Origin of the sequence: Cytophaga sp. FL35, assembly GCF_014349235.1 — a bacterium.
Classification (GTDB): Bacteria; Bacteroidota; Bacteroidia; order Flavobacteriales; family Flavobacteriaceae; genus Euzebyella.
Window position 1 is genome coordinate 1 of the sequence record NZ_JACSOH010000007.1, and the last position, 57,671, is coordinate 57,671.

51 protein-coding genes and 1 riboswitch (1 of these 52 running past the window's edge) are annotated in these 57,671 nt (G+C 39.7%); of the genes, 36 read left to right on the forward strand and 15 right to left on the reverse strand.

What is annotated here, in order from left to right; genetic code table 11:
• The first annotated feature begins 146 nt into the window (after nt 1-146).
• Genes BIZ36_RS07345 through BIZ36_RS07355 form a run of 3 tightly spaced genes read left to right on the forward strand, consistent with a single transcriptional unit; the run spans nt 147 to nt 4,088 of the window.
• A complete protein-coding gene (locus tag BIZ36_RS07345; RefSeq protein ID WP_187457238.1) occupies nt 147-1,451 on the forward strand; it encodes a Gfo/Idh/MocA family protein in 1,305 nt (434 codons plus the stop codon).
• A gap of 19 nt (nt 1,452-1,470) precedes the next feature.
• Complete coding sequence (locus tag BIZ36_RS07350; RefSeq protein WP_187457239.1) at nt 1,471-2,217, forward strand: 3-keto-disaccharide hydrolase; 747 nt, start codon at nt 1,471-1,473, stop codon at nt 2,215-2,217.
• Nucleotides 2,218-2,228: 11 nt separating this feature from the next.
• Entirely contained in the window at nt 2,229-4,088 is a 1,860-nt protein-coding gene (locus BIZ36_RS07355) for a heparinase II/III domain-containing protein (RefSeq protein ID WP_187457240.1), read from the forward strand.
• On the opposite strand, the gene BIZ36_RS07360 is transcribed toward BIZ36_RS07355, so the two are convergent.
• Nucleotides 4,085-4,822, reverse strand: coding sequence for a phytanoyl-CoA dioxygenase family protein (locus BIZ36_RS07360; RefSeq protein WP_187457241.1), 738 nt, complete (start codon nt 4,820-4,822; stop codon nt 4,085-4,087). The genes BIZ36_RS07355 and BIZ36_RS07360 overlap by 4 nt on opposite strands.
• A 161-nt stretch (nt 4,823-4,983) precedes the next feature.
• Here BIZ36_RS07360 and BIZ36_RS07365 point away from each other — a divergent pair, with 161 nt between their 5' ends.
• The 5 genes from BIZ36_RS07365 (at nt 4,984) to BIZ36_RS07385 (ending at nt 9,654) form a co-directional block, all read left to right on the forward strand.
• On the forward strand, nt 4,984-5,610 hold the full coding sequence (locus tag BIZ36_RS07365; protein WP_187457242.1) for an SDR family oxidoreductase: 627 nt from the start codon (nt 4,984-4,986) through the stop codon (nt 5,608-5,610).
• 66 nt (nt 5,611-5,676) lie between these two features.
• Nucleotides 5,677-6,243 carry a DUF4251 domain-containing protein gene (locus tag BIZ36_RS07370; protein ID WP_187457243.1) on the forward strand — a complete coding sequence of 189 codons (567 nt, stop codon included), beginning with the start codon at nt 5,677-5,679 and terminating at the stop codon, nt 6,241-6,243.
• Between the two features lie 94 nt (nt 6,244-6,337).
• Complete coding sequence (locus BIZ36_RS07375; RefSeq protein ID WP_187457244.1) at nt 6,338-7,456, forward strand: alkene reductase; 1,119 nt, start codon at nt 6,338-6,340, stop codon at nt 7,454-7,456.
• A gap of 10 nt (nt 7,457-7,466) precedes the next feature.
• Nucleotides 7,467-8,864 (forward strand): NAD-dependent succinate-semialdehyde dehydrogenase, encoded by a 1,398-nt coding sequence (locus tag BIZ36_RS07380; RefSeq protein WP_187457245.1) that lies wholly within the window; start codon nt 7,467-7,469, stop codon nt 8,862-8,864.
• Between the two features lie 109 nt (nt 8,865-8,973).
• Nucleotides 8,974-9,654, forward strand: coding sequence for a metal-dependent hydrolase (locus tag BIZ36_RS07385; protein WP_187457246.1), 681 nt, complete (start codon nt 8,974-8,976; stop codon nt 9,652-9,654).
• A gap of 94 nt (nt 9,655-9,748) precedes the next feature.
• On the opposite strand, the gene BIZ36_RS07390 is transcribed toward BIZ36_RS07385, so the two are convergent.
• Nucleotides 9,749-10,111, reverse strand: a complete 363-nt coding sequence (locus BIZ36_RS07390) for a DUF779 domain-containing protein (protein WP_187457247.1) — start codon at nt 10,109-10,111, stop codon at nt 9,749-9,751.
• Nucleotide 10,112: 1 nt separating this feature from the next.
• A complete protein-coding gene (locus BIZ36_RS07395) occupies nt 10,113-11,636 on the reverse strand; it encodes an aldehyde dehydrogenase family protein (protein WP_187457248.1) in 1,524 nt (507 codons plus the stop codon).
• 199 nt (nt 11,637-11,835) lie between these two features.
• Here BIZ36_RS07395 and BIZ36_RS07400 point away from each other — a divergent pair, with 199 nt between their 5' ends.
• The 4 genes from BIZ36_RS07400 to BIZ36_RS07415 all read left to right on the forward strand — a co-directional run bounded on the left by BIZ36_RS07400 (nt 11,836) and on the right by BIZ36_RS07415 (nt 16,592).
• Entirely contained in the window at nt 11,836-12,741 is a 906-nt protein-coding gene (locus BIZ36_RS07400) for an AraC family transcriptional regulator (protein WP_187457249.1), read from the forward strand.
• Between the two features lie 200 nt (nt 12,742-12,941).
• A complete protein-coding gene (locus BIZ36_RS07405; RefSeq protein WP_187457250.1) occupies nt 12,942-14,888 on the forward strand; it encodes a hypothetical protein in 1,947 nt (648 codons plus the stop codon).
• Nucleotides 14,881-15,714 (forward strand): DUF2490 domain-containing protein, encoded by an 834-nt coding sequence (locus BIZ36_RS07410; RefSeq protein WP_187457251.1) that lies wholly within the window; start codon nt 14,881-14,883, stop codon nt 15,712-15,714. Before BIZ36_RS07405 ends, BIZ36_RS07410 begins: the two co-directional genes overlap by 8 nt.
• Nucleotides 15,715-15,746: 32 nt before the next feature.
• Nucleotides 15,747-16,592 (forward strand): MORN repeat-containing protein, encoded by an 846-nt coding sequence (locus BIZ36_RS07415; protein ID WP_187457252.1) that lies wholly within the window; start codon nt 15,747-15,749, stop codon nt 16,590-16,592.
• A gap of 14 nt (nt 16,593-16,606) precedes the next feature.
• Here the strand turns inward: BIZ36_RS07415 and BIZ36_RS07420 are convergent, their stop codons facing one another.
• Nucleotides 16,607-17,503 carry an AraC family transcriptional regulator gene (locus BIZ36_RS07420; RefSeq protein WP_187457253.1) on the reverse strand — a complete coding sequence of 299 codons (897 nt, stop codon included), beginning with the start codon at nt 17,501-17,503 and terminating at the stop codon, nt 16,607-16,609.
• A gap of 158 nt (nt 17,504-17,661) precedes the next feature.
• Here BIZ36_RS07420 and BIZ36_RS07425 point away from each other — a divergent pair, with 158 nt between their 5' ends.
• From BIZ36_RS07425 to BIZ36_RS07505, 17 genes are all read left to right on the forward strand, one after another.
• The gene (locus BIZ36_RS07425) at nt 17,662-18,336 is read left to right on the forward strand and encodes an NAD(P)H-dependent oxidoreductase (protein ID WP_187457254.1); all 675 of its coding nucleotides are present in this window, start codon (nt 17,662-17,664) and stop codon (nt 18,334-18,336) included.
• Nucleotides 18,337-18,341: 5 nt separating this feature from the next.
• Nucleotides 18,342-19,175 (forward strand): DUF4437 domain-containing protein, encoded by an 834-nt coding sequence (locus tag BIZ36_RS07430; RefSeq protein WP_187457255.1) that lies wholly within the window; start codon nt 18,342-18,344, stop codon nt 19,173-19,175.
• A gap of 222 nt (nt 19,176-19,397) precedes the next feature.
• Nucleotides 19,398-19,850 (forward strand): ferritin-like domain-containing protein, encoded by a 453-nt coding sequence (locus BIZ36_RS07435; RefSeq protein ID WP_187457256.1) that lies wholly within the window; start codon nt 19,398-19,400, stop codon nt 19,848-19,850.
• 112 nt (nt 19,851-19,962) lie between these two features.
• Entirely contained in the window at nt 19,963-20,154 is a 192-nt protein-coding gene (locus BIZ36_RS07440; RefSeq protein WP_187457257.1) for a cold-shock protein, read from the forward strand.
• 111 nt (nt 20,155-20,265) lie between these two features.
• Nucleotides 20,266-20,727 (forward strand): cold-shock protein, encoded by a 462-nt coding sequence (locus BIZ36_RS07445; protein WP_187457258.1) that lies wholly within the window; start codon nt 20,266-20,268, stop codon nt 20,725-20,727.
• A 79-nt stretch (nt 20,728-20,806) separates the two neighbouring features.
• A riboswitch (TPP riboswitch) is annotated at nt 20,807-20,900 on the forward strand.
• Nucleotides 20,901-21,009: 109 nt separating this feature from the next.
• On the forward strand, nt 21,010-21,213 hold the full coding sequence (thiS, locus tag BIZ36_RS07450) for a sulfur carrier protein ThiS (protein WP_222937301.1): 204 nt from the start codon (nt 21,010-21,012) through the stop codon (nt 21,211-21,213).
• Between the two features lie 52 nt (nt 21,214-21,265).
• Nucleotides 21,266-23,125, forward strand: coding sequence for a phosphomethylpyrimidine synthase ThiC (gene thiC / locus BIZ36_RS07455; protein WP_187457259.1), 1,860 nt, complete (start codon nt 21,266-21,268; stop codon nt 23,123-23,125).
• 10 nt (nt 23,126-23,135) lie between these two features.
• Nucleotides 23,136-23,753, forward strand: a complete 618-nt coding sequence (locus BIZ36_RS07460) for a thiamine phosphate synthase (protein ID WP_187457260.1) — start codon at nt 23,136-23,138, stop codon at nt 23,751-23,753.
• A gap of 9 nt (nt 23,754-23,762) precedes the next feature.
• A complete protein-coding gene (gene thiE / locus BIZ36_RS07465; protein WP_187457261.1) occupies nt 23,763-24,413 on the forward strand; it encodes a thiamine phosphate synthase in 651 nt (216 codons plus the stop codon).
• A 5-nt stretch (nt 24,414-24,418) separates the two neighbouring features.
• Nucleotides 24,419-25,192, forward strand: a complete 774-nt coding sequence (locus BIZ36_RS07470) for a thiazole synthase (protein WP_187457262.1) — start codon at nt 24,419-24,421, stop codon at nt 25,190-25,192.
• A 3-nt stretch (nt 25,193-25,195) separates the two neighbouring features.
• Nucleotides 25,196-26,305 carry a 2-iminoacetate synthase ThiH gene (gene thiH, locus BIZ36_RS07475; protein ID WP_187457263.1) on the forward strand — a complete coding sequence of 370 codons (1,110 nt, stop codon included), beginning with the start codon at nt 25,196-25,198 and terminating at the stop codon, nt 26,303-26,305.
• A gap of 79 nt (nt 26,306-26,384) precedes the next feature.
• The gene (locus BIZ36_RS07480; protein WP_187457264.1) at nt 26,385-27,503 is read left to right on the forward strand and encodes a DUF2254 domain-containing protein; all 1,119 of its coding nucleotides are present in this window, start codon (nt 26,385-26,387) and stop codon (nt 27,501-27,503) included.
• Nucleotides 27,504-27,613: 110 nt separating this feature from the next.
• Nucleotides 27,614-28,084, forward strand: coding sequence for an SRPBCC family protein (locus BIZ36_RS07485; protein ID WP_187457265.1), 471 nt, complete (start codon nt 27,614-27,616; stop codon nt 28,082-28,084).
• Nucleotides 28,085-28,221: 137 nt separating this feature from the next.
• Complete coding sequence (locus BIZ36_RS07490) at nt 28,222-29,526, forward strand: DUF4856 domain-containing protein (protein WP_187457266.1); 1,305 nt, start codon at nt 28,222-28,224, stop codon at nt 29,524-29,526.
• Between the two features lie 107 nt (nt 29,527-29,633).
• Nucleotides 29,634-30,770 (forward strand): imelysin family protein, encoded by a 1,137-nt coding sequence (locus BIZ36_RS07495; RefSeq protein ID WP_187457267.1) that lies wholly within the window; start codon nt 29,634-29,636, stop codon nt 30,768-30,770.
• Between the two features lie 3 nt (nt 30,771-30,773).
• Nucleotides 30,774-32,141, forward strand: coding sequence for an HTTM domain-containing protein (locus tag BIZ36_RS07500; RefSeq protein ID WP_187457268.1), 1,368 nt, complete (start codon nt 30,774-30,776; stop codon nt 32,139-32,141).
• Nucleotides 32,122-34,593, forward strand: a complete 2,472-nt coding sequence (locus BIZ36_RS07505; RefSeq protein ID WP_187457269.1) for a TonB-dependent receptor — start codon at nt 32,122-32,124, stop codon at nt 34,591-34,593. Before BIZ36_RS07500 ends, BIZ36_RS07505 begins: the two co-directional genes overlap by 20 nt.
• Nucleotides 34,594-34,660: 67 nt before the next feature.
• Here the strand turns inward: BIZ36_RS07505 and BIZ36_RS07510 are convergent, their stop codons facing one another.
• A complete protein-coding gene (locus BIZ36_RS07510; protein ID WP_187457270.1) occupies nt 34,661-35,227 on the reverse strand; it encodes a DUF4494 domain-containing protein in 567 nt (188 codons plus the stop codon).
• A 124-nt stretch (nt 35,228-35,351) separates the two neighbouring features.
• On the reverse strand, nt 35,352-37,430 hold the full coding sequence (locus tag BIZ36_RS07515) for a helix-turn-helix domain-containing protein (protein ID WP_187457271.1): 2,079 nt from the start codon (nt 37,428-37,430) through the stop codon (nt 35,352-35,354).
• Between the two features lie 222 nt (nt 37,431-37,652).
• On the opposite strand from BIZ36_RS07515, the gene BIZ36_RS07520 reads away from it, so the two are divergent.
• Nucleotides 37,653-38,240: an ankyrin repeat domain-containing protein gene (locus BIZ36_RS07520; RefSeq protein ID WP_286174649.1), complete on the forward strand. Its 588-nt coding sequence runs from the start codon at nt 37,653-37,655 to the stop codon at nt 38,238-38,240.
• A 25-nt stretch (nt 38,241-38,265) separates the two neighbouring features.
• Nucleotides 38,266-39,360, forward strand: coding sequence for an acyltransferase family protein (locus tag BIZ36_RS07525; protein WP_187457272.1), 1,095 nt, complete (start codon nt 38,266-38,268; stop codon nt 39,358-39,360).
• A 39-nt stretch (nt 39,361-39,399) separates the two neighbouring features.
• On the opposite strand, the gene BIZ36_RS07530 is transcribed toward BIZ36_RS07525, so the two are convergent.
• From BIZ36_RS07530 to BIZ36_RS07555, 6 genes are all read right to left on the reverse strand, one after another.
• Entirely contained in the window at nt 39,400-41,457 is a 2,058-nt protein-coding gene (locus BIZ36_RS07530; protein ID WP_187457273.1) for a DUF3857 domain-containing transglutaminase family protein, read from the reverse strand.
• A gap of 1,342 nt (nt 41,458-42,799) precedes the next feature.
• Nucleotides 42,800-43,735, reverse strand: coding sequence for a DUF6602 domain-containing protein (locus BIZ36_RS07535; protein ID WP_187457274.1), 936 nt, complete (start codon nt 43,733-43,735; stop codon nt 42,800-42,802).
• Between the two features lie 3 nt (nt 43,736-43,738).
• Entirely contained in the window at nt 43,739-44,770 is a 1,032-nt protein-coding gene (locus BIZ36_RS07540; RefSeq protein ID WP_187457275.1) for a hypothetical protein, read from the reverse strand.
• Nucleotides 44,771-44,775: 5 nt separating this feature from the next.
• On the reverse strand, nt 44,776-44,988 hold the full coding sequence (locus BIZ36_RS07545) for a KTSC domain-containing protein (protein ID WP_187457276.1): 213 nt from the start codon (nt 44,986-44,988) through the stop codon (nt 44,776-44,778).
• A gap of 3 nt (nt 44,989-44,991) precedes the next feature.
• Nucleotides 44,992-46,779 carry an ATP-binding protein gene (locus BIZ36_RS07550; RefSeq protein ID WP_222937302.1) on the reverse strand — a complete coding sequence of 596 codons (1,788 nt, stop codon included), beginning with the start codon at nt 46,777-46,779 and terminating at the stop codon, nt 44,992-44,994.
• Nucleotides 46,776-47,948: an SIR2 family protein gene (locus BIZ36_RS07555; protein ID WP_187457277.1), complete on the reverse strand. Its 1,173-nt coding sequence runs from the start codon at nt 47,946-47,948 to the stop codon at nt 46,776-46,778. The genes BIZ36_RS07550 and BIZ36_RS07555 overlap by 4 nt, the downstream gene beginning before the upstream one ends.
• Nucleotides 47,949-48,877: 929 nt before the next feature.
• Here BIZ36_RS07555 and BIZ36_RS07560 point away from each other — a divergent pair.
• From BIZ36_RS07560 to BIZ36_RS07570, 3 genes are read left to right on the forward strand one after another with little or no spacing between them, the layout of a single operon-like run.
• Nucleotides 48,878-49,360: a hypothetical protein gene (locus BIZ36_RS07560; RefSeq protein WP_187457278.1), complete on the forward strand. Its 483-nt coding sequence runs from the start codon at nt 48,878-48,880 to the stop codon at nt 49,358-49,360.
• Nucleotides 49,361-49,410: 50 nt separating this feature from the next.
• Nucleotides 49,411-50,463, forward strand: a complete 1,053-nt coding sequence (locus BIZ36_RS07565) for a hypothetical protein (protein ID WP_187457279.1) — start codon at nt 49,411-49,413, stop codon at nt 50,461-50,463.
• A complete protein-coding gene (locus BIZ36_RS07570) occupies nt 50,436-52,799 on the forward strand; it encodes a lipopolysaccharide core heptose(II) kinase RfaY (RefSeq protein ID WP_187457280.1) in 2,364 nt (787 codons plus the stop codon). The genes BIZ36_RS07565 and BIZ36_RS07570 overlap by 28 nt, the downstream gene beginning before the upstream one ends.
• Before the next feature lie 85 nt (nt 52,800-52,884).
• Here BIZ36_RS07570 and BIZ36_RS07575 read toward each other — a convergent pair whose 3' ends face one another.
• Nucleotides 52,885-53,658: a 3-keto-disaccharide hydrolase gene (locus tag BIZ36_RS07575; RefSeq protein ID WP_187457281.1), complete on the reverse strand. Its 774-nt coding sequence runs from the start codon at nt 53,656-53,658 to the stop codon at nt 52,885-52,887.
• Between the two features lie 204 nt (nt 53,659-53,862).
• Between BIZ36_RS07575 and BIZ36_RS07580 the strand changes: the two genes are divergently transcribed.
• Nucleotides 53,863-54,729 carry a DUF808 domain-containing protein gene (locus BIZ36_RS07580; RefSeq protein ID WP_187457282.1) on the forward strand — a complete coding sequence of 289 codons (867 nt, stop codon included), beginning with the start codon at nt 53,863-53,865 and terminating at the stop codon, nt 54,727-54,729.
• Between the two features lie 9 nt (nt 54,730-54,738).
• Here BIZ36_RS07580 and BIZ36_RS07585 read toward each other — a convergent pair whose 3' ends face one another.
• On the reverse strand, nt 54,739-55,551 hold the full coding sequence (locus BIZ36_RS07585) for a DUF5995 family protein (protein WP_353616827.1): 813 nt from the start codon (nt 55,549-55,551) through the stop codon (nt 54,739-54,741).
• Between the two features lie 127 nt (nt 55,552-55,678).
• Here BIZ36_RS07585 and BIZ36_RS07590 point away from each other — a divergent pair, with 127 nt between their 5' ends.
• On the forward strand, nt 55,679-56,578 hold the full coding sequence (locus BIZ36_RS07590) for an EamA family transporter (RefSeq protein ID WP_187457284.1): 900 nt from the start codon (nt 55,679-55,681) through the stop codon (nt 56,576-56,578).
• A 4-nt stretch (nt 56,579-56,582) separates the two neighbouring features.
• Here BIZ36_RS07590 and BIZ36_RS07595 read toward each other — a convergent pair whose 3' ends face one another.
• Nucleotides 56,583-57,671: the 3' portion of a sensor histidine kinase gene (locus BIZ36_RS07595; protein WP_187457285.1), read on the reverse strand. 216 nt of this gene lie beyond the right edge of the window; only the last 1,089 of its 1,305 coding nucleotides appear in the window; the start codon falls outside the window, past its right edge; the stop codon is at nt 56,583-56,585.

Here is a 57,671-nt window from a genome sequence, read left to right on the forward strand (position 1 = left end):
TTTTTAGTGAATGTGATTGATTTTACATCCACTGGAAATACTTTTTTTTTGATCGCAATTCCTTTGTTGAAACAAAATATTCAACTAGGGGTATGTTTTTTGGTGGCTTTAATCGATTAACAAAAATTTAATCAAACGACCATCATATGAAAATTAAAAAAACTTCCTATAATAGGAGGGAATTTGTCAAGAAATCAAGCTATGCGGTAGCTGGAACATCTTTAATTCACCCTGCTTCATATGCGTATACGAACACTTTTAATACATCTTCAAATCATTTAAAAGTTGGGCTCATCGGATGTGGCGGAAGAGGTACTGGTGCCGCAGCCCAAGCAATGAGTGCAGGCAAGGATATAAAGCTTACTGCAATGGCCGATGTCTTTGAAGATCGGTTGGAATCCTCTTATTCAGAGTTACTCAAAATTTCTTCTAATCAGGTTAAGGTTGAGAAGAAGAATAAGTTCATCGGTTTTGATGCTTACCAAAAAGTTCTAGCTTCAGATGTAGATGTGATCATTTTAACAACGCCTCCAGCTTTTCGCCCTGCACAATTTAAGGCAGCTATAGAAGCGGGAAAACATGTTTTTTGTGAAAAACCCATGGCGGTAGATGCGCCGGGCGTGCGAAGTATTTTGGAAAGTGCTAAAAAGGCAAAAGCAAAAAACCTCAATGTGGTCGCCGGCTTTACCTACCGCTTTGGCTGGGGTAACCGCGCCATTTTTGACAAAATAAATACGGGTGCTATTGGCAATATAAGGTCCGTTACAACATTTAGATACGGTGGAGAGCTCTGGTACAAGGAACGTCAACCTAATTGGACAGACATGACTTACCAAATGAGAAATTGGTACTACTACAATTGGTTGTCGGGTGATTTTATTGTAGAACAGGCCGTGCATAGCTTAGATTTAATGTCATGGGCCATGGGTGATGTTATACCTGTTTCTGCTGTGGGAACTGGAGGCAGACAAAAAAGAACCGACCCCAAATATGGTAACATATATGACCATTTTTCAGTTGAATTTACCTATCCGAACGGAGCAAAAGGTTATCATTTCACCAGACAACAAGCAGATACCGATACCAGAAACAGTGTAGATGTATTTGGTACCCGAGGCATCGCAGAAATTCATCCAGGAAGGAAATATGAAATAAGGGGAGAGGAAAATTGGGCATACAATGAAGAAGAGAATAATATGTACCAAACCCAACATGACGAACTCTTTCATGCCATCCACAAAGGAGAAACCATCAATCATGGAGAACAAATGGCCCATAGTAGCATGTTGGCAATTTGGGCACGAATGGCGGCCTATTCCGGGAAAGATATAAGTTGGGATGAAGCCCTTAGTTCAAATATTAGCTTGGGACCTGATAACGATGCCTATGACTGGAATTTGAAATGGCCCAGCCCTTCCATTGCCGTTCCGGGAAAAACTAAAGTTCTTTAACCCAATAACCACTACCAAATTGAAACTACACCTAATCACCATTGTTTTATACAGTGGAATCCTTTGCGTTCATGCACAAGAAAACCAAATCGAATTTGGTAATGAAACCACTTTTGACGGACTTATTTCTTCAGAAAAGACCGATGCTCAAAATATCAAATGGATAAATGTTAATACCAAAGCGGATACTTGGCGATTAGAGGGCGATATGCTGGTTTGTTCAGGTCAACCCATCGGGGTCATGCGCTCTGAAAAACAATATGAAAATTTTATAATGTATGTAGAATGGAAGCATATGGAAGCCGGCGGAAATTCAGGGGTTTTTGTTTGGAGCGATGCCAAACCTGACCCCAAATCTAGACTTCCCGGCGGGGTAGAGGTACAAATGTTGGAATTAGATTGGGTCAATCTCAACCTCAGAGATGGTAAAAAACCTCCCATTGCCTATGTACACGGTGAACTTTTTGGCGTTGGTGGGGTGAAAACAGATCCAGATAACCCTCGAGGTGAAAGAAGTAAATCCATAGAAAACAGAGCTAAAGGCAAAGGTATATGGAATACCTATCACGTTATCTGCGTTGACGGAACCATAAAACTTGCCGTAAATGGAAAGGTGGTCAATGGTATCAGCAAAAGTACTATCAAAAAAGGGTATTTATGCCTAGAATCTGAAGGAGCGGAAATTCACTTTAGAAATTTTAAAATAATTGAATTGCCTTCCGGTGTTACTTCTGCCGAGCAAACAGCCAAAATGATTCAGAATTAATTCCTGCTAGCATGACCAAATTTTTATCCTTACTATTATGCCTCCTGACTTTTAATAGCTTAGCTCAACCACAAGAGATAAAGGAGTCTAAACTTAAAAACCCCATCTCTAATGCCTATTTACAAAAAAAGCTGGCAACAAAAGGTCCCCGACTTGTTTTAAACCCGGAAATTGAAAAACGTCTCAAAAGGAAATTACAAAATGACCCTGTGGTGGCTAATCTCTATGAGGCTATAAAACTAAATGCTTTATCCATATATGAAACCCCCACTCTGGTTAGGGAAATGGAAGGAAGGCGCTTGCTTCATGTTTCAAGGGAAATGCTCTACCGAATAAATATGTTGGCAATGGTCTACCGTATGGAAAACGATGAAAGAGCTTTGTTAAGGATAAATGAAGAATTGTTGGCCGTTTGCGGATTTTCTGATTGGAACCCTTCTCACTTTCTAGATGTCGCGGAAATGTCTTTAGCAGTAGCACTTGCAGTGGATTGGGCCGGAGAAGCCTTGCCAAAAACTACGTTAGAACTGGCAAAGAAAGCTTTGATAGAAAAAGGATTGGAACCTAGTTTTGCAGGTAAACATTGGTGGATTGGTGGGGAAAATAACTGGAATCAAGTTTGCCACGGGGGTATGGTGGCCGCTGCCATTGCAACTGCAAAAGATAATCCAGAGTTAGCGACGAAGACCTTAAAAAGGGCTTTGGATAGTATTCCAGAGGCTCTTCACTCTTATGGACCTGATGGGGTTTACCCGGAAGGATCCACCTATTGGTCTTACGGCACCTCGTTTACGGTTACTACGGCAGCTATGCTGGAAAGTGCCTTTCATACCGATTTTGGTATCTCCCAATACAAACCTCTAATGAAGAGTGCCATCTATAGAACCATGTGCAACGCACCCTCAGGAATGTATTATAATTTTGCAGATTGCGGGGATGAAAGAAGTAAAAAGGGAGATATTACGTTGGCCTGGTTTGCCCAAAAGATGGAAAATGTGTCTTTTTTTGAAAAAGAACGCTTTTTGCTTCCAGCAAAAGAAATGGGTAAACTTGATAGATTGGCAGGAGTGGCTCTAGTTTGGATATCACAATTCAAAAATAAAAATAACCAAGAGCCTCCCCTTACTTTCAAGGGTGATGGCGAAAACCCCATTTTTATAGTCAAAACACAGAATTCCGATCCCAATCAGTTTTATTTAGGAGCCAAAGCTGGAAAAGGAAGTACCAGTCACGGAAATATGGACGCCGGCTCCTTTATTTTTGAACTTGACGGTGTTCGTTGGTCCATTGACCCAGGAAACCAAAACTACCATGAACTGGAAAAAATCGGGTTTAAATTATGGGATAAATGTCAAGAATGTGAACGATGGACGCTACTTACCAAGAACAATTTCGGGCATAGTACCCTGACTATCAACAATCAATTGCATCAAGTTGATGGAAAATCAGTAATAATTGATTTTCAGTCAGGTAATAACCCTAAGGTAACCATTGATTTAACACCTGCTTTTGGAAACTTGGTTTATGAAGCACATAGAAAGTTTACCAAAGAAACGGATACGTCATTGCTAATTGAAGACATAATTATAACTAATGCTAGAACCGAATTAGTAACTTGGCAAATGATGACCACTGCTGATGTTATCTTTACAGATTCCGGTCTTATCCTTCATCAACATGGCAAAAGCTTAAAAGTTGAAAACTTGAATCACCCTGAAATAAAATTTTCTGTTATTAATCTTGATCCTCCACCGCTAACTGTGGACAGAAAAATTGAGGGTCTTAAAAGATTAGAGCTCAGAATTCCGGCATATATGGCCGATGGAAATCAGCTGAATATTAAGGTGAGACTAAGAAAAGAACAGTTTTAAACATTCAATATCTCTAACGCCCTTTTAGTAATTCTAGTTTTTGTTTCTTGAGTCAAATACCTACTCTGGTCTACCTGTTGCGGTTGATCGGAGGCACAGAAGTAACTATGAATGCTCCTCCTATCCTTGTCAGTTGTATTGGTAGTTCCCCCATGCCATACATGAGAGTTAAAAATTACCACAGAACCCGCAGGGGCATTGATAATCAATTCTTCAGGATGAGTATCAAATGGGTTTTCCATAACCTCATCTGGTAATTGGCTGTGTTTATGGGTTCCGGGAACAATTCTTGTAGCACCGTTAAAATTTGTGAAGTCATCCAAAAGCCAAATGGAATTACAAACCTTATATCCGCCATCAGCTACGGCATTTTTAAAATCAACATGCAATTTTTGAAGCCCCTTTCCAGGTTTAGCGGCTCGGTAATTTAACGAAGAAAGTTTGTATTTATGTCCCAGAACGGCCTCCATAGCGGCTAAAACTTTAGGGTGCGTATAAAATACATCAAATACTTCTCCTTTGTTTACCAAATCGGCCAGTCTATCGGCTCCTTCTTCCTTCGGGTGTCGAATGTATTTGGAATCGGCTAATTCACTTCCTGCATTTTCACCTTCGTCGGTCAATAATTCAGTAATTCTATTATTGACGGCTATTACTTCCTCTGGGGTTAACAATGGTCCCAAATTCAAATAACCGTTTTTTTCTAGGAAATCAATCTCTTCACTGGTCAGCATTGGTTTGAATTTTTTATAGGAAGATAAGCTATTGGTATAAATTATCAAATAAAATCATCATCTGGCAAAAAATCTTTCGCATCCGTTAAGATTTATTTTTTCTGTGGCATTGAAGCCATTTATCTCGGCTTAGCTTTGTAAATAATAAATATTAAAAGATAATGGAAAAAGTACTAGTAGCTGGTGCTCACGGTACCACAGGACAAAAAATAATAAGTTTATTAAAAGAATCCCAATATTTTACACCAATAGCCATGGTGAGAAATCAGGAACAAGCAGAAAGATTTAAGAGTAAGGGGGTCACATCGGTAGTGGCAGACCTTGAAAATGACCTTACTCACGCAACAAAGGGTATGGACAAGGTAATTTTTGCAGCAGGATCCAAGGGTAAAAATTTAAAGGCGGTTGACCAAGAAGGTGCCAAAAGATTAATTGACGCCTCAAAAACAAATGAAGTGAAAAAATTTGTGATGTTGAGTTCCATTGGAGCAGAACATCCCGAAAAGTCGGATCAACTGGTTGATTACCTTAAAGCCAAGCATAATGCAGATGAATACTTAAAGGATAGTGGCTTGAAATATGCCATCGTTAGGCCGGGAACCTTAAATAATGATACAGGTAACGGTAAGATAAAATTAGCCGAGATTCTTGAAAGTAGAGGTGAAATCCCAAGAGAAGATGTTGCACAGACTTTGGTACGTGCACTTCATGATGACACTGCCAATGATGCCGTATTTGAAATTATATCAGGCGGAGTACTCATTGGGGAAGCCTTGGATCAACTATAATAAATTTCAATAGTTATAATCCACCAGCTTTTAAACTGGTGGATTTTTTATTTGTATCTTAATAGTATGCTTCGGATACCATATTTTTTAAGCTTTTTAGGAGTTTTACTATCATTTCTTTGTTTCAGTTGTACTCCCTCAAAATCGACTATTGCCCAAGAATCTAGAAGTGCACAGCTTTTGGATAGTTTGATTGCAGAAAAACGTTTTGTGATAACTCTTGATAGAGCAATGCCCATGATGACAAATAGTATGCAAAGCCTTGCAAATGCGGGATTATTCCCTCCGGGCAGTTCCCCTAGCCAAATTTATTTATCCGGTGGAAATAATCAACTAGAAATTAAAGGGGATAGTGCCATTGCCAACTTATCCTATTTTGGGGAGCGCCAAATGGGTGGAGGCTATAACAATAATGATGGAGGCATTGAATTTAAGGACGTGGCTAAAGATTGGGAATATGAAAAGGATGACTCAAAAGGAGTTCACACCTATAATTTTGACATCCGAAACAAATCAGAGACGTATCAAGTAACCGTTCGTTTATTTCCCAATTTAAGAACAACGGTTCAGGTTATGAGCAATCAACGATTTAACATTGATTACCAAGGCAATGTAGCTGCATTGGAAAAATAGCGCTTGTATACAATTACAATAACGTCAAAAACCTTCCTTTTAGAGGCTTTTCTTCTTACATACTTCGGCTAACTTGTTCTTAAAATAAAATACTATGAAAGAGCAAGTTATATTGAATGATTATTTAATGGGCGAATTAAAACTACCAAATAGAGTAGTGATGGCCCCAATGACCCGTAGCCGGGCAAACAACGAGCACAACGCCCCAACCGAAGATTTACATGCACCATATTATACCCAAAGGGCTACTGCAGGCTTGATCATTACAGAAGGTCTTCAGGTATCTAAAAGAGGTATAGGATACATCAATACGCCGGGAATACATAGTCGAGAACAAGTAAATGGTTGGAAAAAGGTAACAAAATCTGTTCATCGTGCCGGAGGTAGAATTTTTGCACAATTATGGCACGTAGGTAGAATATCCCATCCAGATTTTCACAACGGGGATTTACCCTTGGCACCATCTGCTATTAATCCGGAAGCAGAAGTTTTTACCCCTGAGGGCAACAAACAGACCGTGACTCCAAAAGAAATGTCCATTGAAGAAATCAAAGAGACGCAAAATGAATTTGTACAAGCGGCAATTAATGCGATAGAAGCAGGTTTTGATGGAGTGGAAATACACTCTTCCAACGGATACCTTTTTCATCAATTTTTTAATAAAACCTGTAATATAAGAACGGATGAATATGGGGGTTCCATTGAAAATAGGGCCCGTTTTTTCTTTGAAGTGTTGGATGCAATAATCAATGAAATACCCCAGAGTAAAGTTGGGGCAAGGTTCAATCCGTCACTCCATAATATTTTTGGAATGACCATGGATGAGGAGACCATACCTACTTTCGACTATATAATTCAAAAGCTTAGTTCTGACTATCAATTGGCTTATATACACTTGTCGGAACCTTTTAATGACGTATCAGATATTGAATACGCCGAAACTGAGATTGCTAAACGCTATAGACCAATGTATAATGGCACACTTATGATCAATGCAGGATTCGACCAAGAAAAGGCCAATAGGGTAGTGGAGTCCGGTGATGCCGATTTAGTTGCTTTCGGTAAACTATATATTTCCAATCCGGACTTGGTTGGTAGATTTAGAGAAAATGTAGAGACAAGTCCATGGAACGAAGATACCTTTTATACTCCCGGAAAGGAAGGCTATTTAGATTATGAAGCAAAAACCAGGGAGCTAATTCCAAATAAATAATACACAAAATATGAGCACAGATACACTAGTGAACGGTTTTACTTTGATAAACCCATCTACAGAAGATGAAATAAAAGAGTACGAATATATGACGATGTTGGAAGCTGAAAAGGTCGTGGAGAATTGCCACGCGGCATTCAGGGATTGGAGATTGCAATCCTTGGAACATCGAGCGAATATCATCAAAAATATTGGTACCAAGTTAGGAGAACACAAAGATGAATTTGTTCGCTTAATGACCGATGAAATGGGAAAAACACGCAAACAGGGAGCACAGGAAATAGACTTGTGTATTGCTACTTGCGAATATACGGCTCAAAAAGGTCAGGAAATTTTAAAGGATGAAGAAAGAGATTTGCCGGAAGGGGGCAAGGGAGTCATCAGTTATTCACCTACTGGGGTTATTTATGGTATACAGCCATGGAACTTTCCTGCATATCAAGCTGTGCGTTATTCAATTGCTAACCTAATGGCCGGAAATGGGGTTTTGCTAAAACATGCAGAAAATGTTACAGGTTCTGCCCTACTGCTTCAAAAAATTTATGAGGAAGCTGGCTTGCCTAAAAATCTTTTTAGCGTATTGATCATTGACCATGAACAATCCGATGAAATTATCAAAAATGATTTGGTAAGGGGCGTAACGCTTACAGGTAGCCCTAAAGCAGGTAAAATCGTTGCAGAAAAGGCTGCCGCAGTTCTTAAAAAAACGGTGTTGGAGCTTGGAAGTAATGATGCTTATATTGTTTTTGACGATGCAGATTTAGAGTTGGCGGTACAAGCATGTGTAACCGGCAGGATTTATAACAATGGGGAAACCTGTGTAGCGGCCAAACGATTTATAGTGGTCGAAGAACGTTACGATGATTTTAAAAAGGCCTTCATAAAAGCAATGAGGGATGTAAAAATGGGAGACCCGACCGATGAGTCTACAGATTTTGGGCCCATGGCAAGAAAGGATTTACGGGATAAACTACACGATCAAGTAATTGAAAGTGTTGAGAAAGGAGCGACTGTTTTGTTGGGAGGTACTATTCCAGAAAAAAAAGGATTCTTTTATCCTGCAACCATTTTGGAAAATATTGAACCTGGTCAGCCAGCTTATGACGATGAACTTTTTGGTCCGGTGGCATCCTTGATTAAAGCGAAAAATAATCACGATGCCCTAAAAATTGCCAATGACAGCAAATACGGCTTGGGCGGAGGCATCTTTTCCAAGAATGAGGAAAAAGCCTTTGAAATGGCTAAAAAGTATTTCGACACGGGAATGGTCTTTATCAATTCCTTTGGATTGGCACAGCCCAACATGCCATTTGGTGGCGTAAAAGAATCCGGTTACGGTAGGGAACACGGCGGATTCGGGATTCGAGAATTTGTAAATGCAAAATCCGTGATGAAAGTAAAGATGTAATTACTATAACAAGTTTTTAAAAAAGGTTTTGGGAAGAAGATTTCTTTTTCTCAGAACCTTTGTAATTTAAAAGCGGTATTAAATTCCTTAAAACATTAAATTAAGTAAAATGAAAATAACACATTACGGTCAAAATACATTAGCAATTGAAATAGGGGAAACCCATATCATAGTGGATCCTTTTATCACTGAAAACGAACTTTCTAAAGACAAAATAGACATCAATAGTCTTAAGGCCGATTTTATATTCTTGACCCATGCCCATTTTGACCACACCTTAGATGCCGAAGCCATTGCAAAAAACACAGGTGCCACTATAGTAAGTAACTTTGAAATTTATAGCCATTATGCCTCAAAGGACTTAAATGCCATGCCTATGAACCACGGCGGCATTAGAACATTTGATTTTGGTGAAGTCAAATACGTAAATGCTATTCATACGAGCAGTTTTCCTGATGGAAGCTATGGTGGCAACCCTGGAGGTTTTGTTATAACGGCAAATGGCAAGAGCATTTATATTTCAGGGGATACCGCTCTAACTGTGGATATGAAACTTATTCCCCTTTATAAAAAAATAGACTTGGCGATTCTACCTATTGGAGATGTGGTAACTATGGGAATTGATGACGCAATACACGCCAGCAATTTTGTAGAATGTGATAGAGTTCTAGGAGTACATTACGATGTTTTTCCTTTCACCAAGGTCGATAAAGCTTCAGCTAAGGACACCTTCTCCAAGGCCCAGAAGGAATTGATATTACTAGATGTGGGCGAGTCCATATCCATTTAAAGAATTTATTAAAAAGCGAAAGGTCCGGAAAAAATCCCGGACCTTTTTTGCAACTGTTTTTACAAACAATCAACTAACAGTATTCTAATGGTGATCAAGACACCGCTTCAAGTTGAGTCAGTTCTTCTTCCTTAAAAATCCTAGATTTGATGACAAATCGTAAACCTAAAGGAATTTCAAGGGAAAAACTGGAACCTCTACCTGTAACCACATCTACGGTCAATTGGGTATGTTTCCAATACTCAAATTGATCTCTGCTCATATGAAAATCGCAGCCATGGATTTCCCCTAGAAGCACATCGCTCGAATCAAGCATAAGCTCTCCTTTTGGGTAACACATGGGGGAGGACCCATCACAACATCCACCACTTTGGTGAAACATGAGTTCCCCATGTTGTTCCTTTAACTGATCAACCACCTTTTTCGCGGCCTCTGTTATTAGTACCCTTTCTACCATATTAAAAGAATCCTAATGCATTCTTATCATGTGAGATAAGCATGTTCTTAGTCTGTCTGTAGTGGTCCAACATCATTTTGTGGTTTTCACGACCAATTCCAGATTTTTTATATCCTCCAAACGGTGCGTGGGCAGGATATAAGTGGTAGCAATTGACCCAAACACGTCCGGCTTTTACCTGTCTTGAAATTTGATAGGCTTGGTGGGTATCCCTCGTCCAGACACCAGCACCTAGTCCGTAAAGTGTGTCATTGGCAATTTCCAATGCCTCGGCTTCATCTTTAAAAGTAGTTACACAAGCTACAGGCCCAAAAATTTCTTCTTGAAATACTCGCATCTTATTATTTCCTTTTAAAAGGGTAGGCTGAATATAAAAACCACCTTCGAGTCCTTCATTGTACGCAGCTTCACCACCTGCCAATACCTCACAACCTTCTTCCTTACCTATAGAAATGTAGTTAAGGATTTTTTCGTACTGGTCGTTGGAGGCTTGTGCACCCATCATAGTGGTTGTGTCCAAGGGATGTCCCATTTTAATGGCTTTCACCCTCTCAATCACTCTTTCTATAAATTGATCATAAATGCTCTCTTGAATTAAGATTCTTGAGGGACATGTGCAAACTTCCCCTTGATTTAAAGCGAACATGACCGCACCTTCCAGACATTTATCAAAGAAATCATCATCGGCATCCATAATACTTTCAAAGAAAATATTAGGGCTCTTACCGCCTAACTCCAAAGTTACCGGAACAATATTCTTAGAAGCATATTGCATAATTAGCTGCCCGGTAGTAGTTTCTCCCGTAAATGCCACCTTGTTTATTCTAGGATTGGAGGCCAATGGCTTCCCTGCTTCTACACCAAAACCATTGACTACGTTCAATACCCCATCCGGTAGGATACCATCAATAAGTTCCATCAATAACATAATCCCCACCGGAGTTTGCTCTGCGGGCTTTAAAACCACGCAATTACCGGCCGCAAGAGCAGGAGCAATTTTCCAAGTAGCCATTAGAAGTGGAAAATTCCAAGGAATTATCTGCCCTACCACGCCCAAGGGCTCTTTTACGTTCATTGAAATGGTGGTGGAATCCAATTCGCTAACACTGCCTTCCTCTGCGCGAATGACCCCTGCAAAATATCTAAAGTGGTCCACTGCCAAGGGTAAATCCGCCGCAAGTGTTTCCCTAAGGGCTTTTCCGTTATCCCATGTTTCTGCTCGGGCCAAGTTTTCTAAATTCTTTTCAATGACATCGGCTATTTTTAATAATGCATTGCTTCGTTCCGTTGCAGAACTGTTGTTCCAGGCAGGAGCCGCTTTCCATGCGGCATCTACAGCAAGGTTTATATCCTCTTCCGTAGAACGGGCCACCTTGGTAAAACTGTTTCCGTCCACCGGAGAAACATTATCAAAATACTGCCCTTTTACAGGGGCTACCCATTTGCCACCTATAAAATTGTCATACTTGCTCTTAAAACTAGGTTTTACCAGTTCTTCTTTCTTAATAGTGCTTACGTCGCTCATATTCTGTAAATTTAAGTTGATGAATTAATAAATAACTGAGCTCCAAGTTACTAGGATTCAAGTAGGTTTTGATAGTACAATTCTATCAATCAAATGAACTATCCTATCAAAATTTATGAATTTCGTAAATTGAAGCAACCAATTTCATTAAATTACAAAAAATATCACTCGATTATGTTGATTTAGAAATATTTAACCTATGGAATTACCTAAGTCATTTTATGCCACCAGGAAACTTGTTGATGTGGTAGAAAATAAAACCACCTATGAGTTAAAGGACTCTGCGATTCATATCTTTGAAACACATGAAAAAGCAGAACTGGTACAGTTAAAATTTGGGTCTCCGGTTTTGGCAAGTATGTTGGAGGGAAAGAAAATCATGCATTTAAAGGATATGCAGTCCTTTGATTTTCTCCCGGGTGAATCCCTTATTTTACCGGCAGATGAACTTATGTCCATAGATTTTCCCGATTCTACTAAAAAATCCCCTACCCGGTGCTTGGCTTTGGAGATAGGGGAGGACCGCATTCAAAGGGTAGCGCAATTGATGAATGAACAAATGGGCAAGATAGAAGGGGACGAATGGGATTTGCTGGACTATAATTTTCATTTCACCAACGACCCCGGTCTTCATAAAATAATTCAAAGAATTGTCTATCTGTATGCAGAAAAACACCCTTCCAAGGACTTTTTTGTTTCCAATATGTTACAGGAGTTGATCATTAGAATCTTACAGGCAAATACAAGAAAGACCTATGCAAACAATTCCAAGGAATTGTCAGGCCATAATCGCTTTGCTTACATTGTTGAATATATCAAACAAAATCTAGTTCAATCCTTAACAGTTAAAGAGCTTAGTGACAAGGTGTATATGAGCCAAAGTAACTTTTATAAAAAGTTCAAACAGGAAATGGGACAATCACCTGTAGATTTTATCAATCAAGAACGTATTGCCAAGGCAAGCGAACTCTTAAGCAATGATGAAATGAACCTAACGGACGTATTTCTATCCTGCGGATTTAAAAATCGTTCCTATTTTAATAGAATGTTCAAACGGATCAAGGGAACCAGCCCCAGTCAATACCAGCAACGATTTAAGGATTAAGTACGTCAACAATTCAACTTTTCTCACAAAAGTCATCTGCTAGATTTCTAACTTAGTATCAAAATATTACATCCCCTAACAAATCCTCAAATTTCATTCAAAAGCCTTCCTGATATCATAAAAACAGTGATTTAGAAATCCATAAGGGACTGATTTGCGTATTTTAAAGCAAAGACAAAACATCATATACCCCTTGCCGGATGAATTATTTTCCAAAACGGCTTTCACCCATTTTTTTGTTGCTCTTCTTAGGTTGTATTTTATATGCTCAGGAAAAGGAACAATTTCTAGGTCCCTTTACCTTAGGTGAGTACGAAGGCCAAGCCACCTTTGAATACATTACTAACGAACAGGATACCATTTACCATGGCCCTTTTGAACTTACCAGCACCAATCTAGGAGCACTTTTGAACGAAGCTGATACTTCCTTTAATTTTTCGGGAGCCTTTGAACAGAACAAGGCCAACGGACCTTGGCAGTTTCAGTTCGGTAAGTTTAAATCCAATAGTGAAAGTACCTTGGTTGGCTATGAATACCGGGTGCTGATCAGTGGTACCCAAGAGCAGGGTAGTGGCACCTTGCTAAGTGGAGTGCCAGATGGCCCTTGGGAATACCGAATTGATGTTATAAAGGATTCAGAAATAGAACAGACCTTGTTCAAAAGCAACATCAACTTTAAAAAGGGCACTCCCCAACAAAGTTTTCAGATGGAAAACAAGGCAACCGCCTTGGTAGGTAGAACCTTAAGAAACGGTCTGGCGCACGATGAATGGGAGTCGTATGAATCTCAGGAAATTGAGAATACAGAACGTTGGATTTTTGAGGAAGGCGTACTAAAAACAATTATTTTTTCATCTGAAGGAAATACTAATGAAATTCCGGTATTTGAAAATAAGGGGGTACTTAAAACCATTCCCTTAGATGCATCATTTATAGAGGTGCTTAAGGTCACCATTCCAGAAGAACATGTTAAAAGATTGCAAACGGGAATAGGAGCCCTGATTAGGGAAAATGCGGGGTATTACAAAAAAATGAACCATCTTCTCAATGAATTGGGTGAAGCCAATCTAGCCCCGGGAATTCTTGCAAAAGTACCTCACTACCCTTTGGATTCCGTTCAACAAGGGCATCTGGCCCAAATGCAGAAAGATTATGAGGTTGCCAAAGAAATTGCTGATGAACTTCTTAAAAACAGTCATCTTAATATCATTAAACGTTCTGATGCGGATGCCCTTTACAAGTTTAAGGTGACAGAAAGAATCAACTCCCAGTATTTAAAGCCGCTGGGGAAAGTGAACAAAATGTACAAGCAGGGAATTGTAGGCAATATACCTACGGAACAACTGCTCGCCTCCTTATGGAAAGAGGGAATACCTACAAAAGAAATAACGGTAAGCGTAGATAGTCTCAATACTACAAGAACATTTGAACCCACCAATGCTTGCTCATTTAATTTTAATGAGCCTACTACCGAAACGCTTCAGCAATTAGCAGCGTTTTCAAAACAAAGCTTAACGGAAATTAAAAGTTCCCTTTCAGATAAACTTACCAATGAGGCAAGGTTACAAGCGTTGAACGGGCTGGAGGAAGACCTCATTCAACTAAATGATAGCCTCGTTAGTAAAATTGACGCAAGTAGGGACAGTCTTCCAAAAAAATACCTTCCATCGCTCAAACATATAAAGAAATTGGCCGATGATTCTCTAGCCGAATATGCTGCACTTGGCAACGCAGAAGAAAAATTGGCTTTTGGTAATGACCTAAAGGCTTGTATGGGTACACTTCACATGTTTTCGGACAAGTTGATCGCCCTACCATCAACCAGGGAAGATATAGAAAGATTATATCAAGATGCAGTTTGGAATCCCTTTATGGCTACGGTGATGGAGGAAGATGTGAAAAAAAGAATTACTTCGGCCTATAAAAATGAACTTATTCCCTTTTTTATAAAAAGTGCTGAAAAAATCCAATGTACGAATGCGGAAGAATTGGTGTACCAAATTGAAGTTGTTAACCATAGAATGGAAATTTTAAGGGCAGGAAACACTAAAAAACTAGAAAGAAAATTAAAGCGCGAAAAGGACCCGCTAAAAATCATTCAATTATTACAACAGGAAGTAACCTCCAAAGATTCAACGCATGAATAGTAAGATACGCAGTAGCATTTGGTCCGTATGTCTTATTTGCCTTGCCGTTGGTAACTTATGGGCGCAGGAAGACGAAGAAAAAGTAGAATTACCTCCATATTCCAAATACAAGGACCCAACTACCAAAGTTTGGTTCAATACCTATGGAAACATTAGGATTGGAAAGCGCTTTTTCTGGGATGCGCAAACACATTTTAGATTTCAGGAAACGGAAAACACGCCCTTTATTGGCCAAGTAGGGCAAATATATAACCGTCACGCCATAGGGTACATTTACTCAAAGAAGACCAATTTTAGTCTCGGTGGGGTTGTACGTATTAATTTTAATACGGATGAGGATTCTGAAGATAGGAATGTAGTACCGGAATGGCGTATTTGGCACCAATACCAATTTGCACAACCGCTATACACAGCCATGATTTACCACAGAATCCGTATTGAACACCGGTGGACACAGGGTTTTGAGGAAAACAGTAAATATATCTTTAGAAACAGGTGGCGTTATATGTTCCGCGCCAAAGTACCATTGAACAGCCACAAACTTAAGCCACATACCATTTATGTTTCCCCGGAGGCAGAACTGATTATGCAAAGTGGTAAAGCGGTGGTAGATAGCCCCATGGAAGACTTACGTTTAACTACCACTTTGGGATATATTGCTACGCCAAGACTAACTTTTGCTGCAGGTTTAATGTACTCCCAAGGTCAGGATTTGGCGAACGGGGGATATTACAAACAATCGTGGACCATGCGTTTTCATATGTACTATTCGCCGGACTTTAGAAGGGTTAAAAACAAGCTTCCCGACGTCCATTTAGATGATTAACACGTATCTAAGAACGAAACATTACCATACCTATGAAACTAAAATACCCAATTTTTTTCTTGGCATTGGCCGTAACAACTGCTTGTTCCGTTTACTTTTTCACAAAATCCAACAGTCTTAACAAGCTATTGCAAGACTCGAAGGAACAACAGGAAGTTGCCGTTTCCAAACTTATGGAATATGAGAAATTAGCTCAATTGGATTCAATTCTTCTTGAAGGCGATTATGATACCGCTATAAAGTCCTATTCCGAAAACCTGAATGCCGAAAAGGAGAACAAAATGAGAATCCCTTTACGAATTGCATTAGCTGAAAAACTTGCCAAGGTACAAAGAAGCCCTTCAAGAAAAGAAGATTCCCTTAAAGCTGCATTGGACAGTCTGCCCAATCAGCAATTGACTTCATCCGAAGAACTCCGTAGATATGATTCCATCAACTTTACTTTGGAAAAGACCCGTGTTCAATTAGCTAGATTAAAGAGTCAGTTCCAGAACAAGGCGTATGGTGAATACCTAAAATTCAAAAGTAAAAAAGGAAATTTCATGCATTATGTAGGCCAAGTAAAAAACGGAAAGGCCAACGGTTTTGGAATTGCCGTTTTGGACAGTGGAAGTAGGTACGAAGGAGAGTGGAAAGACAATGAAAGACAGGGAGAGGGTACTTTTTATTGGCCTGATGGCGAATATTATGTAGGTACCTATCAAAACGATAAGCGTAGCGGTTTCGGTACTTATTATTGGCCAAATGGAGAAAAATACACCGGTCAATGGAAAGAGGACAAACGCAGTGGAAACGGTCAATTCTTTGATGCCGATGGGGATTTAGTTGCCGGTGGGGAATGGAGCGAGGATAAACTTGTTGAAATCAACGATAAGTAAAATAGCAAACCTATTTATGCGGTGGCCGCAGCGGTGCAAACATTTCGCGTTAGCATGCGGTATTCCCCCTCTTTTTTGAAATCCCTAATAGAAATTCCAACATATTTTTTAAAGGTCTTGGATAGGTGACTAACATCTGTAAAACCTAATTCATCTGCAATTTCCGTAAGTGTTTTATCGCTATGTAATAGCCTAATTTCTACCAATTTTAATTTTGCCTTAATAATATATTCCCTAAGGGACATATTCACCTGTTTTCTAAAGTATTCGCTCACGTAGGTGGGCGACATAGAAAAGAGGTCCGCCAAAATCTCTACCTTTAATTGATCGGGCTCTCCAATATGTTCGTTCAAATATTGAAGCATCCTTACAATCCGGTCATCCGTTTGGTCTTTGATGGATTCAAAATAGATAGTCTTTTTAATATTGCGCATCAATAGTTCCAAAATGCCGGTCATTAAGCTGGTGATAAGTCCATTAATGGTTTCTGTCTGATTCCTGGCCTCCTGGAGGATTATATCTATTAGACGTTCCATGTGTTGCCTATCAATTTCAGACTGAATAACACTCCCGGGCAATTGATTGTAATTGGAAAGAATGTAAGAAGCCTCATCAAACCAAGCATTTCTATCTATAGAGCTCCCACCAACTTGCTTAAAAAAGGAATCGGAAAACTTGAGAAAGACAAAGGTTGTAGGCTCTTCCACGGTAAAAGAATGACATTTTAAGGGTGGGTGTAGAAAAATATCCCCCTTAGAATAGGCTTGTTCATTATAATTAATGCATTGTGTTCCTGTTCCATTCCGGACCCACACCAGCTCAAAAAAATTATTCTTCACTGGTCTTTGTTTCCATTCGGACAATGTCAATTCTTGTATTTCAAATGGTTTATAAGCATGAATAACATTCATTTTACTTGAAATTTACCTCAAAAATAAATCAATTATTGTTATAGCAGCATATTATAGAAGACTAAAACCTTTAAAAGTACATAAAATACCATTTTTCATACCTACCAAACCCACTTAGGTACATGTACCTTTGTTCCAAATTAAAAATTATCTATCTAATGGAAACAACACAAATAGCAAAAGAAGATATTGTCCAGGCATTTAATTTTCGTCATGCCACCAAAGAGTTTGATGCAACTAAAAAAATACCGGATGCAGATTTTGAGTTTATTTTGGAAACCGCACATTTATCTCCCAGTTCATTTGGTTTTGAACCTTGGCATTTTGTAGTAGTGCAAGACAAAGATTTACGCGAATCTTTGAAACTTTTTGCGTGGGGAGCCCCTTTAAAATTAGATACGGCAAGCCATTTTGTATTAGGATTGGCCATGAAAGCCCCCATGGTAAAACACGATGCGGAGTATATAGATGATATGATGCGTAAAGTGAAGCAATTTCCGGAAGATATAGTAGCCATGTATTCCAAGTTCTATAGAGAATTTCAGGAGCGCGATTTTAACTTGGATACCGATAAAAAATTATTTGACTGGTCTACCAAACAAACCTACATCGCCTTGGCTAATATGATGACATCTGCTGCTTTAGTAGGTATAGACAGTTGTCCAATAGAAGGGTTTCACCAAACGGAAATTGAACCCTTACTGAAAGAAAAATTTGGTATTGATACCGATAAGTATGGTTTAGCCTTTATGGCCGCCTTTGGATACAGAAAGGCAGACCCTGAACACCCGAAAGTTAGAAGGGAGAAGGTAGATATAATAACATGGAAATAGAAAAAATGAAAAAAATAATTTTAGGTGTTTTTGCATTAGCAGCAACAATAACAAATACTGCACAAACATCCACAACAGACAACGCAAAAAGTAAAAACGAAGTAGTAACCCAAGACCAAATAGATTGGGGATGGTTAAATCCTGCCAGAGGCGATAAAAGTCCGGCTGCAGGGCAATTATGGGGAGACCGTACCAAGAATGAACCTTCTGGTTTTTTGGTAAAATTTAATAAAGGTTTTTCCTCACCACCCCATATTCACAATATTACCTATCGGGCAGTGGTAATTAAGGGATTATTGCATAATGATGACCCAAAAGCTGAAGAAATGTGGTTGCCCGCAGGGAGCTATTGGCAGCAGCCTGCTGGTGAAGGACACGTAACCGCTGCCGACGGGGAAGAAAATATGGCTTTTTTAGATATTCAAGAAGGTCCGTATTTGGTACAACCTACCGAAGAGGCTTTTGATATTGGAGAGCGTCCAATTAATATAGATGAATCCAACTTAGTTTGGTTACATGCCAAGGATATGGAGTGGGTTTCAGAAAGGAGTAATGTAGAAACCGCTTTTTTATGGGGAAGTCATGATGCCAATCAGTTACGAGCAACACTATTAAAATTACCAGCTGACTTTAAAGGTAGTATTAAAAATTTAAGTCCAAACTTTAGAGCGGTGGTGATTTCAGGTAAAATAACCCATCAATTTTCTAAAAAGGATGCTAAAAATGAATTGGAAGCCGGTTCTTATTTTGGTGCAGAAGAAAACGCATCACCTTATATAAGTACCGATGTTGAAACGGTAATTTACGTCCGTTCTAACGGGAATTTTGAAGTGAGGTAAACCTAAAATGTTGTCGTGATAGTAACCAATGGAAATATCAAACTAACTAAATTTCCACAGCTTATGTTGCTAACACAAAAGTTGCGCTCAAACACAAATGATTTCCCTAAAATTCCCAAGCCTTTAATTCTCGTCAATCATTTCTGCTATTGCATTCATCGCTTTCTATTCCATAAAGTAATTTGCTGCAAACGAATTATAAATTTAATACCAGAGAATAGAATGAATGCAGATGTAAAAAGTATTGAACAAAGCTTACAGGAAGTAGTAGATAAAAATGAGGATGCTATCAAAGGATTTGAGAAAGCCGCTGAAAACTCTAAAGAAACTAGTACCAAGAGTTATTTCTTAGGCCGAATTGAAAATAGAAAGCAATTTTTAAAGCAACTAAAAAATGCCGTACCCGAATTAAAATTGGGAAATGAAAAAATTGAAGGGACTACTTCTGGAGCTGCCCACAGATCATGGATGGATGTAAAAGCCTTTTTTTCTGGGGACAAAGATGAAGCCATGTTGGAAGAAGCGGTAAGAGGTGATAAGAGTGCCCTGAAAGAATATGACAAAGTGTTGGCCGAAGCTATGGTTCCAGCAAGGGTAAGAGAGATTTTGCGCGAGCAAAAAAGCACAATACAGAACGATTTGGAAACCTCCGACATCTTGGAAGATTTTAGATAAAATCGACACTAGTTCCTACTAAATAATAATAACCAAAAATATATTAAATAAAAGGTTGTTTATTCAATTATTAACATCACCTTTGCCACTTAATAATTAATTTAAAAGTAAAATGAGTAAAGGAACTGTAAAATTCTTCAATGATTCTAAAGGTTATGGATTCATAACTGAAGAAGGAGTAAATGAAGATCATTTTGTACACGTTTCTGGATTGATTGACGAGGTTCGCGAAGGTGACCAAGTTGAATTTAATTTAGAGAAAGGTAAAAAAGGTTTGAATGCTGTAAACGTAAAAGTCGTATAATCAGTATTTTCTATAATATCTTTAAGCCTATCCGTATTGGATAGGCTTTTTTATTGCAACAAATTCGGAGTTTGCAATAATTTATCCTACATTATAGACTTAATTATATATATGGCAAAATCGCAACAGACTTATAATAAAAGAGAGAAAGAAAAAAAACGGCTTAAGAAGCGTGAAGAAAAGCTAAAAAAGAAAGAGGCCAGAAAAGCCGAAGCCAAAGAAGGAGACGGAGGCATTCCTTTTGCCTATGTTGATAAATTTGGCAATCTTACGGATACCCCTCCCGAGAAAACGGAAGAAGAGGAAATTGATGCTTCGGAAATAGTGTTGGGAATTCCTAAAAAAGAGGAAACGGACGAAGATAAATTTGACCCCATTAGAAATGGGAAAGTATCTTTCTTTGACCATTCCAAAGGATTTGGGTTTATAATCGATTCTGAGAATAACGAGAAATATTTCTGTCATATCAGCCAAGTGCAATCCGCTGAAATGAACGAAAACGAAAAAGTTACTTTTGAATTGGAAAAAGGACAACGAGGCATGAACGCTGTCCGGGTCAACCGGGCGGAGTAATTTCACACTAAATAGAGCCTTATAAGAGAAGAAAACTAAATTCTTCTTACTATTTTAAACAAAGTTGCTACATTTGTAACGTAAACTTTAGGGGTGTTCCTGTTTGGAACTGAGACATACCCTTTGAACCTGATGCGGTTAGTACCGCCGAAGGGAAAAGTTGAAAAACATTCTGTAATGGGTGTTTACGACCTTTTCATTTAAGTGATCTTACTTTCCAACGATCGCTTTTAGTTCAAAGATATTTTCAAGCCCTTATCGTTACAGCAAAATTTATACTGTATGATAACGATAACAATGAACCAACAGAAGTTGGTGGTGGCTGAAAATACGAGCCTTCAACAAGTTTTGGAAAATTCACAAACGCCTTCTTCCGGCGTGGCCGTTGCCATCAACGAGCAAATAATTCCGAAATCCGAATGGTCTTCCCAATTACTTAAAAACAATGACCACCTATTGGTCATTCAAGCGGTTCAGGGTGGGTGATACTCTGAACACTAATTAATTGAACACGTTTTCCAATCCCAATACTATAAAAATGAAAAGTAAAGATACAGCACCTAAAAAAGATGTCATCTCTAGAAAACCATTCCCTAACTCCAAAAAAATATATGTTCAAGGCAAACTGCATCCACAGGTCAAAGTGGCCATGCGCGAAATAAGCTTGAGCGACACCAAAGATTCCCTTACCGGTAAGCTGGTACCCAATGAACCGGTAACCGTATATGATACTTCGGGGCCTTATACGGACCCCAACCAAGAAATAGATGTTCATAAAGGATTGGAACACCTCAAACTTCCATGGATATTGGAACGGGACGATGTGGAACAATTGGACAGTTTTACCTCAGAATTCTGTAATCAGCGCTTGAACGATTCCGAGTTAGATCATATGCGTTTTGCCCACTTAAAAAAGCCATTACGAGCCAAAAAAGGCAAAAACGTGACCCAGCTTCATTACGCCAAAAAGGGAATTATCACCCCGGAAATGGAGTACATCGCCATTCGTGAAAACCAGCGCATTGATGAAATGACCGAAATAGCCCAACAACACAAAGGCGAAAGTTTTGGAGCTGCCATTCCATCAAAAATCACCCCGGAATTTGTTCGAGAGGAAGTCGCACGTGGTCGTGCTGTAATTCCTTCCAACATTAACCACCCAGAGGCAGAACCAATGATTTTGGGTCGGAATTTCTTGGTGAAAATCAATGCGAATATTGGAAACTCCGCCACCACATCCTCTATTGAAGAAGAGGTGGAAAAAGCGGTTTGGGCCTGTAGGTGGGGGGCGGATAATATTATGGACCTATCCACGGGAAAAAATATACATGAAACCAGGGAATGGATTATAAGAAATTCCCCCGTTCCCGTAGGTACCGTGCCAATTTATCAAGCTTTGGAGAAGGTAAACGGAGTGGCCGAAGACCTTACTTGGGAACTTTTTAAAGATACCCTGATCGAACAAGCAGAGCAGGGCGTTGATTATTTTACGCTTCACGCAGGAGTACTTTTACGCTATGTGCCTATGACGGCCAAACGGGTAACGGGTATTGTGTCCCGAGGTGGTTCCATTATGGCGAAATGGTGTTTGGCACACCATAAAGAAAATTTCATTTACACCCATTTTGAGGAAATATGCGAAATTATGAAACAATATGATGTTTCCTTTTCGCTTGGGGATGGCCTACGGCCCGGTTCGGTAGCCGATGCCAATGACGAAGCTCAATTTGCCGAACTGGAAACCTTGGGAGAGCTTACCCAAATTGCAAGAAGGCACGAGGTGCAATGCTTTATTGAAGGGCCCGGTCACGTACCCATGCACATGATCAAAGAAAATATGGACAAGCAAATAGAAGTATGCGATGAAGCGCCTTTTTACACACTGGGACCTTTGACTACGGACATTGCTCCCGGTTATGATCATATTACTTCGGGAATAGGTGCCGCCATGATCGGCTGGTATGGCTGTGCCATGTTATGTTATGTAACACCCAAGGAACATTTGGGCTTGCCCAATAAAGAAGACGTGCGAACAGGAGTGGTTACCTATAAATTGGCAGCCCATGCCGCGGATTTGGCCAAGGGTCACCCTGGTGCGCAACATCGGGACAATGCTTTGAGCAAGGCCCGTTTCGAGTTTCGATGGGAGGACCAATTTAATTTGGGACTGGATCCAGAATTGGCGAGGGAATACCATGATGAAACTTTACCAGCGGACGGAGCTAAAATTGCCCATTTCTGTTCCATGTGCGGACCCAAATTCTGTTCCATGAAAATATCGCAGGAGGTGAGGGATTTCGCAGCTAAAAACAAGGTGAATGAAGAAACGGTTGTTGAAAAGGGGATGGAAGAGAAATCAAAGGAATTTAGGGACAAAGGTTCAGAAGTGTACCTTTAATTACGTAGGTATGATTGTACTTATTTCTCCTGAAAACGATCTACCGAATGAGCTGCAGATACTTCACCAACTTTTCGAGGAAGGTTTGCAGTTCTTCCACCTTCGGAAACCGAAAAGAAGTAGGGGAGACTATGAAAAATACCTTTCGCAACTAGATGAAAAATTTAGGAATAGGATAGTGGTTCATGAACATTATGAACTACTTGAAAAGTATGATTTAAGAGGAATCCATTTTCCGGAGCGTACGCGGAATCAACTAATCAAAAATTCAAAACTAGACTTAAACTTGAAGTTAACTAAATCATCAGAAAAAATTGATTGTCAAATAGATAAAATCAGAACAATGAGTACTTCATTTCATGGAATATTGGAAATAAAAAAGTGCCCAATGACTTTCGATTATCAATTTTTGAGTCCGGTATTTACTTCCATCTCAAAGGAAAATTACACCGGAAAGCAGTTCGACGTAAACTCTATCCCCAAGAAGGTCATCGGTCTTGGTGGTATCGATAAATCGAACATTGGTCAGCTACAAAAATTAGGTTATTCCGGAGCGGCCTTAATGGGAGGAATTTGGAAAAGTTCATCTCCCATAGCCGATTTCAAGGAAATGCAACAACACTTTTAATTATAATAAATGCCTTTACCCAAACTCCATTATATTTCCCAAGGAAACACCCCCGAAAAGCATTTGCAGAACATTCAAAAAGCATGTACCTATGGTGCGGAATTGGTTCAGCTTCGTATCAAAAATGCATCCGAAGAATCCGTTTTAAAGACAGCACATGAAGCAAGAGCAATTACGGCCTATTTTCAGACCCGGTTGATCATCAACGATTATTATAAAATTGCCAAAGAAGTGAAAGCAGATGGTGTACATCTGGGTCAAACCGATGCAGACCCGGCAATGGTCCGAGAATTCCTAGGAAACGCATTTACCATTGGCGGCACGGCCAATACCCTGGAAGACTGTCAACTATTACAAAAAAAACAAGTGGATTATATTGGATTGGGGCCTTTTAGCTTCACGACAACAAAAAAGAACTTGAGTCCCATTATTCCGCTCAAGGGATACCAAGGAATAGTTAAGGAAATAAACGGAAAAGTACCGATAATTGCCATAGGCGGAATTACCCTAGAGGATGCCCCGGAAATCCTGAAAACCGGAGTATATGGTTTGGCCGTTTCCGGAGAGATTACCAAAGACTTTTCAAAAATTCAGCATTTCCATCGATTATTAAAAGGTTCCAAAGTTCAGGAACAGGTCTGGAATGCCCCAAAAAATTAAATTAGATGAACGATTTTTTACACATAGCCGACAAAACCTTTCACTCCCGATTATTCACCGGCACCGGAAAATTTTCGAGTGTACAGACCATGAAAGAAGCGGTACTTGCATCAGAAAGTGAATTGGTGACAGTTGCCCTCAAAAGGGTAGAAGTAAGCAACCAAGCAGATGATATGCTGGTACACCTAAGCGCCCCAAACCTGCATCTACTGCCCAACACCTCAGGCGTTCGTACGGCAAAAGAGGCAATATTTGCAGCTCAATTGGCCCGTGAAGCCCTTCAAACCAATTGGGTAAAGCTTGAAATACATCCCGACCCCAAGTATTTATTACCGGATCCCATAGAAACCTTGGCGGCAGCAGAAGAGTTGGTAAAACTAGGATTTGTGGTCATGCCTTATATCCATGCGGATCCCGTGCTTTGCAAACGCTTGGAAGAAGTAGGCGTTCAATGCGTCATGCCATTGGGTGCGCCCATTGGTAGTAACAAGGGACTTAAAACTTCAGATTTTCTTGAAATCATCATTGAACAGAGCAACGTACCGGTCGTCGTTGATGCCGGTATTGGCGCTCCATCACATGCGGCACATGCCATGGAATTGGGGGCCGACGCCGTTTTGGTGAACACCGCCATCGCGGTTACACAAAATCCAGTAGAAATGGCAAAAGCCTTTAAAATGGCTGTGGAATCCGGTAGAATGGCCTACCAGGCAAAATTGGCTCCCCAAAGAAAGCATGCCGAGGCCAGCAGTCCATTAACCTCCTTTTTAAACTCCTAATAAATGTCTTTTAGAAATACTTTCGACACATATTCTTGGGACAGCCTTCAAAAGAGTATCTATGAAATTACAGAGCAAGAGGTGACGGCCGTTTTAAGGAAAGAGAAAATCGACCTACAGGATTTTAAAGCGTTGATTTCTCCCGCGGCTGCCCTTTTTTTGGAGGAAATGGCCCAACGAAGTCACGAGCTCACTAAAAAGCGTTTTGGCAATACCATCCAGATGTATCTCCCACTCTATCTGTCCAATGAGTGCCAGAATATCTGTACTTACTGTGGATTTAGCATGACCAATAAAATCCCCAGAAAAACCCTTACTGATCAAGAAATTATTCAAGAAGCGGAACATATTAAAAAGCTAGGCTACGACCATGTGCTGTTGGTGACCGGAGAGGCGAGTAAAAAGGTTGGGGTTTCCTATATTAAAAATGCGATTGAGCTATTGAAACCTTATTTTTCCAATATTTCCATGGAAGTGCAGCCGTTGGACCAAGAAGAATACGAATTATTGGCCAATGCCGGATTGTATGCCGTACTGGTGTATCAAGAAACGTATCATGAGGCCACCTATAAAATGCACCACCCCAAGGGAAAAAAATCGAATTTCAATTATCGGTTGGATACGCCTGACCGATTGGGAAAGGCCGGGATACATAAGATTGGGATTGGGGCGCTCTACGGATTGGAAGATTGGAGAGTGGATAGTTTCTACACCGCACTCCATCTTAAATACTTGCAAAAAACCTATTGGAAAACCAAATACAGCATTTCCTTCCCCAGGTTGCGCCCCCATCAAGGAGAGGTACAACCCAAATTGGAAATGACCGATGCCGATTTGGTGCAGCTTATTTGTGCATACCGACTTCTAGATGAAGATGTAGAACTTTCGATGAGCACGCGTGAAAGTGAAAATTTCCGAAACAACATCATCAAACTGGGCATTACGAGCATTTCCGCGGAAAGTAAGACCAATCCCGGGGGGTATAGTGTAGCGCCACAATCATTGGAACAATTTGAAATTTCCGATGAACGGCCCACCCAAACCATAGCCGATGTCATAAGGAAGCAAGGCTATGAACCCGTTTTTAAGGATTGGGAGGCATTTCAGAAGTAAGTGATTCCGTTAATCAATAATCGCTTTGAGGTATCTTGACTGCGGATGATGGCGTAATCTTGTTCTCTAAGTTAAGAATATGGTCCGCATTTTGTCCATCATCAGAAGGGTTATCAACAGTATTTCCTTTCTTACCTTTTGCATTGCCTTCGCCTTTGGTCTACTGGCCGTGCTTTTGGTCGCTTTTAATCCAGATTTCTTGGATGATTACCCCTCCTTGGCAATCTCGGATGTGGAGAGCATCAAATTCATTTTATCCTTCACTATTGGTGGTATTTTCACCTTGACCATTTTTAGCTATACCATGGTGATGGACGTCCTCAATAGAAGTATTAGCAACTATTCGCCCCGATTGATTCCGTTGATCCTTCGTGAAAAACACCATCAAATAATATTGGGCGTCACTAGTGGAACTATTGTGTATTGCTTGGTGATGGCGGCCTTTATCTCCAGTGATAATCACGACAAATTTCCTTCCGTTGCGGCTCCATTGGCCATTTTAATGGGAATCATTAGTATACTTTTATTTATCTATTTCATTCACAGCGTTTCCCAAACCATTCACGTGAATTATGTTTTACGCAAATCCTTTCTTAATACAAAAAATAGAATACAGCACTTAATAGATCTTCCTTTTGAAAAAATTAGCGAATCCCGCCCTGAAAGTTTTTGGAAGGAACATATTTGCTTTCCGCAATGTGGCTATTTGAACAGTATCCGTACCAAAAAATTAATATCCCTTTCCGAAAAACACGGAATAGAACTAAAGTTGCTAAAAACTATGGGCAACTTTGTTCTAGAGGGAGAACCGGTATTAGCCGTTTCTAAGGAGGTGAAGGATACTATCAGAAAAGAACTGATGCGTTGTATTAGTATTGACAGGGCGGAAGCCATTGAAGTTATTGAAGTTGGTTACAAGCACTTGGTAGAGGTAGGCGTAAAGGCCAGTTCTCCCGCTGTTAACGACCCGGGAACTGCATTGATGTCCATTGATTATCTCACGCAACTCTTTATACATCGAAAAAACATACAGGAATTTTCAGGAATGAAATCAGCTAAAGGCGGTATCCTCTTTTTTAGCTTGGTACCCATAGAAAAACTTATGGAGTTGTGCTTTGCAGAAATGGAACATTTTATGGCTGAGGATCCGATCCTACAACGGAAATTAGCTTGGAGTAAAAAGGTAGTTTCAGTATAATATTATCTTAATTTAAACAAAATTTAAATTAGAGCTTCAATTAATTTTAGTCTTGCTCGGCCCTGGATATTCCATAACTTGTGATGTATTCAAAGTACACAAAAACAATTATGGAAGGGGTTCTGAGACAAGCTAATATTGGTCTTCATTCATTAAAAGCTTTCGAATTCTTTGTGGAGCATCTAAATGATTGGTGGCCAAAAGAATATTCATGGTCTCAGGAAGCCCTCGAAAAAATCTATATGGAGCCTCGCAGGGGAGGACTTTGTACAGAAATAGGGGCCGATGGATTTAGGTGCGATTGGGGTTGCATAAAACAATATAAACCCGGGGAACTATTGAGTTTTTATTGGCAAATTGGACCGGACCGCGAACCTATTCCGCAAAAGACCAAAGCGAGCCTTGTTACCGTCGAATTTTTCAAGAAAGGAAACCACAGGACCGCTTTGGAACTTAGGCATGAACGTTTTGAAAAATATGGAAGCAAAGCAAAATCATATAGGGATGCTATGAATTCCAGTGCCGGTTGGAAATACATCCTGGAGTGTTATTCTACATATTGTTCCGAAAACTTGGAATAGTATCTTCACTTTTCCATTCTTCTTACCACAATCCCCTAATTCATAAAATTTAATAAAGGTTTATTTTGGATTTCTAAAATCCTGAATTAGATTTGCGCAGTTATTTAAAAAAAGTCTAAATAAATATACCTGATAATATGAAAAAGGTTTTTCTGTCAATTCTGGCTTTTAGCACACTTCTCTTAACCTCTTGTAGCTCTGATGACGAAGGAAATAATATAGACCCAATTGCAGCTACCTGCGATGACGGAATTATGAACGGGGACGAGACCGGTGTAGATTGCGGTGGGGCCAATTGTACGCCTTGTGAAACAGCAGTTGAAGCTCCGGAATCCTATAGTTTTGAAAGGGATGGTGCTTCTACGGTCAACTTTTCTGGTCAGACAACAAGATTATTAATGGGCAATGAGATTCTTGCTGCCTTGTCGGACGAGACTTCCACAGATACTAAAATACAGGCCATGTTTGCCCATGCAGAGGGGGAAATGGATTTTGAGGATGCTGATTTAAACGCTTCGGATAAGAACATTCTGTCCAAAACGGCCGCCTCCAAAGACTATTTTTCAGATAATACGGCAGACCAATCCTTGATCAGAAAGGATTTTACGGACTGGATTTCTGCGCAGGTATCAGAGGTGTTCCCTAATTGGAATACGGCCGCTGCGCCTGGCACTGCAGGACAAATTGCAGATGGGGAATCTACCAGATACGTTAACGCCCAAGGATTGGAATACAACCAAGTCTTTAATAAAGGTCTTATTGGCGCCTTAACAGTTGACCAAGCAATCAACAATTATTTAAGTCCTGAAGTATTGGACGAAGGGCAAAACAGGGCGAACAATGATGCCGGTACCGTTGAGGAAGGTAAAAGCTATACCACCATGGAGCATAAATGGGATGAGGCCTATGGATATGTCTATGGGCAAAATGCCGATGCTACCGATCCAAATGCCGATTTAGGTGCTGACAATTTTTTGAACAAGTATATTGGTAGAGTAGAGGGAGATGATAATTTTGCTGGTATTGCCGATGAAATTTTTCAGGCTTTTAAACTGGGTAGGGCTGCCATAGTTGCACAGGATTATGAGGTTCGTGACGCCCAGGCAGAAATTATAAGACAAAAAATATCAGAAGTAATTGGTATACGAGCCGTTTACTACTTACAACAGGGTAAAAATGCCTTGGCCCAGGAAACTCCTAATTATGGAACTGCCTTTCACGACCTTTCTGAAGGTTATGGATTTATTTACAGCTTACAGTTTACCAGAAAGCCAGGAACTACGGAACCTTATTTCTCTAAAGCCGAAGTGGATGCGTTTTTAATGGATATTTTGGATGATGGCGACAATGGACTTTGGGACGTAGCACCAGCCACTTTGGAAACAATTGCTATTGCTATATCGGAAAGATTTGATTTTAGCATGGAAGAAGCTTCCGAGTAGTATTTTCTGACAACCAATATTTTAGACTAAAAAAAGTGACCTAATTGATAAAATTTAGGGTCACTTTTTCTATTTTTGCGCTTAATTGGAATAAATAAAAATAATTTATGAAGAAGGTATGGATTTCGGCACTGTTGGCAGTCCTTATTTGGGCTTGTAGCTCAGATAGTAGTGAAGATCCTATACAAAAGGGCGAGGAAGAACAACCGGCCCCGGTCAGTTTTGAAAGGAAATCCATGTTGATCAACTGGGCAGATAACATCATCATCCCATCCTATGAATCTTTCAGTTCTAGTTTATCGGAATTGCAGACTAATTTTGAGGTCTTTCAGCAAGAACCAACGGAGTCCAATCTCATTAACTTGCGTGCCGCATGGTTATCTTCCTATAAATCTTGGCAACAAGTTTCCATGTTTGAAATTGGACCTGCCGAATCTGTAGGCCTTAGGCTTCAAATGAATATCTACCCCACGGACGCAGAAAAAATTGAAAGCTTTATTGCAGGTGGGACTTACGACCTTTCCCTTTCTTCCAACAGAGATGCCAAAGGCTTTCCTGCGTTGGACTATTTGATTAACGGATTGGGTGAAAATGACGAAGCCATTGTATCCAAATTCAGTGCTACGGATAAAGATGCCATACTTGCCTATATGGGTGATGTTCTACTTAACATGGGTGATTTAACGGAACAAGTGCTAACCGAATGGAAAAGTGGTTATAAGGATACTTTTGTAAATAATGATGGTGCTAGCGCAACAGCCTCCGTAGACCGTTTTGTAAACGATTATATTTTCTACTACGAAAAATTCCTTAGAGCAGGTAAAATGGGGTTTCCCTTGGGCGTATTTACGGGCAATGTATTACCTGAAAATGTAGAGGCCTATTTTAAGGCCGATGTTTCCAATGAGCTGTTTTTAGCCGGGCTCAACGCCTTTCAGGATTTTTTTAACGGCAAACATTTTGGTAAAAATAGCGAAGGTGAAAGTTTGGCTTCCTATTTGGATAATCTCAATGAACTGAAGGACGGGGAAGACCTTTCTGTCCTTATCAACAATCAGATAAACACTGCAAGGGAAAAGGTAAGAGCGTTAACACCATTTAGGGCCGAAATAGAGAACAACAATCCGCCAACCGCTATGTTCAGTGCCTATGATGAAGTGCAACGTGTAGTTCCGTTGTTAAAGGTTGATATGGTTTCTGCCATGAGCATTAGCATCGATTTTGTGGATGCCGATGGCGATTAACCAATGGACTCCTTTAAAAAGAAATATATTTTTAATGCTATAGAGGCCGCCCCTTTGGCGGTCTTTCGCATTTTCTTTGGGCTGATGATGTTGTGGAGCATCATTCGCTTTGTTAGCTACGGTTGGGTAGAAAAACTCTATATAGAACCTAAATTTTTCTTTTCCTATTATGGCTTCGAGTGGGTACAACCTTTGGGGGTATATACCTACGTAATTTTTGCGGTTTGTGCCATTTCCTCCATTCTTATCGCTCTAGGGTATTACTATAGGTGGGCTACCGTTCTCTTTTTTATCAGTTTTACCTATATCGAATTGATGGATAAGACCACGTATCTTAACCATTATTACTTTACAAGTGTATTGGCCTTTCTCATGATATTCTTGCCTGCCAACGCATATTTTGCCATGGATGCCAAAAGAAATCCACAAATAGCATTTCAAAAAATACCTTCATGGACCGTAAATAGTATTAAGCTTCTATTGGGAATAGTGTATGTATATGCCGGACTCGCCAAATTAAATTCCGATTGGCTTCTAAACGCCATGCCCTTAAAGATTTGGTTGCCCTCAAAATTTGATGTCCCATTTCTGGGAAATTTTATGCATCTGGAGTGGGTTGCCTATCTTTTCAGTTGGTTTGGGGCCATTTATGACCTATCCGTTCCCTTCTTATTGCTGTATAAAAGAACGAGGCCTTACGCTTTTGCCGCAGTTGTTATCTTTCATGTACTTACGGGGGTGCTTTTTCCTATTGGAATGTTCCCTTATATCATGATTGTTTCTACCCTTATTTTCTTTGACGCTAGCCTACACCATAGAATACTTCATTTTTTAAATCGGATTTTAAGACTTGGAAAAGCGTCTTTTGATAACGGTTTAACGAAAATTTCCGCTTCGGGACTACAACAAAAAACAATTATGGTGGGTCTCTGTCTATTTTTTATGCTGCAGCTACTGTTCCCTTTTAGATATCTGGCCTATCCGGGTGAATTATTTTGGACAGAAGAAGGGTATCGCTTTTCTTGGCGGGTAATGCTAATGGAAAAGTCCGGTTATTGCCAATTCAAAATAATGGACAATACTTCTGGAAGATGGTTTTATGTTGACAATTCCGATTTTCTAACGCCCTTTCAGGAAAAACAAATGTCTTTTCAACCCGATTTTATTTTGGAATATGCCCATTTTCTAAAAAGGCATTTTGAAGCAGACGGACATCAAAATGTGTCGGTCTTTGTAGATAGTCAGGTAAGCCTGAACGGTAGGTTGAGCAGACCATTTATAGATCCCAAGGTAGACTTGACAAAAGAAAAAGAATCATTTAATCATAAAAATTGGATACTTCCCCTAAACGATGAAATTTCAGGTTTATAGCACACTTTTATTCTTAATTAGTTGTATTCCCGGATGGGGACAGCTATCCATTTCCGGTAAAGTATTGGATGCTACTGGCGAACCCATTGTCAATGCAGAGGTATATCTTAAAGAACTTCAACTTTTAGAGCAAACGGATGGAGGCGGTTCCTATCAATTTCAAAATTTGACGCAAGGTAGCTATACGCTCATTGTTTTTTCCTTGGAGTACGAAGTTTTTGAGAAAGTTGTAAATGTGGAACGGTCCGCAACCGTTGATATCACTTTAGAGCAATTGCAGGCTGAACAACTTTCCGAAGTAGTCCTCACCCAACGAAGGGAACGTATTTTTGCCTTGAAACAATTGAGAAAGGTAGAAGGAACGGCTATTTATGCTGGCAAAAAAAGTGAGGTCGTACTATTGGAAAATATTACAGGAAACTTGGCAGCTAACAATGCCAGACAAGTGTATAGCCAGGTCGTGGGCCTTAATATCTATGATAATGGCGATGCCGGTCTACAGTTAAATATTGGGGGTAGGGGATTGGACCCCAACCGAACGGCAAACTTTAATACACGCCAGAACGGATATGACATTAGTGCCGATGTTTTAGGATATCCCGAAAGCTATTATACGCCACCCGCCGAGGCTCTTCAGGAAATTCAAGTAGTTAGGGGAGCAGCGTCCCTGCAGTACGGAACCCAATTTGGGGGGCTTATCAATTTCAAGTTCAAAGAGCCACATCCCACCAAAAAAATAGAATTGGTAACTAGACAGACATTGGGCTCCAATAATCTTTTTACCAGTTTTAACAGCTTGGGCGGTACTGTGGGTAAATTAAGTTACTATACCTATTTCAACTACAAAAAGGGGGACGGGTTTAGACCGAATTCCGAATTTGAAAGTGAAAATTTCTTTGCCCATATTGGATATCAGCTTACGGAAAAAACCAAGGTAAGCTTGGAAACTACCTATTTGGGTTATTTGGCACAACAACCTGGCGGACTCACCGATGCCCAATTCTATGACGACCCTACCTTTAGCAATAGGGAACGCAACTGGTTCAAAGTTGACTGGAAACTATATTCCCTGAGATTCGACCATCAGTTGGGGAAGAAAACGGAATTGAGCTTCAATATTTTTGGCCTGGATGCCTCCAGAAAGGCGCTAGGGTTTAGGACCAATAGGGTTTCACAAGCAGATAATCTAGAGGAACCCCGGGAACTTTTGACGGATAATTTTAGCAATTGGGGAGCAGAGGTGCGAATGGTAACACGTTATCAACTTTGGGATAGGGAAGGAGCACTTCTTTTGGGAAGCAAGTATTACGATTCTAACAATGACCAGCGTCAAGGACCGGGGACCAACGCTTCAGATGCCGATTTTACCTATGCCGATGACAGTTACCCAAATTATGAAAGACAATCTGAATTTAGGTTCCCCAATAAAAACATTGCCTTTTTTGGAGAAAATATTTTTAACCTTACCGAACGGTTGAGTTTAACTCCAGGATTTAGGTTTGAACATATAAAAACAGGAAGCGAGGGTACTTATAGGAATATTGTCTTGGACTTGGCCGGAAATCCATTACTGAACCAAGAAATACCGGAAAACAGAATTTTGGAACGTTCCTTTCTTCTTTTGGGATTAGGAGTTACCTATGATTTGGGAAAATCCATTGAATTATACGGTAACATTTCAGAAAATTATCGATCGGTAACCTTCAGTGATATACGAGTTTTGAATCCATCCTATCAATTAGACCCCAATAGTTCGGATGAAAGCGGTTTTACGGCAGATTTGGGAATTAGGGGGCGCTACCAGAATCATCTAACATTTGATGTGAGCGGTTTTGCCTTGCGATATGACAATAGATTGGGAGAAATCCTGCAATCAGCTACAAGAACCGATGCAAATGGCAATGAGATTGAAACGGGAAGTATCGTAAGGTTTAGGGGCAATATTGGAACGGCTCTTATGTACGGACTTGAAAGTTTTGCTGATTGGAATGTACAAGAAACCGTATTCCCTTCCTTGACCAAATCGCGTCTTAATTACTTTGTTAATATGGCTATTACAAAATCTAAATATCTTGCCTCAGAAGAAATAAACGTAGAGGGGAATCAGGTAGAATTTATTCCAGATATCAATTTAAAGACCGGAATCAATTTTGGGTACGGAAACCTTTTGGGAAGTCTTCAATACACCTATATAGACGACCAATTTACGGACGCTACCAATGCCCCTCAGGATGTTACCGATAATCAAAGAGGTATAGAAGGGGTCATCCCGACCTATGATATAATGGACTTTTCCCTTTCTTACACCTATAAAAAATGGAAGTTGGAAGCCGGTATCAATAACGTACTTGACAACAGTTACTTTACACGTAGGGCAACTGGATATCCGGGGCCTGGTATCATTCCGGCCGATCCCAGAACTTTTTATACCACCTTGCAATTAAAACTTTAAAACGAAAAAAGCCGACAGAAAATAAATCCTCTTGTCGGCTTTAATTTTGTTTATTCGGGAGCTGATGTTATTCCTCTTCTTCTGCAGTGGCCAAAACATCGGCCATTTCCAATTTTTCATTCAATTCTAAGGATTCCGGAACGGAATCTTTCAATGCATTGAACTTTTCCAATTTTTCTAATTCTTCCTCTTCACCTGTAAAATAAGGGAACACGTCCATAATGGGACTTTCGGTAATGGCCGGTATGGTATAATCGCCCATGGTATCCTTCATCACTTCCACGGTATGGTCATAAGCTTCCTTTACATCATTGGCCTGTACCAATAAATACTGATTGGTCTTTCGTTCCTTGCCACTCTCTTCATCAAAGGCAATCAGGGAAATTTTTGATTTGAACCACCGGTCTGTATTCTCAAAAGGATGAATCTCCGCATAATTGGCCACCTTAATATTGGTAATTTTAATTTCTTCAGTTTCTGCCAAGTAGGCCTGCATTTCTTCGGTAATCCTACTTTCTGCTTCCGTATAGGAAATGGCGTCTACCAAAAAGGGTTCTGTTTTTACCTTAAGCGTTCCGGAAGCCTCGTCCAGTTTTCTATATTTTACTTTGCATTCGTACCAAGTTGCACTCATAATCTTTGTTTTTGGGCTGCCAAAGATAGGAGGAAGCATAGGGCTCAACAGACAAAAATTAGAAATAGATATTCACAATTTCCATCCTAAAATTACTCACGCCTGATTTTGAGATCATTACCTTTTAAAGTAGTTCCTGTTCCTCAAGTGTTTCTTTTAAATCGTCATGATTATCCCAAAAACAGTTTTCAATTTCCTGCAATACCTGTTCATATTCCGGATGCGAAGTAAGGGAATCCATTACCGGGTCTAGTCTCATAAAAAGTATGATCCAATATTGAAAATGGTCCTTAGTGGCAAACTTTTTGTATTGCTCAATGGCCTTATCCAACTGTCCTTCATACACCAATTTTACGGCCATGCTTGCTGGTTGATAAATAGATTCGTCCCTTTCACAATAGGCGGCATAGGATTCAAATAATTTTTTCGCCTCTGCTTCCTGCCCCATTTCCTTGTAGACCCAACTGATCTTTATATCCTCGTGAGGATAAATTTTAAGTCCGTTTGTAACTCTAAATTCATGAAAACGCTTGTAGTAGTGATACGCACTATCATATTTTCTTTGGAAATAATACAGTTTTGCAGTTTCCTGAAGAAGGTCTAATCGCATGGTATCCTTCATCAATTCCCTTTTTATGGAAGTTAGGGTCTTTTCAAGGTCTTTATGTTGGGCATATTGGATATATGCTTTTAAATAAGGTGTATATTCATTTGCTGGATTCTGCTGCAAGGATAAATTGGCAAACTCAAGAGCTTCCTCAATAAAACCTGATTGTGCCAAGGCATTACTAAGATTGAGATAAATATAACTTTTGGCAATGGAATCATTGGCGGCAATATCCAATTGAATTCCTTTAAGTGCGTTTTCCAAATATTTTCCTGTATTGGGTATATAACCGGAATAAAGAGCCGATAGCAACTGTACTACAGAAGAAGAATTGGGATTATATTCCAAGGCTTTCTGCAAATGGGGCACGGCCAATCGATAATCTCCCGTATGCTGATAATACAAGGCTTTGGCGATGAGGCTTTCTGTAAGCTTGGAATCATACAGCAGTGCTTTGTCCGCATTGTTATTAATTTGCTCCGTATACTGTTTTTCCCTTTTATGTTGATCCAAATAAAAATAGGCAATGGCCAAATTTGCATAGGCCAAAGCAAATTGCGAATCTTCTTCCAAGGCCTTTTTATAAAGAGGAATAGCCGCCTCCAAACCCGCTTTGCTACTTTTACTTACTTGCTCTTGGGCCTGTAAAAAGTAATCATAGGCAACTAGGTTTTCGGTAGGTTTTTTATCAATTCGGGCTATTTCCAAGGGGGTGACCTTCGCCTTAATGGCATCCGCTATTTTTTTGGCAACTTCATTCTGTAAGGCAAAAATATCCTCGAGCTCGTGCGTATACTGTTCTCCCCAAATTCTGGAATCCGTAGTGGCATCTATCAGTTGAATATTCAATAGCACTTGGTTACCCATTTTTTGACCACTACCTTCCACCACATAGCTCACGTTCAATTCTTTGGCAATTTCACCAATGTTCTGCTGTGTATTTCGATATTTTTCTACGGATGTTCTACTGATAACCCGTAAATCCTCAATTTTTTGGAGGTTGCCTAACGATGCCTCCATTAATCCGTTAACAAAATAGAGGTTGCTAGCGTCGTTACTTTCATTTTTGAAAGGCAGTACCGCAATGGATTTTTCAACTTCAGAGATTAAAGGTATCTGAGAATCCTCCGTATTTCCTCTTGAATAAAAGAAATAGATGACACCGAAGAATATGGGAATACCGGCCATTAAAAGCCATTTATTTTTCTTTAATGAAGAAGGTTGATGAACTATTTCTTTGGATGTTGATAGTAGTTCGGTTGTTCCTTTTCCAACCTCACCGGGAGGATAGCCATATAATTCCCTAAAGCACTTAATAAAATAGGAACTACTGCCAAATCCCACTTGGTAGGATACCTCGGAGACGGTAAGTTCCGATTCCTTAAGCAGCTCCATAGCTTCCTCCAACCTTGTTTTTCGTATAAACTGGCTAGCCGAAAGTGCGGTATGCTTTTTACATTTTCTAAGAAGATTGGACCGGCTCATGTGCATGGCTTCGGCCAATTCAGAAACCCCAAAGTTCTCATTGGACAAATGCTCTAGGATTATTGCCTTTGCCTGTTCGGTAAATTTTAGCCCTGTCGGTTGGTCTTGCATGCTGGTTATTTGCTAGTTGGGGGCATCATTACAGCAAATATAAACCATTCCTTTTCTTCATAAAAATGCGGGTCTTGCCGCATAATTTATATGCCTGCGCCATAATTTATAAAGGCTCCGCAGGGCTTATATACTTGGCATCATAGCTAATTGGTGCTGCATCACCGTTTGCGGCACCTTTGTTCTGTAAAATTAATCGTAAAACATTTTAAAAATTTAATTATGAGAAATCCCGTAAACAAACCCGCAAAACAATTTAGTTATGTACTCTTGATCATTGCTGTTTTTATGGCTGCTTGTGGAGAGTCCAATGTAAAGACCAAAAACCAAGAAACAGCTCAGAAAGTGCTTCAGACCCCGGACATGCCTCTTATTCAAGCGGTAGTTACCGGTAATTTGGAAGTTGTTCGCCAACATATAGAAGCAGGTACGGATCTTAACGAGAAGGATGCCTTAAGCGGAGCGACCCCTTTAATGTCTTCCATTACGTTTGACCATCTCGAAATTTCATCCGCCTTGGTAGACGCCGGAGCCGATTTAGAAATAACCAACAATGATGGGTCTACCGCCCTGCACGTAGCCGCATTTTTTGGTAGGGTAGAGGCCGTACAACTGCTATTGGATGCCAAGGCCGATAAGACCGTTAAAAATAATTACGGCGCCACGGCAAGGGAAAGTGTATTGGTACCATTTGAGGATATGAAACCCATTTACGAAATGATGCAACTGCAGTTGGGTTCTCTAGGACTTCAATTGGATATGACCGAACTGGAAAAAACACGTCCTGTCATCGCCATCATGTTACAATAATCACGCACTTAAAAAACAACGAATTATGAAAGCTGCCAGACATTACGATATAGACGCCCTTAGGGTCCTAACCATAGCCTTGCTATTGATTTACCATATTGCCATTGTGTTTCAACCATGGGCCTTGTTCGTGGGCTTCATTAAAAGTGACGTTTCTTGGGAAAGTCTTTGGGTACCCATGAGTTTATTGAATGTTTGGCGAATTCCCATTCTATTTTTTGTCTCCGGTATGGGGGTGTATTTCGCCATGCGCAAACGCTCTTGGAAAACCCTGATAGGGGAGCGCGTGCAACGGATCTTGATTCCCTTTCTGTTCGGGATTTTTGCCATTGCTCCCTTACATATCTTTGTGTTTCAGAAATTTTATGAGCAATCCCTTACTTATTATGCCCATATGGGGCACTTATGGTTCTTAGGAAACATTTTTGTCTATGTCGCGTGCTTTCTGCCTATTTTCTATGTTCTTAAGAGGAGGGAAGGAGGCACTTTTAAAAGGAGGGTGGTTCAATTGATGTCACAACCGGTAGGACCCTTGGTCATTGCCCTATTATTTATGTTGGAAGCATTACTTGTAAAACCTCAGATCTATTCACTTTACGCCCAAACCTGGCACGGATTCTTTTTAGGGGCATTGGCTTTTTTCTTTGGATATCTTTTAATGTATTGTGGACCTACCTTCTGGAAAACGGTAGGGAAATGGAAGTGGATGTATCTTTTGTTGGGCCTTGTATTGTTTACCCTTCGGTATGTATATTATCAGCTTGAAGCCCCGGGCTATTTGATGGCATTAGAGTCTATCAACTGGATTTTTGGGGTATTTGGATTGTGCCACCAATTTTTAAACAAGCCAAGTAAACTATTGTCATATGCAAGCGAAGCCGCCTATCCCGTTTATATTATTCATATGGTGGTGTTGTACCTAGGTTGCCTTTGGATTTTGCCCTTACCAGTTCCGGTATACCTACAGTTTGTCCTATTGGTCGTCATTACTTTTGGGGGGTGCTACGCTATCTATGAATTTTTGATAAAAAGAATATGGTTTTTAAGACCGCTATTTGGGCTTAAATTAGACCGAAAACAGGGACTGAAATCTACAAAAATCATTTCGCAAAACAGCTAATGTTTGATAAGGGCATTCTCCTAGAATGCCCTTTTATTTTTAGGTACTCTTGCGATTTACTTTTTGGATTAGGACAATAATCGCTATGACACCCAGAATTACCATAAGGGCAAAGGCTCCAATTCCCATTACTTTCCCTACACCAAAACCAATATTTCCGGCAGTAGACCACATATTTTCATTGATAAAAATTAAATAGCCCAATTTTTGGTCAAGCTTTAACATGTCCTGATAATAACTTTTAAAATCGGATGCCGGTACATGATCATCCTGATTTTTATAATAGTAATCCAATGTTATTTTACGGGCACTTCTATCATACTGCGAAGAAAAATCATAGTAGAAATAATCCGAATTTATGGTGGCCGATTCCGGTTGAACATCCAACAACTGGGGAATATGTACCTCCACATGTTGCTTTCTGGACATAGGATGAAGTAGGGCATAGGGCGATTGCCTTTCCAATTGTGTTGGTAAGACCAAGGCATCGGTTAACAAAGTTGGGAAAATGGCCAAGTTGAGCTGACCTTCATTTTCTACGGATGGCCTCCAAATAGAATCTATTTGGTAACGTTCCAAAAGGTGTATTTCGTTTTTGACGGAATCATCTACAAAAACAGGGGCATCAAGAGCCGTTACTTGTCCATATTTTTCCGTGTAATATCTTAGAAACTCCTTTTCAATTAATTCCTTATTGTTGTTCTTTAGAATGGATCGCATAAAATCGGCCTCGCCTTCCAAATAAATAGAACGGATTTCCAGTTCAGCCCCTTTGTTAGTCTCCTCCAAAGTAAATGTATTGAAAACCTCTACCAAGTTATTGGCAAAGGAGGTAATGGTATCCAAACTTTGAAGTTGCTTATCCAATACCAATCCATAGCGGTAATTGGGCATGTAAATTTTGTCATAGGTACCACCCTGATCAGTTAAAGTAGCATCATACCAAAGTATATTCTCCTTGCCATCTATCACTTTAACGATACAATGGTCAAAGACCTTGGAAGAGGGAGGGAGGTTGATCAATTCCTTTCCAAGGGCAGAGTTGACCAGTACGGGATAGGCTTCTATACCCATAGCGTTCAACATGGTTACCAATAAAACACTCTTATCCTTACAATCACCAAAACGTTGCTCTAATACTTTGTTGGGCGCATTGGGTTTGTATCCGCCAATACCGGAATGAAGGCCCAAATACCGTACTTCATTTTGCACAAAGGAAAGGGCTGCTTTTATACGCTTGCCTTCCGAAGTATGGGTATTTTTAATATTTTCAATAATCTCTAATAGTTCCCCGCTAGCCGTTTCCTGAATTTGAAACACATTAACGCCCCAATCGATTACCTCAGACCAGGTATTGTATTCACTAACGATGACCATTTCATTTTGTATGAACCAACTTGGCATCTGCTCTTCCATCATTAAGGCCGGAACATCTTCTTGCGCCCAGGTATAACGGTGTATACCATTAGATTGTGAATGCGATACTTCTAAGCTGGTATTAATAGTTTGGTGATGAAGCGGTTTTTTTGAAAAGATATGTACCGAAATAGCATCTATAAATGAGGTGGAATTAAGAACAAAACTACTGGAAAACTTTCCTTTTTGAATAGGATTGAACCCTTTGATACTATAGCTGTATTCCACCAAATCATTGAGGCGCACATCTGGAATGTTCACAAAGGCCGAAATAGTACCGTCATAAATAAAATTTTCGGCATTGGTCTCCATCCGGGCGGTCTGTATGTCCCTTTGGGACAATTTGTTGATTTCTTTCCCGTTGCGGATTACCTTAATCGAGTGGAAGCTTAATTTCTGGTACGTAGGGTCATAATTGGCGGAAATGGTAGAAACATTTTGAATTCCACTGTATTCCACTACTTTAGAAACTCCTTTTACGAAGCTTTCCTCCAAATCTACATGTACTTGTTCTGTGTACAATAACAGCTGAACGCCCCCGTCTACGCCATTTTCCGGTAAGTTGTTGTCCAATTTATAATTTTCTTGAACCACCCATGACGGTTCTTTGGTAATGGATACCTGACCAAAAAGAAAAGTTGCCGAAAATAGCGAAAGAACAAAGGAGACAGAAAACTTCATATTTCAAACGTTTTAGTAAAAGGGGTACTGTAGGAATTTTTAGTAAAGCAAAAGAAGAATCTTTAGATGTCCTTACAAAACACTTTAGACCAACTGTGAAAGAATTGGGATATAAACCTATGGCTGCAAGAGCGACCACAATAATACGGGACTTCATTAATAGAAGTAGAATCAATTATTTGTTTTACAACTAACCGTTGATATAACCGTAGTTGAAGACATCCAATACTATTCTCTGGACAACCCATAAAAAAACGGGCGATGTTACATCGCCCGTTTTTGTTTCTTATTGGTAGAAGTTGTAATGATTAATCGGCGTTGGAGCCAATGTTGGCATAGGCAACAATCACGTCAAGATCTTCATCAGAGGAAGAAATGCTAACGTGCCCGTTGAACTTGAGCAATCCATCAAAATCGATGGCTGTACCGTTATCTAAGGAATTGAAAGGTATTTTTGAATAATGTGGAACAGGTTGTCAAATATTCTATTTGACATAATATAAATTATAGTTCAAATATATGGTGTGCAGTTTCCGTATAGCTGTGCTATTTTGTATAATTGTAGATATGATTGCCTTTAGGCTCATATTGTCAACAATTATGTAAAAGGAAACCAACTCGTCATTCTCAAACTAGGTTTTTCCAGTCCTAAACTATACTTACTTTATTAATTGGTGTTGCGAGGTACAATTTATGGGTAACAATAATTTGCTCCCGATAACCATCGGGATAAAATAGCCGCTCGCTCCCGATACCTATCGGGACTCGATTGCTTTTTAAAAAGTAAATGCTTTTCCAGCCGCATCATCTCGCAGCTTCATAAAATTGATTCTCAATCAATTTTATTCACTCGTATTTTAAACACAATTTGCCAACGCTTGGCCAGCGCCATTAAAAGCTCAGCTTTTCGTATTTATAGAAACCTTTGGTTTAATTGGAAATATAGAGAAGAAAAATTTCAAGGGCTTTTCGTCAGCTTGTCGCAAAAGCTTAAAATTTCTCTACGAGTAAATTTCTAAGCACTTGCTCACACACTCCCCTGATTTGAATTCTCTTTTTGAAACCCATAACATTATGTCAAATAGAATTTCCACATTGTAACGAGCAAAGTTTTCATTTATCTTTTTTTCTTGATAAAAAAAGAAACAAAAAAATCAAGGCTTACAGATAATTTTAGAAACAATGTACGGCTCAGTCGCTATATTCTAGAAAGCATTCCAACTCTTAAGACCGCTTTGAACTACTTGAAGGATTATTTGGTCAACAAGCTGTATTGCGAACCCTCTAGAATATGGCCGCTCCCTCGCCTATTGTTTTGCTAAAATTCTCTTAGGCCCAGAACCTATTTAACAAAATTCTTAGGTAACATTCTTAATTTCTCAACTTTTAATATCCCAAGTTTTATATCTTCTTTTCGTCCAGATTGAAAACTTGTAAACCCAGGTCTTGCTTCCATTTTTCTTGATGGATGATGATAGGCAGACAAAATTCCTGTTATCAAAAATTGTAAACCCATATGGCATTCTTCTTCTGAAGCATGATTGAAACCCACGTATTTTGCGCTTTTATCAAATTCCTTTTCGTCATCGTCATTAGGCCTTCGTTTAAATATTGTAAACTCGTCAAGACAGATTATTTGCCCAATGCATTGATCAAAAGTTAGTGCTTTATGTGTGTCAACTATTCTTTGATAAACCCATTTGCAACGTTCTTCAAAGCTCTTCTTAATTTTTATTTTATTTGAAAAAGAGACGATACTAGTCGATGGGCCTCTTACAATTTTCTTATCTCTGTTTTTAAAAACACATAGCTGCGCTGCATCAACTAAATTTTGTAATTCCTTATTTAACTGATTCTCATAAAGATTTTTCTTTACAGAAATAATACTAATAACTCCCTCAGGCGGAACGATTACAAATTCTTCAAAACGTTCGTATATAGGGTAATTCGTTGAATCATATACAATTATGTCTATTTGAGTTGAATGTTGGTCTTCCTCTACTTGCCTTCTTTCTCTATCATGATCTCCAACTTTTACAGCTGGACGAATAATAAAACCTGATAAGGCCTCAAGTTCCTTGGGTAAATGCTTATTTAAAAAAGCCCTTATCAAACTTTCAATATGTCTTCCTTCCTCACCTGTATGAGCCGCACCACTATTATTTTCTGAAGGAATTAAGCTTTCAATATTTCTATATGTCGACAATAAAGATCTACACTCATTATTAAAAAAGTCCCTTATTCTTTGACCCTTGTTTGATAAACCCTTGTTTGACATACATTATAAATCATTTATTTCTTTTTCTATTAACCTATACCTATCCTTAACACCTTCTCCCATATAAAAATCCAATAAATCCTTCTTGTCAAGGACACCTTCTTTTAAAAATTTAGTTAAGTACTCTTGGTTAAAATTCATAAGGAGGATACTCTTTTCTAATTGTTTTAAAATGGCTTTGTTGTTTTCAATATTGCCTTCTACTAAACGCTTAATACTAGTTATTTCATTAATATCCTTGATAATTCTGTTTATAATCAAAGCCAACAGATTTTTGTCCAAATCCACATCTTTAGCATTCATTGCTATATCACGTGCCAGCATATAAGCTATTGCGAGATTAGAATAATCTCCTCTTTGAGAATCTACGATTGCAACGAATCCAATTGATTGAATAAACCCGACATTATCAAACACTTTTAAAATGCTATTATCAATTAGTGAGATGTCAAATACGATGATGCTGACCTTAGAATTTCTATTTGCATCTGATTCTATAAGTTGACTCCATGCAGTATCATATTTTCTAGTGAAAATATCTTTATTTTCAATTTCACCAAGTTTTATGCTCTTGTCGAATTTGCACTCAATAGTAATACGTAAATCAGATTCTCCATTTATTTTACAAATGATATCACCAGTTTTATTTCTAGGCAGAGCGCCTGATTCACTTCCAGTTAAGAAAGCTAAGTCCTTTAGTTTTTTTTCTTTAAAGTAATTTTTCAAAAATTCTGCTATATCTTCTTCGGCAAGGGATCCTTTGATTGTCGTTTTGTAGAAAAGCTCTTTTTTCATATCAAAAATTATTTTCAAGCTTTCTAATTCTGTTCCTAACTCATTACTTGTTTTTGAAAGAAACGCCGAAATCCTATCCTCCATTAGCGCTAAAACTCCTATGTATAAGGCTCTGAATAGCTTATCTTCTCGATCAGTTACTGGTAGTTTATCAAAAAAATTGAAGACAACTTGATTGTCTATTTCAAAATCTTTGACTTCAACTCTTTTGAGTTTTTGATTTATATTAATCTTTGGCATTAATTTTATCCTATTTTTTGTTGTCTGTAGTTTTTATAAATATTTTGATTAGCATAACTACCCTTAGAATCTGCTGCATAGAGGCCATCAAATTCATATTGGGGGACATCATAGTACTCATAAATTCCACCTTTATTAAATTCAATTCTTAATACTGCATTTTCCTCATCATACCCAATCGCTTTAATATTTGATGAGCTTACTGGTATCATTTCCATATCTTATTTTTTATTTATTGGTTTTTGTTCTCTTATGGCAGTAACAACTTGCTTGTAATTCTCTTTAGAAGGTTTAAACTCTTTCTTCCAAGATTTAACTACTTCAGGGTCATTGCTCGAAGGTCTTGGTTCAACAAGTTTAACTCTGACTCTTGATGGTATGTTTATTGCCTCGCCCACTACAATAGCCTCCCCTATTCTTAAGGAAGGTAATAATTCTATAAGACTATTCATGTTGTTTGGAGCAGAAGATTGTACAGTTCCCTTATCACCACTATTTGTAAGTCTCAAGGCAACGAACGTACCAACTTGCGCCAGAATTGTTTCAGAAATCTCAGATGGTCTCTGTGTAATTACCATCGCACCAATTCCAAATTTTCTTCCCTCCTTAAATATTTTTTCTACCGCCTTTCTCGCATATCCATAAACATGGGCGCTTCTTTCAGTTCTTGGCAAATATGAATGTGCTTCTTCATAAACCATGAGTAGTGGGCGATTCCTTCCTGTGTATTCTTCAAATCTACCCCAGTACATGGAATCATATAAAAATCGACTTATTAAACCTACTGAAATGTCGATTAACTCAAATGGTATTCCTTTTAAATCTAAAATAGTTAATCTATTTTCATTTTCAACCCAACTTCTCAATAGGTGATCAATATCATTTGGGCTTGAAGAATCATAATAATCTGTAGGGTTGAACATAAAGCCATACCTACTGTCCTTTAGTCGTGAATATATCTTACCAATATAGGGATACATAGTTTGCTTTTTCGATTTATATGGAGCAGTATTATTTGGCGAATGCGGTTCAAATTTCGCAGGTTTCAATTGACTTGCATCACCTTTATCTAAAAGCATTTCATTAGCTTTAGTATGATCACTGGCATGATTATAAGTAGCATTTAACTCCCTGTCAAAATCAAACCATAACTTCTTAATGTCAAAGGGTATTGGCGAGTCAGCCGTGATATAATCAAGGTCAACTTTGCCAGATTTCAACTTACTCGCATTCAACCTCTTTAGTTCAATAATTTTAGCTCTTAATTGTTTGTCTTCCGGTTTTTCTTGTCCCTCTTTTCTTCCTACAAGAAAGAATGAAAGTTCATCAAAAGTCATTGTCCAAAACGGGATATTCAAAGGGCTTTTTTTGTCATTGATTCTAAATACCTGCGCAGCACCTTTGAATGCGGATGAATATTCACCATGAGTATCAATAAGAACTAATCTAGAGCCTTTGTAGTCATTCAGTACTCTTTTAATTATATAAGCAACAGTATTAGATTTTCCACTCCCTGTTGAGCCGAGAACCGCTGAATGCCTTAAAATTAGATTATGAGTGTCGACATAAACCGATAAATTATCAGAAGATGAATGTTTTCCAATTTCAATAAATCCCTCAGATTTACCACCATAAATTAGTTTTAAATCCTCTTCCGTAACTAGATGAACTTGGTCATTTATTGTTGGAAAAGTTCCAACCCCTTTTTCAAATTTTTCATTACCTAGTTTCTCTCCAATAAGTTGTACTTGTAAAAACCTAGAACCATAATTTGGCTCATTTGGCAATACCTCTATGTTCGAGGGAGTATTGCTAACTGAAGAAACAAGCCCATATAATGTCAAGCTTCCTATTGGAAATTTCACAAATGTCCCAATCTGACCAATCCTATATAATCTACCCTCTATAATCGGCGCCGCCGAAGGAATTTCCTTGGCAATTTCAACTTCTACATTCCCGCTGTTCACGTTGATTACTTTTCCTAAATAAGTTATATCCTTACTCATCATGAATCGGTAGTTTTATCTTTCATACCAGAACAAAAAATTAGGAACTCCACTAATTGATTAAAATCACCAAGAGTGATGTTACCTTTAGTTTTTTCCCAGAATGGTTCCAATAGTTCTTCCATTTTACCTATTTTCCATTTTCCATATGTTCCAGAAATAGATGCGGCACTGGGCCCTAGTAGAGTAAGATTTGGGAAATTTTTACCTTCCTTAACTATTTTATCTAATGGGTCGTCTGTATAGAAAAAAGCAATTATTTGAATTCTATTGTTTTGATTTAATGCGTTGAAAATAACTTCATTAAGATGTTCATCTGAAAAAGAATACCCACTAATTATGAAAATGCCCTCTCCCTCAATTAGGAAGGATTTTAATCTATCAAAGTAGCTTATAAACGGTTGTTTTCTTGAAGATTCATATTTATCTTTTGAAGGATAAATAACTAATTCAGCATTCGGAAATTTTTCCTTCGCCCCAGAAGTCAAACGTACGACTCTGTGAGATTTTCCATCTTTATTTTCTTTCCAAAACCAACCAAGTGACCCGTGAAGTTTCCAAAGTCTAATCCAGGATATAGGTGGGCTGTCATATTTAGAACTACTTTCCAAACTTTCAGAAGCAAAAAAAGGTTCGTTAGCACCAATAAAACCATCATAAAATGGAATCAATAAACTTTCGGCAGACTTTTCCAGTACTAAATCGTAATTGGTTGTAAAAAGTTCTTTTGGGTAATCACGGGATAACCAGTTTAACCATCCCACGAATCTCTTGACAACATTTATATCAGCTTTTGATTCTTCATCTGAAATAATGTCATAAATAATATTACATATTTTTTTATCCAGCTTTTTGGCGTCTTCACCACTAACTTTTTCGAAGGATTTGGATTTAGAATCAGCTGTAATTTGCCTAATCAACCTTATTTGATTTAAGATTGCCTCTATATGTTGACTGTCAGCATCCAAGCCCTTTTTGATAATTAGAAATTTTTCTTTTTCAGGAGTCTTTAATTGCTTTTCAATTTTAGTCGTAAGCTCAGCAATATCTGAGATTCCAATAGCCTTAGAAGTCCCAGCACCAAATAAAAACCCAAGTCTTTTTGAATACGAAAGTTGATTTCTGATCTCGGATAACTCCCTAAGTGGGTCATGTTTATGTTCTATGGCCATATTAATTTCTTTATGGATTTATTTATTCATTATGGATAACTAGTATAGGGACTTTAGAAAAAAAGGTAGAGGGACTATAAATATATCAAACTTTAACAAGTAATCAATTACGGAAGTTCGATAGATACTTAAAACTTGTAGTAAAATACCATTCCATACACATTATGCTTCCCTCCTCCCGATAGCTATCTGAACGTGTCGTGTAAAATATTCCATCTCTATTTACTTTTTTCTAGTGGATTTACTAGGTTTTAAAGAAGGTTTGTTGCTGGGTGTACTTTTGTTGTCTCTTCTTCTTTTGTCAAGCGTGCCATCTTTCTTTTTTGGTTTGGGCCCGGGTTTAATAGCTTTAATTTCCATTATAATCGTGTTTATTAATTACCTATACTTCACTAAAAGTAATGGAAGTTGCCTGTCGTATTTTATGGAAAACCGTAATCAAAAAGGATTTTCAAATAATTTGTACAGTCTACCTTTGGTTTCGGAACTGCTTATTACGCGAAATATCATAATTTATGCGGCACTGTGAAAAAGCCCGGTGGGCCTTTTTAGATTGATGGCGAGTGTTTTGCACTTAGTAAAAGTTATAAAAGCCACCCTTATTACGTGGTATTATATGCCACTTGTAAATAGCCTTATCCGCGACCACGGTAGTTGGATGCTAAAAGTAATTTTCTACAAAAATTGCCATTTATACACAATTATTGACCGTGCAAACATAAGTTTCTGGTACAAAAAGGCTCCATACCTATTTTTATATCAAGCGTCGACCTTAGTTTTAAATTTTTAATTAATCCGAACCGATTTCATCGTTCGTGATTCGGGCAAAATACCAACACTTATTTGGCCCGATACTTCTCTTTATAGGACACCGCCCCCAAGCCCTACGGGATACACAGCTTGATTCGGTTCTCTAAATTATTTGAATCATGAAAAAATTTCGTGTCAAAAATCTCACGGTCGCTATTGACAGTGCTGATTTACAAAAATGTGGAAAGTTCTTTAGTAATCCCATTTGTGTGTTCACGGCAGGTTGCGGAGTTACCTTTTGCGACGGCATTACCGTACATTGCCTTACAGGATCTGTCAATTGCGGACCTAAATTAACATTGCACTGCGGTATTTCCAGAGATTGTATCATTAGTCGAGGGGGGTGCGGACTTAACTATTCCACCTTGCCGCCTACCGAATTCACCAACCTGATCAAGGTTCGGGAAGACATTACAGAAAAGCTTGAACTCATCGAGGTTCTACAGGCAGACTTAAACGTGGCCATCAAACAATTGGATGAGTCAAAGGCAGAGCTGACCGAAGTGGCAATGCCCAATACGCTTGCCGAGGCCAAAGAGGTGAAGAGCCAGATTGAAGGGGCTCTCAAAGAGGTGAACGCGCGAATCGAGAAACTGAAATAATTCTTGTTTTGCGAGACCTGATTTACAAAACGGCCTCAACAGCAAAGGTCGTGACATACGAACATGAAATCGCTTCCACCGTTTCTGAAAATGAAAAGCGGAGGTTGCTAGACGGCTATGGCTATGTGTTTCATCAAAACCAAGAGAGCCCAGCGTTGGAAATCGATAAAAACTGTGCCCTGCTGCTCTTTTCAATGATGGAACCAGGCCCCCTGCCCTCTTTTATAAGAAACGATTATGACCTTCTGTTTTGGCCGATACTAATGGATTTGATTTCAGGCTCTTATTTGTCAGTATTTTTGGATTCCGATTTCGTGACCGGTCCGCCGGCCACGAAACGGATTCAAGAATTGTACGGTCCCCTCCATTCCCAAGTTCAAGAACTGTCAGAGCTTGCCATCAAAAGGGCGGCCTTAATGAAATTAGCTACGCCCGAAGCCTATTTTAATTATCTCTATGCCTACAATACCTGTCCTGCGAATCCTTATGAAAAAATAGCTCCAGAAGAAGAATGGAACTATTTGACCGAAGGGGGGAAATCGCTTGAAAAATGGAACTCCCATACGGACTCCCCGGCATGGTATTATTTTGCCCATCCAGACCAAAAAAACGTGGTGGAGCGAAAGACCCACAAATTGTATATCAGTCCCAAACCAAAATATGTACCCCTCATTCTACGAGAGACGGCCAACGCCCTTCAAGCCATAAAAGGTAGCTCGTTCAAAGTCGGAAAGGACTTAAACGGCCGATTGAGACCCGATAAATGTGTCGCCTATTTTACTTGCGAAGATACCTTGCTCCAAACGGCGGAAAAGCTATTCAATAACCTTCAAGGCGTAGAGGCTCAAGGGGTCCCTTTTACCGTTGCCTATGATAGTGACGGACTATTATCTTGGGGCAGAGATGTGTACCCCGAGCAAGGGGAACAGCAAAGTTGGCGCCAATGGATGGTCAACAAAGTAGTAGAAACCTTGGGAGACGAAAATGTGCGTTCACCCGCTACCGCTTATACAAAGACCTGTAACGCCTTCGAGCGTTCCGGAATAGACCCATTAACCTTTAAACCTAATGCCACATGGATACAAGCCCAGCAACCCCAATAGCCATCAGGGGCACCTATTATTTGCCCGAGGATGTTTTGTTGACGCCCGTCTCAAAACTACCCGAACAAGTGAGAAAAACCCTAAATGCCGACAATCGTGAAGATATTGCCATTACCAGAACGTTCACACGCGGCAGTACGAAAATTGTAGATTCAGAACTGGCAGCATTGCTCTCGGAATTTACAAACGGAAGCACTATTCCCTATGCCATTGCCCGGTATTGTCAGAAATCAAAGGATGAGCCCAAGCAATTACTGGAAGCTGCCCTACCGGTACTCATGGAAATGATATCCAGCTCCATTCTCACCTCTGAGGATGCCAGCGAAACTAAACCGGAATTTCTATATCAACCAGGGGATTGTATTGGTGGATACCGTATCATAAAACAACTACAGGTTTTTCAAGAAAGTGAAGTCTATAAGGTTGTTAATGAACAAAATGAGCCCTTTGCGTTAAAAATTGCCCGGTCGAACCAAGCATCTTATAGTGCTTTACTCGAGAATGAACGAGATGTACTGAATCATCTACATCCGCAGAGGAGCGCTGAGAAAACCACTTTTTCAGCTTATCATAAGGATTGTTTGTGGATGGTATCTGAATGGGCCCATGGCAGTGATATTACGAAGGTGGCCTATACTTACCGAGCATCGGGCGCACGCCATAAATTACTACGTCTCATCCGGAACTTGATTCAGGCCTATGCCAAAATCCATCAGCAGAATATTGTACATGGCGACGTACACCCGGGCAATGTATTGGTACTGCGTAACGATGAGGTTCGAATTATCGATTTTGGTCATGCACGACATATCAAAGATACTGGCGAACCACATCGTGAAAAACGTGGGGGAGTCGCCTATTTTTTCGAACCGGAATACGCCGAAAAGGCGTTAGCAGGAAAGACACCGCCCCCCGCCACTAGAAAATCGGAACAATTTGCCATCGCCAGTTTGATCTATGTTTTGGCGACGGGCCATTACTATGATGATTTTGATTTGGAACGGGAAGCTATGTTTACTGCCATTGCAAATCCGCAACCCCAACCTTTCAGCCACTATGGTTGCCCATCATGGCCGGAATTGGAAAGGTTGCTTGAAAAGGCACTTTCGAAAGATCCCAAAGACAGATTTTTCAATGTAGAGGCCATGCTAGCTGCCTTACCCGTCGTTGTGGACAATGAAGAAAAATTTGATGATATAGAAGTATATGCCAAACAAGTGATATCGGATTTGAGTCCTGAAAATGAAATTTTCGGTAACGGGCTGCATTCCGGGCCCACCTGCTCCATCAATGGCGGTGCGGGCGGCATTGCCTATGCCCTGCTCCGGTTGTCCTACGTAAACGATCATCCGGATTTGCTGGCACAGTCCGAACTGTGGCTACAAAAAGCCATCTCACATCAAAAAAGTCATGATGCCTTTGGGAATCCCAAACATGAAGAACAGCGGCAGATGGTGGGGCCCACTTCTATACATCATACCGAAGTAGGACTCCAATGGCTTTCCTGTCTTTTAGGATTCGTAAAAAACCAGCGGGAACCGGCACATCATCAATGTGAGTCGTTCCTATCCGCTATCTTGGAAGAAAGTGAAGCATTAGACACCACACTCGGTAAACTAAGCGTTGTACTGGCCTTATCGGAACTTTGGCATCATTCCGATGCTAAAATACAAACAAAAATAAAGGAAAGTGGTAATGCGATTCTCTCCGAAGTATGGAAAAACGGAGCCTGTTTACAATCGGTAGGAGACGATTTCTCAGTTTTCAATTATGGCTTCGCCCACGGCTGGTCTGGCGTACTTTATACCTCCTTGCAATTGCATATGCTTACAGGTTACAAGCTTCCAGAGCATTTTCTGGACCGATGTGATGAACTAGTATCGAAAATGGAATATAAGGGTCGTGGCAAATCTTACCCCTGGATATCTTCCGATGGAACTTCCATGGGGTCGATGGCTGGATGGTGCAACGGTCCTACCGGCACCCTATTTCTCTTCGCCCTTCTTTATGAACATTTCGGCTTGCATGTCTATCAACAGACCGTTGAAGACCTAGCTTGGGAAATTTGGGACGATCTTAGTAAAGGTATCGACCTCTGTTGTGGAGCGGCAGGTAAAATTTTCGCTCTCCTAAAGGCGGCCGAAGTGCTATCGGACCAAGTTTGGCGAGACCGTGCTCGAATGGTCGCGAAAATTGCCATTACTAACGGACAAGATCTTGATTCGGAAGCGCATCCAACATACAGTCTGTTCAAAGGGCAATTAGGCCTCTCGCTCGCCTGCCAGGCCATCGTTCATTACCCAAAAATAACTATGCCGATGATGGGGTGTGTTTAATCTAAAAATGTTTATCCAATAGTAAAACGCTAAAAATCATCTACCCTAACAAATGGATTTGAAGTTAGTTACAAATTCAAAGTCTTTACAATTCCCTCAACTTTATATTCCGGAACTTGGATTCAAAATACCAGTTCTGTAGGGCAATCTTCCCTTTGGTAGTTTTTCCAAAATGGGGGCGGTCCTTAAAATTGGAATTGGCAACCAATTGTGACCATTCTGGAGAATTGAAGTCCGCCTCGGCGGTCTTCTTTCCATTTAAATAAAACGCAATCTTGCCGTCTTGCTGTACAATTTTGGTCTGGTTCCACTGCCCCACCGGTTTGGCTTCCACTTCCGTTAGTTGCGGTGCAAGCCCCCAAAGGCATCCGGGTCTTTTAAGAGGTGTTTTGGTATCCATATGGGCAGGCTCCAACAATTGGTATTCCGGTCCGGTTTCATAGGTGGCCTTAAATTGGGGCGTCTCCTGTACATTCACAAAAACCCCACCATTGCCCCTCAGGGCCATTTGCCATTCAAAAACCAGTTCGTAGTTTTCAAATTCCGAATCGGTGACCAAGTCCCCAAAAACTTTACTTTCATCCGTAGCATCGCAGAAAATATACCCGTCCCGTACTTCCCAAGCAGAATACTGGGTAGAATCCGGTTGATTGAAAAGATGCCAGCCGTTAAGGGTTTCCCCATCAAAAAGCAACTTCCAACCCTGCTCCTTTTCAATATCCAATAATTGGTTGTGCACCTTGTTTTTAAGGGCCAGTTCCTTGGAACGCTTTAATTCAAACTTCTTTTTTTCCTCCTCCTTACAGGAAATGGTTATCAATAAGCAAAATAAAAGGATAAAGGAGAAATTTCGTAACATATAATTTGTTTTGGTGGTTTGGTTTAGAGGTCCATAAACGGGAATAAGACCAAAAATTCCCTAAAGATATTAAGTTTTTAAAAACGGACAGTTTACACACTAGATTTTAGAAGGACCCTATTTTTATCAAATCAGGTTCACTTTTTAGCCAAATGAATACCTAAATCTAAACGGCATACTCTATTTTTGACCAAAATAAAAAATATGGCCTCCGGTTTTTTCGCAATTTTAGATGATGTAGCAACGCTGTTGGATGACGTTGCCTCCATGAGTAAAATAGCCACCAAGAAAACCGCAGGCATCTTGGGAGATGACTTGGCGGTAAATGCGGAAAAGGCTTCCGGGTTTGTGTCCAAACGGGAAATACCGGTACTTTGGGCCATTACCAAGGGTTCCTTGCTCAATAAAATTATCATTCTGCCCGTAGCTTTTTTACTCAGTGCCTTTTTACCGGTAGCGGTCACTATTATTCTGGTGCTTGGCGGACTCTATCTTGCGTATGAAGGTGCCGAAAAAATTTATGAATACTTTGTTCCTCACGGCCCCAAGGAAGTGCACGTGCAGGCTGAAGCTCCCTCCAAGGAAGATGTTCTGGAACTAGAAAAAGAGAAAATTAAATCGGCCATTCTTACGGATTTTATCCTTTCGGTAGAAATCGTCATCATTGCTTTGGGTACCGTTATTCAGGAACCGTTGGTCAATCAGATTATGGTGGTATCCGTGGTGGCCTTACTGGCAACGGTCGGGGTCTATGGTATTGTAGCCCTCATTGTACGCATGGACGAGTTTGGGGTACGGCTCATCAACCTCAACGAGGAAGATAACAGCTTCTCCGATAAGGTGGGACGTTTTTTTGTAAATGCACTTCCCGTGGTAATCAAAGGCTTGGGAATCATTGGTACCATTGCCCTCTTATTGGTTTCCGGCGGAATCTTTTCCCATAATGTACCGTTTCTACACCACCTGTTTCCTTCGTTACCGGCCATGTTAGTAGAATTTCTATTGGGCCTTGTTATAGGTTTCATAGTACTGTTCATCGTTTTGGGAGTGAAAAAAATCTTTAAGAAGTAAGTTTACCCACTAGGAATCCTTGCGTAGCTTTGAAATAACCTTGCCCACTTGATTTTCTTCAAACATGGCTATAAAGTTAAGGGCATATCCGATGAATTTTGATTTTGGGTCCTTGATAAACATACCCAATTGCAGCACCGCCCTATCCATTTCCTTAATGGCACTTATTTGATGGTTGCTACCCATGCCCCAAAGCAAATTGGCATGGGCCCACGAAAATTCCCTAGCTTTCTCCAGACTAAAATTGATGATTTTTTCATCGGTATTCTTTCCAAGAACATCCAATACGAACAACAATGGCGAAACCTTGCTCAATCGGTCCTGCATTTCGTTCACCATAGCCCCCAAAATGGCGTTCACCTTCATAAAATCGCTTTCGATCAGGCTTATTTGGGTATCCTTCATCACTGTAGTTGCCGTCAAAGCTAAATCAAGATTGATGTGTACATTGACTCCCAGTAACAAATGTTGTAAGATGGTCAGCGATTCCGTTTTACTATTGAAAACGTAATCCCACGCCAAGCCAATTTCGGTATGGTTCGTATGCGCATTGTAAGCATCAAGATAGTAGTTGGCAAAGGCTACGTCAAAGATTTCCATCCGCTCATTATCTTCAAAATTTCCCAACTGCACTTCTTTCAATATTTCGGCAGTCACCCTTCGGTATAAATAGGCAAAATAACCTGTACGATCATTCGTAGCAATGGAACGGTCAATGATACCGTCCAATTGCTCAAGTACTTGCTGTATGGTGGAGGGCCGGCCGATAGTTTTTGGTTTTTTGTTGAAATGAAATTCCTGTAAGATATTTCGGATTGAAATCTCTTCCTAAAGTACACATTAAATTGATGTAAAATCACCTGTTACGAAGGTAAACTTTCTGCTAGAGGTTTATAAAGCGTTTTTTAGGCCCATCAACTAAATTCATCTGTTTATCTTCGCGCCCATTATGTGGATGTATCTTGGGCTTCTGGCAGCCTTATTTTTGGGAATACACAATCTGTGTAAAAAACATGCGGTTCAAAACAACGAAACCTATACGGTACTTCTAGGAACCTTGGTAGCCGGATTTTTAATATTGTTACCGGTATTTTTAGGATCTTGGTACCTGCCTGAAACCATGAAGGAGTGGCATTTGTTCGTACAGCCACTCACTCCTTCCGCTCACGGCTTTATCTTGATCAAGTCCGCCATTATGGCTGCCTCTTGGGTACTTGCCTACCAAGCCTTAAAACATTTGCCCATAACCATTGTAACGCCCATACGGTCCGCAGGTCCGTTCTTTACCTTTATAGGTGCCTTACTTATTTATCAGGAGCGACCCAACGTTGCTCAATGGACCGGCTTCTTTCTGATAATAATTTCGGTTTTTCTTTATTCCCGAATCGGAAAGAAAGAGGGTATCCATTTTAAAAGCAATAAATGGATCTATGCGATTGTAGCGGCTACTTTTTTGGGTGCAAGCAGCGGGTTATACGACAAGTTTTTGATACAAAACCTGGCCCTCACCCCTTCTACCCTGCAATTTTGGTTCTGTACCTATACCATGTTGATTATTCTGGTCATTGTCCTCTATAAAAGAAGGAAAAGCGAAGCGGTACGCCAAGGCTTTACTTGGCGATGGTCCATTCCCTTGGTGGGTATTCTATTGCAATTGGCGGACTATTTCTATTTTAGGGCCCTACAGGACCCGGAAGCTTTGATAATGTTACTTTCGGCCATTAAAAGAAGTCAGATTTTAATAGCCGTTCTTTTGGGTGGGATTCTTTTTAAGGAACAGAACAAGCGCAAGAAATTGGTTCCCCTTTTCGGGATTTTAGCAGGCGTATTTTTAATTCTTTACAGTTGATCCACTAAGCTTCTTTGGCCACCACTTCTTTTGGTAGGCTAAAATAGAAGGTGGTTCCCTTACCCTCCTCACTTTCCAACCAGATTGTACCTTGGTAATAATTGACTATTTTTTTTACGATGGATAGACCAATCCCAGAAGAGCTTGCCGTATTGTCCAGTTTTGTAAATATCTTGAAAATGCGGTTAAAGTAGATGGGGTTGATGCCCCTACCGTTGTCCTCCACAAAAAATTCATAGGCATCTGACTTCTCGGTATACCCTACCGCTACCCTACTCTCTTCTTTATCACAATATTTAAGGGCATTCTGTACCAGATTTTGAAACAACTGTTTAAAACGCCATGTGTTTCCGTACAGTTTGGGAAGGTCTTTATGAATGTGGATATCCACCCCATCCGGAACCATGGTGGTTTGAAGAATTTCTGTCATAAGCTGATTGGTATCTACCCAACTGTTTTCGGACTCCATAAGGCCCACGGTGGAATAATCCAGAATGCCCTTGATGAGACTATCCATTTTTTCCACATGGTACAGCACTTGGTCCATGGTTTGTTTCTGGTCTGCATCTAATCGTTCTTTATAATCTTCCAAAAACCATCCGATCAAGGTATGGATACCGATCAAAGGAGCCTTTAAATCATGGGAGACCATATGGGCATAGTCGTTCAAAGCTTCATTTTGCTTGGATAGATGCTGAAGCAGTTCTTCCTTTTTTGCTTCTTGTTCCTTTATTTTTTCCTCCTGCTCCTTACGTTGAATGACATTTACGAGCATATTGGCATAAACAAAGAGAATCTCTTTCTCGTTGTCATTGTACTTATTGATCTTTCGAACAGAATCAAAACCTATAAACCCAATAAGTTCATTGTTCTTGATTTTTGGAATGGTAATGAGGCTTTTTATTCCTTGAGGTTCTAGAATGGCCCGTAACCCATGTTCGCCATCCTCCGGAAGTTCGCTTACATCTTCAACAAAAAAGGCCTTTCCAGCTCGGTGGGCTTCCAACCACTGGGGTATAAAATCTACAGGTACGTTCTGTAGATTTTCAATTTCCGGGGTAATCCCTTCTGAACACCACTCGTATGTATTGGA

Excerpts from the sequence above, each read along its gene's own strand:
- BIZ36_RS07555 (WP_187457277.1), bottom strand. The coding sequence starts at position 47,948 with ATGGCCATAGAACATAAACATGACCCACTTAGGGAGTTATCCGAGATC.
- BIZ36_RS07440 (WP_187457257.1), top strand. The coding sequence starts at position 19,963 with ATGAGTAAAGGAACTGTAAAATTCTTCAATGATTCTAAAGGTTATGGA.
- BIZ36_RS07495 (WP_187457267.1), top strand. The coding sequence starts at position 29,634 with ATGAAGAAGGTATGGATTTCGGCACTGTTGGCAGTCCTTATTTGGGCT.
- BIZ36_RS07375 (WP_187457244.1), top strand. The coding sequence starts at position 6,338 with ATGAAAGAGCAAGTTATATTGAATGATTATTTAATGGGCGAATTAAAA.
- BIZ36_RS07370 (WP_187457243.1), top strand. The coding sequence starts at position 5,677 with ATGCTTCGGATACCATATTTTTTAAGCTTTTTAGGAGTTTTACTATCA.
- BIZ36_RS07425 (WP_187457254.1), top strand. The coding sequence starts at position 17,662 with ATGGAAACAACACAAATAGCAAAAGAAGATATTGTCCAGGCATTTAAT.
- BIZ36_RS07415 (WP_187457252.1), top strand. The coding sequence starts at position 15,747 with ATGAAACTAAAATACCCAATTTTTTTCTTGGCATTGGCCGTAACAACT.
- thiE (WP_187457261.1), top strand. The coding sequence starts at position 23,763 with ATGCCTTTACCCAAACTCCATTATATTTCCCAAGGAAACACCCCCGAA.
- BIZ36_RS07570 (WP_187457280.1), top strand. The coding sequence starts at position 50,436 with ATGGATACAAGCCCAGCAACCCCAATAGCCATCAGGGGCACCTATTAT.
- BIZ36_RS07360 (WP_187457241.1), bottom strand. The coding sequence starts at position 4,822 with ATGCTGACCAGTGAAGAGATTGATTTCCTAGAAAAAAACGGTTATTTG.
- BIZ36_RS07525 (WP_187457272.1), top strand. The coding sequence starts at position 38,266 with ATGAAAGCTGCCAGACATTACGATATAGACGCCCTTAGGGTCCTAACC.
- BIZ36_RS07405 (WP_187457250.1), top strand. The coding sequence starts at position 12,942 with ATGAATTATTTTCCAAAACGGCTTTCACCCATTTTTTTGTTGCTCTTC.
- BIZ36_RS07505 (WP_187457269.1), top strand. The coding sequence starts at position 32,122 with ATGAAATTTCAGGTTTATAGCACACTTTTATTCTTAATTAGTTGTATT.
- BIZ36_RS07390 (WP_187457247.1), bottom strand. The coding sequence starts at position 10,111 with ATGGTAGAAAGGGTACTAATAACAGAGGCCGCGAAAAAGGTGGTTGAT.
- BIZ36_RS07530 (WP_187457273.1), bottom strand. The coding sequence starts at position 41,457 with ATGAAGTTTTCTGTCTCCTTTGTTCTTTCGCTATTTTCGGCAACTTTT.
- BIZ36_RS07535 (WP_187457274.1), bottom strand. The coding sequence starts at position 43,735 with ATGTCAAACAAGGGTTTATCAAACAAGGGTCAAAGAATAAGGGACTTT.
- BIZ36_RS07520 (WP_286174649.1), top strand. The coding sequence starts at position 37,653 with ATGAGAAATCCCGTAAACAAACCCGCAAAACAATTTAGTTATGTACTC.
- thiH (WP_187457263.1), top strand. The coding sequence starts at position 25,196 with ATGTCTTTTAGAAATACTTTCGACACATATTCTTGGGACAGCCTTCAA.
- thiS (WP_222937301.1), top strand. The coding sequence starts at position 21,010 with ATGATAACGATAACAATGAACCAACAGAAGTTGGTGGTGGCTGAAAAT.
- BIZ36_RS07395 (WP_187457248.1), bottom strand. The coding sequence starts at position 11,636 with ATGAGCGACGTAAGCACTATTAAGAAAGAAGAACTGGTAAAACCTAGT.
- BIZ36_RS07485 (WP_187457265.1), top strand. The coding sequence starts at position 27,614 with ATGGAAGGGGTTCTGAGACAAGCTAATATTGGTCTTCATTCATTAAAA.
- BIZ36_RS07345 (WP_187457238.1), top strand. The coding sequence starts at position 147 with ATGAAAATTAAAAAAACTTCCTATAATAGGAGGGAATTTGTCAAGAAA.
- BIZ36_RS07445 (WP_187457258.1), top strand. The coding sequence starts at position 20,266 with ATGGCAAAATCGCAACAGACTTATAATAAAAGAGAGAAAGAAAAAAAA.
- BIZ36_RS07385 (WP_187457246.1), top strand. The coding sequence starts at position 8,974 with ATGAAAATAACACATTACGGTCAAAATACATTAGCAATTGAAATAGGG.
- BIZ36_RS07500 (WP_187457268.1), top strand. The coding sequence starts at position 30,774 with ATGGACTCCTTTAAAAAGAAATATATTTTTAATGCTATAGAGGCCGCC.
- thiC (WP_187457259.1), top strand. The coding sequence starts at position 21,266 with ATGAAAAGTAAAGATACAGCACCTAAAAAAGATGTCATCTCTAGAAAA.
- BIZ36_RS07545 (WP_187457276.1), bottom strand. The coding sequence starts at position 44,988 with ATGGAAATGATACCAGTAAGCTCATCAAATATTAAAGCGATTGGGTAT.
- BIZ36_RS07400 (WP_187457249.1), top strand. The coding sequence starts at position 11,836 with ATGGAATTACCTAAGTCATTTTATGCCACCAGGAAACTTGTTGATGTG.
- BIZ36_RS07380 (WP_187457245.1), top strand. The coding sequence starts at position 7,467 with ATGAGCACAGATACACTAGTGAACGGTTTTACTTTGATAAACCCATCT.
- BIZ36_RS07365 (WP_187457242.1), top strand. The coding sequence starts at position 4,984 with ATGGAAAAAGTACTAGTAGCTGGTGCTCACGGTACCACAGGACAAAAA.
- BIZ36_RS07580 (WP_187457282.1), top strand. The coding sequence starts at position 53,863 with ATGGCCTCCGGTTTTTTCGCAATTTTAGATGATGTAGCAACGCTGTTG.
- BIZ36_RS07410 (WP_187457251.1), top strand. The coding sequence starts at position 14,881 with ATGAATAGTAAGATACGCAGTAGCATTTGGTCCGTATGTCTTATTTGC.
- BIZ36_RS07480 (WP_187457264.1), top strand. The coding sequence starts at position 26,385 with ATGGTCCGCATTTTGTCCATCATCAGAAGGGTTATCAACAGTATTTCC.
- BIZ36_RS07470 (WP_187457262.1), top strand. The coding sequence starts at position 24,419 with ATGAACGATTTTTTACACATAGCCGACAAAACCTTTCACTCCCGATTA.
- BIZ36_RS07430 (WP_187457255.1), top strand. The coding sequence starts at position 18,342 with ATGAAAAAAATAATTTTAGGTGTTTTTGCATTAGCAGCAACAATAACA.
- BIZ36_RS07435 (WP_187457256.1), top strand. The coding sequence starts at position 19,398 with ATGAATGCAGATGTAAAAAGTATTGAACAAAGCTTACAGGAAGTAGTA.
- BIZ36_RS07420 (WP_187457253.1), bottom strand. The coding sequence starts at position 17,503 with ATGAATGTTATTCATGCTTATAAACCATTTGAAATACAAGAATTGACA.
- BIZ36_RS07515 (WP_187457271.1), bottom strand. The coding sequence starts at position 37,430 with ATGCAAGACCAACCGACAGGGCTAAAATTTACCGAACAGGCAAAGGCA.
- BIZ36_RS07560 (WP_187457278.1), top strand. The coding sequence starts at position 48,878 with ATGAAAAAATTTCGTGTCAAAAATCTCACGGTCGCTATTGACAGTGCT.
- BIZ36_RS07575 (WP_187457281.1), bottom strand. The coding sequence starts at position 53,658 with ATGTTACGAAATTTCTCCTTTATCCTTTTATTTTGCTTATTGATAACC.
- BIZ36_RS07540 (WP_187457275.1), bottom strand. The coding sequence starts at position 44,770 with ATGCCAAAGATTAATATAAATCAAAAACTCAAAAGAGTTGAAGTCAAA.
- BIZ36_RS07510 (WP_187457270.1), bottom strand. The coding sequence starts at position 35,227 with ATGAGTGCAACTTGGTACGAATGCAAAGTAAAATATAGAAAACTGGAC.
- BIZ36_RS07590 (WP_187457284.1), top strand. The coding sequence starts at position 55,679 with ATGTGGATGTATCTTGGGCTTCTGGCAGCCTTATTTTTGGGAATACAC.
- BIZ36_RS07490 (WP_187457266.1), top strand. The coding sequence starts at position 28,222 with ATGAAAAAGGTTTTTCTGTCAATTCTGGCTTTTAGCACACTTCTCTTA.
- BIZ36_RS07355 (WP_187457240.1), top strand. The coding sequence starts at position 2,229 with ATGACCAAATTTTTATCCTTACTATTATGCCTCCTGACTTTTAATAGC.
- BIZ36_RS07460 (WP_187457260.1), top strand. The coding sequence starts at position 23,136 with ATGATTGTACTTATTTCTCCTGAAAACGATCTACCGAATGAGCTGCAG.
- BIZ36_RS07550 (WP_222937302.1), bottom strand. The coding sequence starts at position 46,779 with ATGATGAGTAAGGATATAACTTATTTAGGAAAAGTAATCAACGTGAAC.